Here is a 57,589-nt window from a genome sequence, read left to right on the forward strand (position 1 = left end):
TCGAGTCCCCTAGGGGACGCCACGATTTCCCGCTCTGCGGGACCAAGGGTCATTCGATTATTGAATGGCCCTTTTGTTTTTCCGGGGTTTGAAAACCCTTCCTTTCTGACTTTATTCTTATCGTCATACACAAAACCAACCAATTCTTGTGCCAGTGCTCCGCATTGAAATGCCATTCATGACGCTCTGCGTCATATCGGTGCTGCACAACAATGTCATGCCTTCCCCCTGATCACTGTTCATAAAAGAAAGCGCTTTTCTATCGCGATGGTACTGACAACGCAGAGTGCGACGTAAGTGTCAGGGCGAAGGAACCCGACGNAACCGCTGTATGACGCAGAGCGTCACGAACACAAGGAGGACGCAGAGCGTCCAGAACTGCATGCCGACGCGGAGCATCGGCACGATAGTCATGCACAAGCCTGCTTCTGCCCGAAGGGCCGGGGACGACCGAGGCGGCGATCCGCATTGTTCGCGAAGACTGTGTTTCAGGCGACCCGATTTCTGCGACTGTACGGGCCATTTCGCGAACAAGTTCGCTCCCGCAGATCCTGACTTCGCTACACTCCCGCCAATAGCATTCACTCAAGCAGGAGCACGCATGGTCTGGGATCGGGCAACGCCTTTCGTCATTGACCTGAACGTCGGCGCCGAAGACATCGACGGGCTGGGGCATGCCAACAACGCCGTATACGTCTCCTGGCTGGAGCGCTGCGCCTGGCGGCATTCGCAGTATCTGGGCCTGGACCTGACCGAGTATCGGCGTCTGGACCGTGCCATGGCGGTGGTCAGGCACGAGATCGACTACCTGGCCAGCGCCTACGAGAACGACGACCTGCAACTGGCGACCTGGATCACCGATTGGGATCGCCGCCTGAAAATGACCCGCTGCTTTCAGCTCAAGCGGCCTGCCGACAACCTGACGCTGTTACGCGCGCAAACCACCTTTGTCTGCATCGAACTGTCCAGCGGGCGACCCAAACGCATGCCCGCCGAGTTCATCGAAGGCTACGGCGCAGCCATTCTCGACAACGACGTTTCAAATCCGCACGCCGGGCAGTAAACTGCCGGACTTTTTTCGAGTGTGACCCATGCAAATTGCTCTGGCGCCCATGGAGGGGCTGGTTGACGACATCCTGCGCGATGCCCTGACGAAGGTCGGTGGCATCGACTGGTGCGTGACCGAATTCATTCGAGTATCCGAGCGTTTGATGCCGGCGCACTACTTTTACAAATACGCTTCGGAGTTTCACAAGGGCGCGAAGACTGATGCCGGCACGCCATTGCGGCTCCAGCTATTGGGCTCCGACCCGGTGTGCCTGGCCGAGAACGCCGCGTTCGCCTGCGAGCTGGGCGCACCGGTGCTGGACCTGACTTCGGTTGCCCGGCCAAAACCGTCAATCGCTCCCGTGGCGGCGCAGTTCTGCTCAAAGAACCGGAACTGCTGCACACCATCGTCAGCCAGGTGCGCCGGGCCGTGCCCAAACCTATTCCAGTCACCGCCAAGATGCGCCTGGGCTACGAAAACACCGACCTGGCGCTGGACTGCGCCAGAGCGCTGGCTGACGGCGGAGCAGCGCAAATCGTCGTCCATGCACGCACCAAGGTCGACGGCTACAAGCCGCCCGCGCATTGGGAGTGGATTGCGCGCATTCAGGAGGTGGTCAAGGTCCCGGTGGTGGCCAACGGTGAAATCTGGACCGTTGAGGATTGGCGTCGCTGCCGTGAAATCTGCGGCGCGCGGGACATCATGATTGGTCGCGGGCTGGTAGCGCGCCCCGATCTGGCCCGGCAGATTGCTGCGGCGCAGAAGGGTGAAGAGGTTGTGCCGATGACCTGGGCCGAGTTGCAGCCGATCCTGCGCGTTTTCTGGCAGCAATGCCTGGTCAAAATGACCCTGATCCAGGCGCCGGGCCGCTTGAAACAATGGCTGGCCCTGCTGACCAAAAGCTACCCGGAAGCCACCGTGCTGTTCGACACGCTGCGGCGCGAAACCGACTGCGCCCGCATCAGCGTATTGCTCGGCTGCTTAACCAAAAGCTGACCCCGGCGAACGCTCAAAAAAATCTGAAAAACCCCTCTTGAAAAGCAAACTGCCGTCCCTATTTTGCTGATCAGGCGATGCCGAAGACGGGTCGCTCTAACCACTCGCTGATAAACAGGAGAATTGTTATGGCTACTGCATTTTCTCTGGCTCCACTGTTTCGCAACTCAGTGGGATTCGACCGCTTCAACGATCTGTTCGAGTCGGCGGCACGAAATGAGACAACCAGCGGCTACCCTCCCTACAACGTGGAGCGGCACACCGATGACCATTATCGTATCGTGATCGCTGCAGCAGGCATGCAAGAGCAGGATCTGGAGTTGCAGGTCGAAAAAGGTGTGCTGACCGTGATCGGCAGCAAGCGCGAGCAAGAGGCCGAAAACGTGACCTATCTGCATCAGGGTATTGCCCGGCGTGAATTCAAGCTGTCGTTCAGGCTGGCGGACAATATCGAAGTCAAAGGGGCCGATCTGTCTCACGGCCTGCTGAATATTGACCTGGTACGGAACGTGCCGGAAGAAGCGAAACCAAAACGCATTCCGCTCAATAGCCAGAAAGCGCTGGAAAACTGATCCGTCAGGTGACGTGAATCCAGCGGCACGTAAACAGCAAGCAAGTCACAGGAAAGGCACCCTCGGGTGCCTTCCTTTTTTCACTCCTGTGAGGCCGCTGCCTGCGCAGGTCGCCTGAGTTGCAGCAAAGACTCGAACTCCGGGCCGGGCAATGGTTCGCTGAACAGGTAGCCCTGATAGTTGTAACAACCCACCCGTTCAAGGAACGCCAGTTGCTCCGGGGTTTCGACGCCTTCGGCAATGACGTGCAGGTTGAGGCTTTGTGCCATGGCGACGATGGCACGGATGATTTCTGCATCGTTGGGGTCGCTGGTGGCGTCCTGAACGAATGACTGGTCGATCTTGAGCGTATCCACGGGCAAGCGCTTGAGGTAGGTGAGCGATGAATAGCCGGTGCCGAAATCATCCATGGCAAAGCCCACGCCCAGATCTCTGAGCTTGCGCATCTTGAGAATGGTGTCGTCCAGATTCTGAATCACGATGCCTTCGGTGATTTCCAGCTTGAGCATGGTGGCCGGCAAGTGATGCTGTTTCAGGCTATGTTCGACGCGTTCTACAAAGTCGCTCTGACGAAACTGACGCGGGCTGACATTCACGCCCATCAGGAAGCGATCTTTCGAGACCAGGCCCTGACTCAGTAGCAGCCCGCCAATTTTACAGGCATCGTCGAGAATCCGGCTGCCAACCTCCAGAATCATGCCGCTTTCTTCGAGTATCTGGACGAACTGATCGGGTGGCAGCAGCCCGTATTCGGGGTGCTGCCAGCGCAGCAGGGCTTCCGCGCCGGTGATCTGATTGGTGCGACAGTCGACCTGTGCCTGAAAATGCAGGTGAAATTCGTTGCGTGCCAGCGCCAGGCGCAGGTCGTTTTCAAGGCGCAGGCGCTGACTGACCGCCTGTTGCATGGACACATGGAAAAACTGCGAGGCGTTGCGCCCGGAATCCTTGGCCCGATACAAGGCGATATCGGCGCGTTTGAGCAGGTCGGCCGGGGTCAGTCCGTCGTCCGGAATCAGCACGATGCCGATGCTCGGCGTTACCTGTAAACGATGGCCGTCGAGGAACATCGGTTCGGCCAACAGATCTCGCAGACTGTCGGACAGTACCCGCACCTTGTGTGTGACTTCGTCGAGAGAGCCGTCCAGCCCGCAGATCAATACCACAAACTCATCGCCACCCAGGCGGGCCACCGTATCTTCCTGCCGCACGCTGGCTTCAAGGCGCGCAGCCACGACGTTCAGCACGCTGTCACCCACCGGATGACCAAGCGAGTCGTTGATATGTTTGAAGTGATCGAGATCGAGGAACAGTAGCGCACCGCGCAGGTTCTGGTGCTGGAGCAGGGACAACTGCTGGCTGAGGCGGTCCATCAGCAGGGCACGATTGGGCAGCCCGGTCAGTGGATCGTGATAGGCCAGATGATGGATCTGTGCCTGGGCGTTCTTCAACTGGCCGATATCGCGGGCGTTCATGAGCAGGCAGGCGGTGTCGTTGAGAGTGATGAAATCGACTGAGATATCCAGCACCAGCGGGTCGCCGTTTTTGTCGCGACCGCTCATTTCCCGGTGATGAACGCGACCTTTCTGACGCAGTTCATCGACCATGAATTCGCGTTGCAGGGTGTCGGTCCAGATACCGATTTCATGGGCCGTGCGGCCGATCACTTCCTGAGCACTGAAGCCGGTCAGGCGGCAGAAGCCATCATTGACCTCTACATAGCGGCCCGACTCGATTTCAGTGATGGTGATCGAGTCCGGGCTTGAGTGAAACGCTTTGGCAAACTTCTCCTCGCTGGCCTCCAGCGCCGCCTGGGCACGTTTCTGGGTGATGTCCATCAGCGTGCCCGCCAGCCTCGACAGCTGACCCTGATCATCCCGATAGATTCGCGCACGGCTTTCGAGCAGGCGCGAGGTGCCGTTTTTCAGTTGAAAACGGTAGATGAGCTGCAGGTAGTCGTCACGATGTTCGATTGCTGCATGGTAGGCCTCACGCATCCGGCAGCGCTCTTCGATGGGTAACCTGCCGAAAAACTGCTCGGCGTCATCGTCGAAGGGCAGTGCGTCCATGCCATGCAGAAACGCCGCCTGCGCCGAGGCTTGCAGCCTGTTGTGGGTGACGTCCAGATCCCAGGTGCCCATCTGCGCCAGATCCAGCGCCAGTTCCAGGCGCTCACCGGTCTCCTTGAGCAGGCGCAGCGCATCAGTGTGCGTCAGCCCGGCTGGCGATGAGGCGGTGTGCGGCGGGTTGGGCATGGGTTCACGAGCCTTCGATAAGTGAAGCCGGTAAAGCAATGGGTCCGCGTCCTGCTGCGGTGTCTATCTACTGTGTCTGCGCATCGAGCAATTTCATGAATGCTCTGGCCGCATTCGACAGCGTGCGTTCGGTGTGCAGGATGTAGCCTAGCTGGCGATTGAGCTGCACGCCCGGCAATGGAATGCGCGCCACCTGTTCGTCCAGCATGGTGCGTGGCAGCACGCTCCAGGCCAGTCCGATGGACACCATCATCTTGATGGTTTCCATGTAGTTGGTGCTCATCGCAATGTCGGGTTTGAGGCCCTGGGCTTCGCACAGCTTGCTGACAATGTGGTGAGTGAACGTGTTGCTGCCCGGGAACACCGCCGGGTAACGCACGATATCTTCCAGCTTCATAGGGCCGCTGTTGGCCAATGGATGCTCCGGCGCGGCGACGAAGTCCAGCGGATCGTCCCACACCGGCACGGCGCGTATCAGCGCATGCGGCTCTGGGGCCAGTGTAATCACTGCCAGCTCGGCGCGCCCGTGAAGAACTTCCTCATAGGCGATTTCCGAATCGAGAAACTGAATGTCCAGTGCGACTTTCGGGTAAGCGCGGGTAAACGCCCGCAGCACCGGCGGCAGGCGATGCAGCCCGATGTGGTGACTGGTTGCCAGGGTCAGCCGGCCGGTGACTTCGCCAGTCAGGTTGGTCAGTGCGCGGCGGGTGTCGTCCAGCACATTGAGGATCTGATAGGCGCGCGGCAGCAGGGCGCGACCGGCTTCGGTCAGGCTGACCTCGCGGCCCAGACGGTCAAACAAACGCACATTGAGTTGCTGCTCCAGACCGGCGATGCGCTTGCTGATGGCCGGCTGGGTGACGTACAGCCGCTCACCGGCACCCGAGAAGCTGCCGGTCTCGGCGATGGCGATAAACGCATTGAGATTGGCGAGGTCCATGGTCGTATTCCATTTGGTTATCCAGGCGTAAAAATTTATTAATTTGAGTTATTTAATCACAATCCCTAGGATAACCGTACAAGCCAAAGGCTCATCTTCATGATTGCCCGAGGCATACAAAGAAGCTGATGAGGAAGTACGTCCGATGGCCGGAAAAACGCTTTACGACAAGCTCTGGGATTCGCATTTGGTCAAGCAGCGCGACGACGGTTCAGCGCTGATTTACATTGACCGCCACATCATCCATGAAGTGACCTCGCCGCAAGCGTTTGAAGGCCTGCGTCTGGCCAAGCGCAAGCCGTGGCGGATCGACTCGATCATTGCCACCCCCGACCATAACGTGCCGACCACGCCGGAGCGCAAGGGCGGTATCGAGGCCATCGAAGACCAGGTGTCGCGTCTGCAAGTGCAGACCCTCGACGACAACTGCGACGAATACGGCATCACCGAATTCAAGATGAATGACCCGCGTCAGGGCATCGTCCACGTCATCGGCCCGGAGCAGGGTGCAACCCTGCCGGGCATGAGCGTGGTCTGCGGTGACTCGCACACCTCGACCCACGGCGCGTTTGGCGCACTGGCCCACGGCATCGGCACCTCCGAGGTCGAGCATGTGCTGGCGACCCAGTGCCTGGTGGCCAAGAAGATGAAGAACATGCTGGTGTCGGTCGAAGGGCAATTGCCGTTCGGCGTGACCGCCAAGGACATCGTGCTGGCAGTGATCGGCAAGATCGGCACCGCAGGCGGTAACGGTTACGCCATCGAGTTCGCTGGCAGCGCGATTCGCGACCTGTCGATCGAAGGCCGCATGACCATCTGCAACATGTCCATCGAAGCCGGTGCGCGGGTCGGCATGGTTGCCACCGACGAGAAGACCGTCGAGTATGTCAAAGGCCGTCCGTTCGCACCGAAGGGCGCTGAATGGGACCTTGCCGTCGAAGCCTGGAAAGATCTGGTGTCCGACGCTGATGCGGTGTTCGACACCGTGGTCAAGCTGGACGCCGCGCAGATCAAGCCGCAGGTCAGCTGGGGCACTTCGCCGGAAATGGTCCTGGCCGTCGATCAGAACGTGCCGGACCCTGCGCAAGAGCCGGATCTGGTCAAACGTGGCTCCATCGAGCGCGCCTTGAAATACATGGGCCTGAAAGCCAATCAGCCGATTACCGATATCCAGCTGGACCGGGTGTTCATCGGGTCCTGCACCAACTCGCGCATCGAAGACCTGCGCGCTGCTGCGGACGTTGCCAAGGGTCGCAAGGTGGCTGCAACCATCAAGCAGGCCATCGTGGTGCCAGGCTCGGGGCTGATCAAGGCCCAGGCCGAGAAGGAAGGGCTGGACAAGGTGTTCATTGACGCCGGTTTTGAATGGCGCGAGCCGGGCTGCTCGATGTGCCTGGCGATGAACCCGGATCGCCTCGGCTCCGGCGAGCATTGCGCGTCCACCTCCAACCGTAACTTCGAAGGCCGCCAGGGCGCCGGTGGCCGCACACACCTGGTGAGCCCGGCAATGGCCGCTGCCGCCGCGGTCACGGGCCGTTTCATCGATGTTCGCGAATTGAGGAATCCAGCATGAAAGCCTTTACCCAGCACACTGGCCTGGTCGCGCCTCTCGATCGCGCCAACGTCGACACTGACCAGATCATCCCCAAGCAGTTTCTCAAGTCGATCAAGCGCACGGGCTTCGGCCCGAACCTGTTCGACGAGTGGCGTTATCTGGACGTCGGTCAGCCTTATCAGGACAACTCCAAGCGTCCGCTGAACCATGATTTCGTGCTCAACCACGAACGTTATCAAGGTGCCAGCGTGCTGTTGGCGCGGGAAAACTTTGGCTGCGGTTCCAGCCGCGAGCACGCGCCGTGGGCACTGGAAGAGTACGGTTTCTGCGCCATCATTGCGCCGAGCTACGCCGATATCTTCTTCAACAACAGCTTCAAGAACGGTCTGCTGCCGATCATTCTGGCTGAAGACGACGTCGATCAACTGTTCAAGCAGGTCGAGGCCAGTCCCGGTTACCAGCTGAGCATCGATCTGCAGGCGCAGACCGTGACCCGTCCCGACGGCAAGGTGCTGAACTTTGAGATCGATGCATTCCGCAAACACTGCCTGCTCAATGGCCTGGACGACATCGGCCTGACCTTGATGGATGCCGAAGCCATTGCCAGCTTCGAGAGCAGGCACCGCGCCAGCCAGCCGTGGTTGTTTCGCGACTGAGCATCGGGCAACGGTCAGCTTGATTCGCGAGCAAGGCGTTCATTCGTCTTGCTCGCGAAGGCATTTTGGCCGTGCGATAAATTTTTTGCCGTATTCAGCGTTATCAACAGGCGTTGTCTAATAGCGCCGCTGCACACATTGAGGATGTTATGAACAAACAGATTCTGATTCTCCCGGGTGATGGTATTGGTCCGGAAATCATGACCGAAGCGGTCAAGGTGCTGGAGCTGGCCAACGAGAAGTATCAACTGGGTTTTGAATTGACCCACGACGTGATCGGCGGTGCGGCCATCGACAAGCACGGCGTGCCGCTGGCCGATGAAACTCTGGATCGTGCCCGTGCAGCCGATGCGGTGCTGCTCGGCGCGGTGGGCGGCCCGAAATGGGACACCATCGAGCGTGACATCCGGCCTGAGCGCGGCCTGCTGAAAATCCGTTCGCAACTGGGCCTGTTCGGCAATCTGCGTCCGGCGATCCTTTATCCGCAACTGGCTGATGCATCGAGCCTCAAGCCGGAAATCGTTGCCGGTCTGGATATCCTGATCGTCCGTGAGCTGACCGGCGGCATCTACTTCGGCGCGCCACGCGGCACTCGCGTGCTGGATAATGGCGAGCGCCAGGCTTACGACACACTGCCGTACAGCGAAAGCGAGATCCGCCGCATTGCCAAAGTCGGTTTCGACATGGCGATGGTGCGTGGCAAAAAGCTGTGTTCGGTGGACAAGGCCAACGTGTTGGCGTCCAGCCAGCTGTGGCGCGAAATCGTCGAGCAGGTGGCCAAGGAGTACCCTGAAGTCGAACTGAGCCATATGTACGTCGATAACGCCGCCATGCAACTGGTGCGTGCGCCCAAACAGTTCGATGTGATCGTCACGGATAACCTGTTCGGCGACATTCTGTCCGATCAGGCGTCGATGCTCACCGGCTCCATCGGCATGCTGCCATCGGCGTCGCTGGATACTGCCAACAAGGGCATGTATGAGCCTTGCCACGGCTCGGCACCCGACATCGCCGGTAAAGGCATCGCCAACCCGCTGGCGACCATTCTGTCGGTGTCGATGATGCTGCGTTACAGCTTCAATCTGACCGACGCCGCAGACGCCATCGAAAAAGCGGTCAGCCTTGTGCTGGATCGGGGGCTGCGCACCGGCGACATCTGGTCCGAGGGTAAAGTCAAAGTCGGTACCCGGGAAATGGGCGACGCTGTAGTCGCCGCGCTGCGGAATCTGTAATCTCTCTGGCCCGCCGCCTGCTGCTGATGCGCAGAGCGGCGGTCCCACTTTTTTTCAAGGTGTAGTTGCGATGAAACGTGTAGGTCTGATCGGTTGGCGTGGCATGGTCGGTTCCGTGCTCATGCAGCGGATGCGGGAAGAGCAGGACTTCGATCTCATTGAGCCGGTGTTCTTCACTACCTCCAATGTCGGTGGCCAGGCGCCTTCGGTGGGCAAGGACGTTGCCCCGCTGAAAGATGCCTACAGCATTGACGAGCTGAAAACCCTGGACGTGGTGCTGACCTGTCAGGGCGGCGACTACACCAACGAAGTATTCCCCAAGCTGCGCGAAGCCGGCTGGCAGGGCTACTGGATCGACGCGGCCTCCAGCCTGCGCATGCAGGATGACGCCGTTATCGTGCTCGACCCGGTCAACCGCAAGGTCATCGACCAGCAACTGGACGCGGGCACCAAGAACTACATCGGCGGTAACTGCACGGTCAGCCTGATGCTGATGGGCCTGGGCGGTCTGTTCGATGCCGGTCTGGTCGAATGGATGAACGTCATGACCTATCAGGCGGCCTCCGGTGCCGGCGCGCAGAACATGCGTGAACTGATCAAGCAAATGGGCGCGGTGCATGCGTCTGTAGCGGATGAACTGGCCAACCCGGCCAGCGCCATTCTGGATATCGACCGCAAGGTGGCAGAAGCCATGCGCAGCGAATCGTTCCCGACCGAGAACTTCGGCGTGCCGCTGGCCGGCAGCCTGATCCCGTGGATCGACAAAGCTTTGCCGAATGGCCAGAGCCGCGAAGAGTGGAAAGGGCAGGCTGAAACCAACAAGATTCTCGGTCGCTTCAAGAGCCCGATCCCGGTCGACGGCATCTGCGTGCGCATCGGCGCCATGCGCTGCCACAGCCAGGCGCTGACCATCAAGCTGAACAAGGATGTGCCGATTGCGGACATCGAAGGCTTGATCAGCCAGCACAACCCGTGGGTCAAGCTGGTGCCGAACACCCGCGAAGCCAGCGCGCAAGAACTGAGCCCGACCGCTGTGACCGGCACCATGAGTGTGCCGGTGGGGCGTCTGCGCAAGCTGAACATGGGTTCGCAGTATTTGGGCGCTTTCACCGTCGGTGACCAGCTGTTGTGGGGCGCGGCTGAACCACTGCGGCGCATGCTGAGGATCCTGCTGGAGCGTTGAGGCTTCGGTTTTACACCAAACCCGCTGTCCGAAAGGGCCGCGGGTTTTTTAATGCTTCGCTACTTTTGTCCCGATATATGGGATATAAATTTACATATTGAGATAATTGTGACAACAGGTTTATAGTCGTCCTGCACTCACTTCCAATAAAACAACAGGTGACGCAATGCAGGCGCAATTGATCGCACTCGACTGGGGGACCACCTCCCTTCGTGCTTATCGACTTGGCGAACATGGCCAGGTGCTGGAACAGCGCGCGCTGAGCGCGGGCATCATGCAGCTGCCAACCACGCCGCGCCTGATTTCCGGGCAACTGTGCAGCGATGGCTTTGAACTGGCGTTCGATCAGGCCTGCGGCGACTGGCTTGACGCCGAGCCGGGCTTACCGGTGATTGCCTGCGGCATGGTCGGCAGCGCGCAGGGCTGGCGTGAGGCGGCGTATCAGGAAACCCCGGCAAGCGTCAACGAGCTGAGCATGGCGCTGCAAACGGTGCGCAGCCAGAGTGGCGTGACCGTGCATATCATTCCGGGCGTGCTGCAACGCGCGACCCTGCCCAACGTCATGCGTGGCGAAGAAACCCAGGTGCTTGGCGTGCTGGCCGGGCTCGACGCCCAGGTCGACGGTCAGCCGCTGCTCATCGGGCTGCCGGGCAGCCATTCGAAATGGGTGCAAGTGACCCACGGGCGCATCGTTCATTTCGATACCTTCATGACCGGCGAGGTCTACGCCGCCCTGTGTGCGCACACCCTTCTTGGGCGCACCATGCAGCCCGCCGATGCGTTCGATGATCAGGCGTTCGATCGCGGCTTGTCGATTGCCCTGTCTGATGCGGGTGCCGCCGGACCGCTTTCCACCATATTCAGCACCCGAACGCTCGGCCTGACCGGGCAACTGGGGGCCAGCGCGCAGCCTGACTACCTTTCAGGCCTGTTGATCGGCCATGAACTGGGCAGCATTGCCAGGCTGCATCTGCACACCTATGAACACTTGCCTGCGGTGATCCTCATCGGCAGCGAAGCGCTGTGCGCGCGTTACCAGCGCGGGCTGGCGGTCTGTGGCTTTCCCAAGGTGACCCTGGCCGAACAGGCCACCGAGCGCGGCCTGTGGCAGGTAGCGGTTCAGGCGGGCCTGATTGCGCGCCGGTCATCCCAACACATTCGAGAGGTTTGACATGCTCAAGCAAGCATTGAAGGAAAACGGTCTGGTCGCGATTCTGCGCGGCCTGCGCCCCGAAGAAGCACCGGCGATGGGCGACGTGTTGTACGAAGCCGGTTTTCGGGTCATCGAAGTGCCGCTCAATTCTCCGCAGCCGTTCGACAGCATCCGTCTGCTGCGTCAGCAATTGCCTGCCGATTGCCTGATCGGCGCGGGCACGGTGCTGACCCCGGAGCAGGTGGCGCAGGTCAAGGATGCCGGTGGTCAGGTTATCGTCATGCCGCACAGCGATGCAAAAGTGCTGCGCGCCGCCAAGGCTGCCGGGCTATTCCTGTCGCCGGGCGTGGCGACGCCTACCGAGGCGTTTGCCGCGCTGGCTGAAGGGGCGGATGTGCTCAAGTTGTTTCCGGCCGAGCAAATGTCGCCCGCGGTGGTCAAGGCGTGGTTGGCGGTGCTGCCGAAAGGCACGATTCTGCTGCCGGTCGGGGGTATTTCGCCGGACAACATGAAGGTGTTCCTCGATGCGGGCGTGAAAGGCTTCGGCCTGGGCTCCGGGCTGTTCAAACCGGGCATGAGCACTGCCGACGTCGCCGAGCGGGCCAAGGCGTATGTGGCGGCCTGGAAGCTACATACCGCTGCGCTTGCAGACTGACCGGCACGGGCAGGTATTACCGTTCGATGGCCGCTATCCAATAAGAGAATCAACAAGAGAAACCGCACCCATGAAAATCACCAAACTCACCACGTTCATCGTTCCGCCGCGCTGGTGCTTCCTCAAGGTCGAGACTGACGAGGGCGTTGTCGGCTGGGGCGAGCCGGTGGTCGAAGGCCGCGCACACACCGTGGCCGCTGCCGTGGAAGAACTGTCCGATTACCTGATCGGCAAGGACCCGCGCAATATTGAAGATATCTGGACCGTGCTGTATCGCGGCGGCTTCTACCGCGGCGGCGCGATCCACATGAGCGCACTGGCTGGCATCGATCAGGCGTTGTGGGACATCAAGGGCAAGGCGCTGGGTGTTTCGGTGAGTGATCTGCTGGGTGGTCAGGTTCGGGACAAGATTCGTGTGTACTCGTGGATCGGCGGTGACCGTCCTGCCGACACGGCGCGGGCGGCCAAAGAAGCCGTCGAGCGCGGTTTTACCGCGGTGAAAATGAACGGCACCGAGGAACTGCAATTTCTCGATACCTTTGACAAGGTCGATCTTGCGCTGGCCAACGTCGCTGCCGTGCGTGATGCGGTGGGACCGAATGTCGGCATTGGCGTGGATTTCCACGGCCGTGTTCACAAGCCGATGGCCAAGGTGTTGATGAAGGAACTGGACGCCTACAAGCTGATGTTCATCGAAGAACCAGTGCTCAGCGAAAACTACGAGGCGCTGAAAGAGCTGGCACCGCTGACCAGCACGCCGATTGCCTTGGGCGAACGGCTGTTCTCGCGCTGGGACTTCAAGCGCGTGTTGAGCGAAGGCTACGTCGACATCATCCAGCCGGACGCCTCGCACGCCGGCGGCATCACCGAAACCCGCAAGATCGCCAACATGGCCGAAGCCTACGACGTTGCACTGGCACTGCATTGCCCGCTGGGGCCTATCGCGCTGGCGGCGTGCCTGCAACTGGACGCGGTTTGCTACAACGCCTTCATCCAGGAGCAGAGCCTGGGTATCCATTACAACGAAAGCAACGACCTGCTCGATTACGTCAAGCACCCGGAAGTCTTCGACTACGACAAAGGCATGGTCAAGATCCCCAACGGCCCCGGCCTGGGCATCGAGATCAACGAAGAGTACGTCATCGAACGCGCCGCCATCGGCCACCGCTGGCGCAACCCGATCTGGCGTCATGCGGATGGCAGTTTTGCGGAGTGGTAGAGCGATCCCACTACTGTGCACATGCTCTGCGCTAAGCGTTCTATACAAGTCCGCTTTTGATTCTGGCCGAAGGCCGTGGGCGAACTTGTTCGCGAAAGGGTCGGTGCATTCCCCGAAAAACGCATCGGCTGAACTACCGTCTTCGCGAACAAGCGAAGCGTCGCCCGGTTCGCTCCCACGCCCTTCGGGCAGAAGCCAATCTATGGGCTTCTCAGGACTTGTGTAGAGTACTGAGCGCGGAGCGTGGGAGCGAGAGCTCGTTGTATATAAATCCAACAAGAGGCTACATTCCATGCGCACTCGAACTCTGGAGGGTGCGGCATCCCTGGTGACGCCGTCCCGCAAACGTTTCTTTATCATGGTGTTGCTGTTCATCACCGTGGTGATCAATTACCTGGACCGCAGCAACCTGTCCATCGCCGCCCCTGCACTGACCGCCGAACTGGGGCTTGATACAGTGCACGTCGGGCTGATCTTCTCGGCGTTCGGCTGGACTTACGCTGCCATGCAATTGCCCGGTGGCTGGCTGGTGGACCGGGTGCCGCCGCGCCTCCTTTACACCGCTGCGCTGCTGCTCTGGTCCCTCGCGACCATCATGCTCGGCTTTGCCGCCAGCTTCATCGCGCTGTTCGTGCTGCGCATGGCCGTCGGCGCGCTGGAGGCGCCTGCCTATCCGATCAACAGCCGCGTGGTGACCACCTGGTTTCCCGAGCGCGAGCGCGCCACGGCCATTGGCGTCTACACCTCCGGGCAGTTCGTCGGTTTGGCCTTTCTTACTCCGGTACTGGCCTGGTTGCAGGCGCATTACGGCTGGCACATGGTGTTTGTCGCAACGGGTGGCGTCGGCGTGTTGTGGGCGTTGATCTGGTACATGGTGTACCGCGAGCCGCGTGACTTCAAAGGCGTCAACCAGCAGGAGATCGACCTCATCAAAGAGGGCGGCGGGCTGGTGGATATCCAGAAGGACGCTGAAAAGCAGAAACAGGGTTTCAACTGGCTGGATCTGGGTATCGTGCTGAGCAAGCGCAAGTTGTGGGGCATCTACCTGGGGCAGTTCTGCCTGAACTCTACGCTGTGGTTCTTCCTGACCTGGTTCCCGACCTATCTGGTGAAATACCGAGGCATGGACTTCATCAAATCCGGGCTGTTGGCGTCGCTGCCGTTTCTGGCGGCCTTCGTCGGCGTGTTGTGCTCGGGGTTCTTCTCTGACTGGCTGATCCGCCGCGGCCACAGCGTAGGCTTCGCCCGCAAACTGCCGATCATTGCCGGGCTGTTGATATCGACCTCGATCATCGGCGCCAACTTCGTCGATTCCACGCCGCTGGTCATCACCTTTCTGGCCCTGGCGTTCTTTGGCAACGGTCTGGCATCGATCACCTGGTCGCTGGTCTCTACCCTGGCCCCGGCACGCCTGCTGGGCCTGACCGGTGGCACGTTCAATTTCATCGGTAACCTGGCGGCCATCACCACGCCGATCGTGATCGGCTTTCTGGCAACGGGCGACTCGTTTGCGCCGGCCATCACCTACATCTCGGTTTTGGCCTTGTTGGGTGCGCTGTCTTACATCCTGCTGGTAGGAAAAGTCGAGCGTATCGAGCTCTGAGGTCGACGCGTGCGGACGCTGGCGACGATAATGTTGCCAGTTTTTCGATCTGAACTTTTTCTGAAGATGGCCTGTGATGCAAAACGACGTACTCCCCTCTGCAACTACCACCCGCAAGGAACCGGCACCGACCGGCACCCAGACCCTGTTGCGCGGTCTGGGCGTAGTGCAGGCGGTGGCCGGCGGTGCACGGGACCTGAAAGAGATTGCCCGGCTGATCGGCACCACGCGCAGCACCACCCACCGGCTGGCCAGTTGCCTGGTCGAAGAACGTTACCTTCGCGTTGTGCCACAAGTGGGTTATCTGCTTGGGCCGAAACTGATCGAACTGGGGTTTCAGGCGCGTGAAGAAGTGCCACTGGCCATTCTTGCGCGACCGTATCTGGATCGACTGTCCGAACTGACCGGCGATACCGTGCATCTGGCGGTTCGGGAGGGTGACGACGTGCTGTACCTGCACAAAAACCCCGGCCGCAACGGACCGGAAATGCGCTCGCGGGTCGGGCACCGCATGCCGCTGGTGCGGACCGGGATCGGCAAGGCGTTGTTGCTGGACAGTGCGCAAGCGGAGTGGCAGCGGCTTTACGAGGTCAGCATGCCAGCCTCAGGCAGAAACCCGTTGTGGCCTGCGCATGAGCAGCAAACCTGGGAACAGCTGAAAGCGCGAAGGGAAGAGTACGTGCAGGGCGGTTATGCGTTCGATCTGGAAGACAACGAACCGTCGATCCGCTGTGTGGCAGCGCCGGTACGTGATGCCAGCAAACAGATTGTTGCCGGCATCAGTGTTGCCAGTACCGTGCCTTACATGCCGCTCGAGAAAATGGCCGAGCTGGTTCCGCTGATCAAGCTGATAGCAGCGGAACTCTCAGCCGATCTCGGCGGCTGATTCGGACCGAATCAGGCTTTCAATGTAGCCATGTCGATCACGAAGCGGTATTTCACGTCGCCGGCCAGCATGCGCTCGTAGGCTTCGTTGATGTTGCGGATATCGAGCATTTCGATGTCGCAGGTAATGTCGTTTTCGGCGCAGAAATCCAGCACTTCCTGGGTTTCGGCGATGCCGCCGATCAGCGAGCCGGCCAGCACGCGACGGCTCATCACCAAGTGTGCTGCATGGACAGGCGGCTCGATAGGCTCGATCAGACCGACCAGAATGTGCACGCCATCAAAGCGCAGCGTTTCCAGGTAGGGGTTCAGGTCGTGCTGCACCGGAATGGTGTCGAGCAGGAAGTCGAAGTGCCCGGCAGCGGCCTTCATCTGTTCGGCGTCGGTGGAGACGATTACATGGTCGGCGCCCTGACGACGTGCTTCCTGAGCCTTGGCTGCGGAGCGGGTGAACAAGGTAACTTCAGCACCCATGGCTTTGGCGAACTTGATGCCCATGTGGCCCAGACCGCCCATGCCCAGAATACCGACCTTGTCGCCAGCCTCGACACCGTAGTGCTTGAGCGGCGAATAGGTGGTGATGCCTGCGCAAAGAATAGGCGCGGCGGCGGCCGGGTCGAGCTTCTCTGGAACGCGCACGACGAAGTGCTCGGCGACCACGATGCTGTTCGAGTAACCACCCATAGTATTGCTGCCGTCCACGCGGTCTGGCGTGGCGTAGGTCATGGTCGGGCCTTCCAGGCAATACTGCTCGAGGTCCGATTTGCAGGCCGAGCATTCGCGGCACGAGTCGACCATGCAGCCGACCCCGACCAGATCACCGACCTTGTATTGGGTGGCGTTGGCGCCGGTAGCGGTGACGCGACCGACGATCTCGTGGCCGGGCATCAGCGGGTAAACAGCGATGCCCCATTCGTTGCGCGCCTGGTGGATGTCGGAGTGGCAAACACCACAATAGAGGATTTCGATGGCAACGTCGTCGGCACGCGGAGCGCGACGTTCGAAGGTCATCGGGGCGAGGGGGGCGGTGGCTGACTGAGCGGCGTAACCGATAGCTGTGTACATGAATGACCTCGCAAGGTGTAACGGAATAGAGGCGAACCATTGTCCGGATTCGCGCCAGCCCCGGCTATGGTGAATCCTCCGTGTTTCATGCCTATTTCTCCGGCCGGATGATCGAGGGTCGGCTGCGAGGCTTAAATCTGCGATGATGCAGCTGTCTATTTCTCTGCCGGCTCGCCTCCCATGTCGCTCGCTTTTCCCCTGGATGGAAACGCCACACTGGTTTCCCTGATCAAGCCCCTGGCCGTTCGCCCCGGCTTTGTTGCCACGCATCTGCCCGAGGTACGCGTTCTGTCGGCCTTCGGCTACGTGGCCAGCAGCCCGCAGATCTACGAGCCCAGCCTGATGATTGTGGTGCAGGGCAGCAAGGTTGCCTGCCTGGGGCCGCGCACCTTCGAGTACGGCACCGGGCACTACCTGATTCAGGCGCTTTCCGTGCCCTTCAAGTGTGAAACCTTTGCCACGCCGGACAAGCCGCTGTACGGCGTATCAGTGGCCATCGACCGCGTGCTGCTTGGCGAGCTGGTGCAGGCGCTGGGTGCGGCAAGCGTGCGCGAAAGCCAGTTGCAGACCCCGGAATCCATGACCTCGGTAGTGATCGACCACGCAATGCGCGACAGCGTCGAGCGGCTGCTGCGCTGTCTGCACGATCCGCTGGAATGTCAGGCGATGGGCCAGTCACGTGTCCGTGACGTGTTGTACAGCGCGCTGCGCGGGCCGCAGTCGGGTGTGTTGCGCGCTCTGGTCGAACAGCAGGGCCAGTTTGCGCGGATCGCCTCGGCGGTGACGTATCTGCACGATCATTATGATCACGCGTTGAACGTCGACACCCTGGCGCGCTGCGCAAACATGAGCACCTCGACCTTTCACGAACACTTCAAGCGCAGCACGCTGTTGTCGCCGGTGCAGTACCTCAAGCGCCTGCGCCTGCTCAAGGCCCAGCAACTGCTGGTCGCTGAAGGCCTGAACGTGGCTCAGGTCGCGCTCAAGGTCGGCTATCAGAGTGCGTCGCAGTTCAGCCGGGAATACAAACGTTACTTTGAAAGGAGTCCGGGTGAAGAGGGCTGTAGGGTTTAGCTGCAAGCTACAAGCTTGCCGCTTTTAGCTTACAGCTGCTCCACCTCACATATTCGGGTAGGTCGGTCCGCCAGCGCCTTCCGGTGCTACCCAGGTGATGTTCTGCGAAGGGTCCTTGATGTCGCAGGTCTTGCAGTGCACGCAGTTCTGCGCGTTGATCTGGAAGCGCTTCTCGCCATCTTCCTTGGTAATGACTTCGTACACGCCTGCCGGGCAGTAGCGCTGGGCAGGTTCGTCGTACAGCGGCAGGTTCTTGCTGATCGGGATGCTCGGGTCGGTCAGCTTCAGGTGGCAGGGTTGTTCCTCTTCGTGGTTGGTGCTGGAGAGGAATACCGAGCTGAGCTTGTCGAAGCTGAGCTTGCCGTCGGGCTTGGGATAATCGATTTTCTTCGAGTCCGCCGCCAGCTTGAGGCAGGCATAATCAGGCTTGGTGTCGTGCAGGGTGAACGGCAGCTTGCCGCCGAAGAGGTTCTGATCGATAAAGTTGAATGCGCCGCCCTTGATCGCGCCGTATTTGTGGATTGCCACGCCGAAATTGCGGCTGGCGAACAGCTCTGCATGCAGCCAGCTGGCTTTGAAGGCATCGACGTAGGAGGTCAGCACGTCGCCGCCTTCGTTGCCGGCGAACAGCGCGTCTGCCACCGAGTCGGCCGCGAGCATGCCGGACTTCATGGCCGTGTGGCTGCCCTTGATCTTGGCGAAGTTCAGCGTGCCCAGATCGCAGCCGATCAGTGCGCCGCCCGGGAAAACCATCTTCGGCAGCGAATTCAGGCCGCCCTTGGCGATGGCGCGGGCACCGTAGCTGATGCGCTTGCCGCCTTCCAGGTATTGTTTGATGACCGGGTGATGCTTGTAGCGCTGGAATTCGTCGAACGGCGACAGATACGGGTTGCTGTAGGACAAGTCGACGATAAGGCCGACCACCACCTGATTGTTTTCCAGGTGATACAGGAACGAGCCGCCCGGATTGGCATCATTCAGTGGCCAGCCTGCGGTATGCACCACCAGGCCCTGTTCATGTCTGGCCGGGTCGACTTCCCAGATTTCCTTCAGACCGATGGCGTAGTGTTGCACATCGGCTTCGTCGTCGAGGTTGAAGCGTTTGAGCAATTGCTTGCCGATATGGCCACGGCAGCCTTCGGCGAACAGCGTGTATTTGGCGCGCAGTTCCATGCCGGGCGTGTACAGGCCTTCTTTCGGATTGCCCTCGCGGTCGACGCCGAGATCTCCGGTGACGATGCCGCGCACCACGCCGTTCTCGTCGAACAGCGCTTCCTGAGCGGCAAAGCCCGGATAGATTTCCACGCCGAGGTTTTCAGCCTGCTGAGCGAGCCAGCGGCACAGATTGCCCAGAGAGATGATGTAGTTGCCCTGGTTGTGCATGGTCCTGGGCACGAAAAAATCGGGGATTTTCTGGGCTTTTTCGGCGTCGCGCAGCATATAGATGTCGTCGCGCTTGACCGGCGTATTGAGCGGAGCGCCCAGTTCCTGCCAGTTCGGGAACAGTTCGTTCAGCGCGCGGGGTTCGAACACTGCGCCGGAAAGAATGTGAGCACCTACTTCAGAGCCTTTTTCCACCACGCAGACGCTGATTTCCTTTCCGGCTTCAGCGGCCTTCTGTTTAAGGCGGCAAGCGGCAGAAAGCCCGGAAGGGCCGGCTCCGACGATAACGACGTCGAATTCCATGTATTCGCGTTCCACAGGCTATCTCCTACTCTCAAGGCTCACGGTGTTTTTATGGGGCGCTGCTTTATGTGCTGCTGCAGGCCTATGGAGGTGTTGGACACCGCCAGTCTTTTAATGGCACGCATTATATCTACACCACTGCACGGGTCCAATACAAACGTTTGTTTGAATCGGCCGCAGGCCAGATAAATCAAAGACACCAGACCCGGAACTGGCCGATTTGGCGTATTGACCGGAAAAGGCGTTGCGGTCAAGATACGGGCGGTTTTGCGTTTGCCGTAGGCTGAAACGAGGTTCGACCGAATCTCCCAAAAGGCATCAGGCGAACGCGGTGCAGGCAACAGGTCAACGTCGCACGGCGCATTTTACACATCCTGCCGGTGCTTGACGGGTGGCTTCCAGCTTTTATAGGGCCGTTGGACGCTGGCCTGCACCCATACGATTGCTTGTTGAGGACACATATCGATCGCCTGGCGCTGCCGGGCGACTTCTTTTCACCGGAGAGTGAGGAATCCATGAAGGTTCTTGTAGCTGTCAAACGAGTGGTCGACTACAACGTCAAGGTTCGCGTCAAGGCGGACAACTCCGGCGTCGATCTGGCCAACGTCAAAATGTCCATGAATCCTTTCTGCGAAATCGCTGTTGAAGAAGCGGTACGCTTGAAAGAGAAGGGCGTTGCGAGCGAAATCGTGGTGGTTACCATCGGCCCGACCACTGCTCAGGAACAGTTGCGTACTGCTCTGGCATTGGGTGCCGATCGTGCCGTTCTGGTCGAAACCGCTGAAGAACTGACTTCCCTGGCCGTGGCCAAGCTGCTCAAGGCCGTTGTCGACAAGGAGCAGCCACAACTGGTGATCCTCGGCAAACAGGCGATCGACAGCGACAACAACCAGACCGGTCAGATGCTCGCTGCGCTGAGCGGCTATCCGCAAGGGACTTTCGCGTCGAAAGTCGAAGTGACCGGCGACAAGGTTGCCGTGACCCGCGAAATCGACGGCGGTCTGCAGACCGTTTCCCTGAGCCTGCCCGCCATCGTGACTACAGACCTGCGTCTGAACGAGCCACGTTACGCTTCGCTGCCCAACATCATGAAAGCCAAGAAGAAGCCGCTCGAAGTGCTGACGCCTGATGCACTGGGTGTTTCCACGGCCTCGACCAACAAGACCGTCAAGGTTGAAGCGCCTGCCGCACGTAGCGCAGGCATCAAGGTCAAGTCGGTGGCTGAACTGGTCGAGAAACTGAAAAACGAAGCGAAGGTAATCTAAATGACGATCCTGGTTATCGCTGAACACGACAATGCGACCGTAGCCCCGGCTACGCTCAATACCGTTGCTGCCGCGCAGAAGATCGGCGGTGACATTCACCTGCTGGTCGCTGGCTCGGGCATCAGCACGATTGGCGAAGCGGCTGCGAAAATTGCCGGTGTGACGAAGGTGCTTGTGGCTGATAACGCGGCCTACGCGCATCAACTGCCGGAAAACGTCGCGCCGCTGGTGGTCGAGCTGGCTTCCGGTTACAGCCATGTGCTGGCCGCAGCCACGTCGAATGGCAAAAACATTCTGCCTCGCGTTGCCGCGCAGCTGGATGTGGACCAGATCTCCGAGATCGTTTCGGTAGAGTCGGCTGACACGTTCACTCGCCCGATCTATGCCGGTAACGCGATTGCCACTGTGCAGTCCACGGCCTCGGTCAAGGTCATCACCGTGCGTGCTACCGGCTTCGATCCGGTGGCTGCTGAAGGTGGCTCGGCGGCCGTCGAAGCGGTTTCGGCGGTTCACGATGCGGGCAAATCGAGCTTCGTAGGCGAAGAACTGGCCAAGTCTGATCGTCCAGAGCTGACCGCAGCCAAAATCGTCGTTTCCGGCGGTCGCGGCATGCAGAATGGCGATAACTTCAAGCACTTGTACACCCTGGCCGACAAGCTCGGCGCTGCGGTCGGCGCTTCCCGCGCGGCGGTCGACGCCGGTTTTGTGCCCAACGACATGCAGGTCGGTCAGACCGGCAAGATCGTTGCGCCACAGCTGTACATCGCGGTCGGTATTTCCGGCGCGATCCAGCATCTGGCCGGCATGAAGGATTCCAAGGTGATCGTCGCGATCAACAAGGATGAAGAGGCGCCGATCTTCCAGGTGGCCGATTACGGTCTGGTGGCTGATCTGTTCGAAGCCATTCCTGAACTGGAGAAGCTGGTTTAAACCACGTCTGGTTCAAGCCTTGCTCTTCCACTATAAAGAGAACCCGTTCCGTCCATGGTGTGTGCCCGCAGCAAGTCTGCGGTACGCTTGCCCGGATTGAACGGGTTTTTTTATCGATTTCAGAAGGACTCATCATGGGCCGCAACAGGCTGCTGACTTCGCTGCTGGCGGGCGTGCTACTGCTGCCTCCGCTGGCCCTTGCCGCCGGTAAATGCGAGCGTCTGATCGTGACAGGCAGCCCGGATGCACCGCCATACTTATGGCGTGATCCCCAGGACCCTCGCCACCTGATGGGCGCGAATGCCGATCTGCTGAGTCAAGCGGCAGGCACGTTGGGTGTCAAGGTCGAGTTTCTGTACGGCGGCAAGCGCAGTCAGGCGCTTGAAGAAGTGCGCAGCGGGCGCATGGACATGCTGGCGGATGCACCTTTGAATGACGCTCAGCTCGAAATCCTCGATTATATTCATCCGCCGATCGTGCAGAACGACATCGTGGTCTGGACTCGTCGCGATCATGCTGTGCCGTTCAATACGCTGGGCGAGCTGCACGGGCATCCGGGAGTCATGTCGGAAAAGACTCGCCTGACGCCGTCATTTGAAGCACTGACCAGGCAGCACCTGACGCTGGAGCGGGTGCCAGGTTTGACTCCGGCCTTTCAGAAGCTGGCGCTGGGCGAAGCGGATTATGTGCTTGCCGGGCGCTATGCCGGGATGGTCATGGTGCAGACCCTGGGCCTGTCTTCGGACCTGATTGCTCAGCCTGTGCCGGTCGATACACCGGGTTTCTATCTGGCATTGTCGTTCAACTCGGCCTGCAACGATCCATGGTTGCGCGGACAGCTGGCGAAAAAGATGACAGAATCTGTGGACTCCGGCCTTGCGAGCGAAGTCATCAGGCACAATCTGGAATTATGGAAAACCCAGTTGTTGCAGCCCGCCGGTGCCAGCGCCTCAAACAAGTAGGAATGTTTTTTGTGAGTATTCGTCTTTCAATTGCCGTCACGGCAATCGCCATACTGGTCGGTTGTGCCAGTGATCCTGTCCCGACCGAGCAATTCAAACTGACCGAGCAGGCCCTGCAGCAGGCCAAGGCCGTCGGTGCCACTGATGATCAGCCGGAAATGGAAACCGCCCTGTCCTCGTTCGCTGAAGCGCGTGCGGCAATGGCGGCGCAGTCCTACAAGCAAGCACGCATGAACGCGGAGCGGGCCGAGCTGGATGCGCGGTTGGCGGAAGCGCGAGTCCTCACGCTCAAGAGTCAGGAGCAGGTCAATCAACTGAATACCCGTCTCAATCGCTTGCGCAAGCAACTGGGGGAGGCGCAATGAACCGTATCCCGTGTGTACTAAGCGTATGCCTGCTGCTGGGTTCGGCCGGTCTGTATGGCTGTGCCGGTCATCAAGACAGCGGGCAAGCGCTGCAGCAGGCCAATGCCGATTTCCAGAAGGTCAAGGAGGACACTGACGTGCTGCGCAGCGCGCCGAAGGATGTCATCCGTGCCGGTGAATCCCTGGCCCGCGCCGAGCGCTTGTCCAGCTATCTGGGCAGTGGCGCGGATGTCAGTCATTACGCGTACCTGAGTAGCCGCTATAGCGAAATCGCCCGTGAGCACAGCAATTTGCTGCTCAGTCAGGAGCGTTTGGCGAAAATGGACCTTGAGCGCCAGCGTATGCAACTGGCGCTGCGTGAAGCCAAACTGGCCAGCGCGCAGCAGCAGGGGCGCTGGCTGGAAGATCAGATCCTCAGTCTGGCAACCACGCAGACTGATCGCGGTCTGGTCATGACCCTGGGCGACGTACTGTTCGACGCCGGGCATGCCGAGCTGAAAAACTCTGCCAGTCGCACCATTCTCAAGGTCGTGCAGTTTCTGCAGATCAATCCGCGTCGTGTAGTGCGGATCGAGGGCTACACCGACAGTACCGGTGATCGTCAGGAAAATCTGAATCTGTCGAAGGATCGGGCGCAAGCGGTCGCGGACATGCTGATGGATCTGGGCATCGACGAAAAACGTATCCAGGTTCAGGGTTACGGCCAGCAGTTTCCTGTAGATGGCAATGCCTCCGAACGCGGCAGAGCGCAGAACCGCCGTGTCGAAATTGTGTTTTCGGATGAAAAAGGTCAGCTGGGCGCCGCTCGTTAACATCAATTGCCTGTAAAGAAGCCCGACGCCGGTAACGGTCTCGGGTTTTTTTTGGCTTTAAACGGCGCGTATATGGCGTGTATGGCCGCGTTTATTTTTCGCGCAGCGGTGGCGATCGCTGGCTTGATCGTAAACTGTTCCCGTACACTTCTTGACTGCACCGGTTATTATCGATCTGTATTTTTAAAAATAAAAAGTTACCGGTCTTTTCGAGGCTGTGCCATGACCAATCTTTTGCTTTATCAGCGCATCGCTCAGCAACTGGCTGAAGACATTCGACGCGGCGTCTATCAGCCCGGGGAGCGAGTGCCGTCGGTTCGCAAGATGAGCTCGCAGCTCAATGTCAGTCATGCCACGGTGTTGCAGGCGTATGCCAATCTCGAAGATCAAGGCCTGATCCGGGCGCGTCCGCAGTCCGGTTATTACGTTCACCAGACGCCTGCGTTGACCGCCTCCACGCCAGACATCGCGCGCGTCGAGCGGCCCGGGCTGGTCACTCGCAGCAGTATCATTCAGCAAGTGCTCGAAGAATCGCGCCGTGATGGAGTGTTCGCCTTGGGCGCGGCAGTGCCGCATGTGGATTATCTGCCGGTGCGTGCGCTGCATCAGCAACTCGCCAAGGTGACGCGTTTTCAAAGTCCGCGCGCGTTCAGCTATATGTTCAGCCCGGGTTTCGAGCCGCTGCGCAGGCAGGTTGCGATTCGCATGCGCGATGCAGGCGTGGTGGTCGATCCGTCGGAAGTGGTGATTACGCATGGCTGTGTCGATGCGCTGCAAATGGCCCTGCGGGTGCTGACCCGGCCCGGCGACCTGATCGCCGCGGAATCCCCGGCGTATTACGGTTTGTTGCAGCTCGCCGATCTGCTGGGTCTGAAAGTCATCGAGATTCCCAGTGATCCGGCCACCGGTATCAGCCTCGAGGCTCTGCAACTGGCGGCTAATCAGTGGTCGATCAAGGCCTTGGTGCTGACCTCGCGGCTCAGTAATCCTCTGGGCGGCACCATGCCCGAGGAGCGGCAGAAAAACCTGCTGCGTCTGGCTTCCGATTTCGATATTCAGGTGGTTGAAGACGACGTTTACGGCGAGCTGATGTTCGAGGTCGGACGTACCAAGGCGCTCAAGGCGTTCGACCGGCTGGGGAGGGTGATCTATTGCTCCAGCTTCTCCAAGACACTCTCGCCGGGCGTGCGCGTCGGCTGGATAATCGCTGGCAAATACCAGGCCGAGATTCAGCGTTTGCAGACCTTCAGCACGCACTCCGCGTGCAGCGTCACGCAGATGGGGGTTGCTGCGTACCTTGAGAACGGTGGCTATGACCGGCATCTACGCTTCATACGTCTGGAATACCGCAAGAACCTCAGCGCCTATCAGCTCGCCGTGCAGCAGTTCTTTCCTGAAGGTACGCAGATGAGCCGCCCGGCAGGAGGCTTCATTCTGTGGGTCAGTCTGCCGGGCCGGGTCAACACGCAAGAGTTGCATGTTCGCGCGCTGGAGCAAGGCATCAGTATTGCGCCAGGCCTTGTTTTCAGTAATACCGAGCAGTTCAACCACTGCATCCGCCTGAACTGCGGCATGCCGTGGAACAAGGAGGCGGAGCGCGCGCTGATGACGCTGGGTATGCTGGCGAAACAGCTGTGTCATGACACCGTTCCGGTCTACTGAGCGGAACGCGCTTTTTTGTCAATTAATCGGAACTCTTGCCTTGTCAGCGTGGCCTCAAAAGGACAGCATATGTTTCTTCCCGGCTTTGCCACTGTCTTGTCTGATGTCTGCCTATGAATGTGTTTCGTTGTTTCGGATTGTTGGTCCTCGTTGTGCTGAGCGGTTGTGATGCTCGGCAAACGCCCGTGCCCAAGCCTAAAACCGAGGCTGTCGCGCCAGCGCCTGTGTTACCCAAAGCAGCGGTGAAAGAGGCGGAGCCTGTTGCGCAGAAGTCCGCGGCCGAGACAGTGTTGCCAAAAGTGCCCGACTCCATGCATGAACTGATGCCGGGTGTCCCTGTAGTGCCTGTGGTGGTCGGCAAAGAGCAGAACGCTCCTTCGGCTGCTCAGATCAACAAGGCGCCAGCCTCCAGTGCTGCCAGGCCGACGTCCAAAGCGACGTCGGCGAAGAACGCCACGAGCAAACGCGAGACCAGCGCCAGCAATCGCAAAGCCGCCAAGGAGCCCAGCGCCAAGGATGTGCGGATAAAATCGCCCAGACTGGACCTGAGTCTGCCGCCTGAACTGGTCAAGGAGCTGGACCCGCCAGCCAAGGTCATCACCAATAAGCACAAGCCATTGTTGCCGCAGATGTTTGGCGATACGCCTGGCGGCAGTCCTTTCGAGCTTGAAGGTCGATTGCTGACCAATGAAATGCAATTGCAGATGCGCAACGACAATCGTCGCGACGTAGAGGGTGCTGCTCTGGATTTCAAATTCAAGCAGTAAGCCCTGCTGATCGTCCGATACGGCATTTTCAAGCGGGCATTTCCGCGGTTAATATCCGTGCTCTTTTTTCATTTTCTCTTCAAGGGTGTCGGGTCATGGACTGCCGTTCAGAGTGTGGTGCGTGTTGCATCGCGCCTTCCATCACATCTGCCATACCCGGTATGCCGCACGGAAAGCCCGCAGGAGAGCGTTGCCTGCACCTGTCGCTCGAGTTGTTGTGTGCCTTGTTCGGTAAGCCTGAGCGCCCTGCGGTCTGCAGTCAGTTCAAGGCAGCTGCCGATGTCTGCGGCGTTGATCAGGCTGATGCGATCCGCCTGATTGGCTGGTGGGAAAAAGCTACTGCGGCAGTCTGAAAAGTTGATTTGAGCGCAAGCGTTTTGTCGGAACTTCAAACAAGGAATAAAACAATGAGTCCGCTGTATCACACTGCCATTGCTTGTGGATTGACCGTAATGCTTGCCGGGGTGGCGCAGGCTGAAGACTGGAAGGTCGCCAAGGACGAGGACGGTATCAAGGTCTCGTTGAGCGATATACCCGGGTCCGATTACAAGGCCTATCGCGGCGTAGCCACGATCAATGCCAGTGTCGGTAAGTTGCGCGCGCTGCAAGAGGACGTGGCGGGCGCCTGTGCCTGGATTCATGAGTGCAAATTGCAGAAAGTGCTCAAGCATGAAGGTGACAAGACCTGGACTTACAGTCAGTTCAATACCCCATGGCCGGTAACGCCACGTGATTCAGTGCTGCTGATCACGACCCAGGAAGGCGCTGATGGCAGTGTTACCCGAAATCTCCAAGGGCAGCCCAACTACGTTCCTGAAGAAAAAGGCTTCGTGCGTGTTGCCGAAGTGAAAGGCTTCTGGAAAATGGTGCCCAAAGGCCCGAATCAGACTGAAGTGACTTATCAGGCTCACACCGAGCCAGGTGGCAGCGTGCCGTCGATGATTGCCAACAAGTTTGTCGTCGATGCGCCGTTCAATACGCTGAAGGCGCTCAGAGAGCGGGCTGCGCAGTAATTCGACATCGGTACAAAAAAGGGCTGCCAGATGGGCAGCCCTTTGTTTTTTTGCGTGTTGCTTACTTGCGATCTTGCAGCGGAACGATGTCGCGCTGTACATCGCCGGTGTAGAGCTGGCGCGGGCGACCGATCTTGTACGGACTGGAGAGCATTTCCTTCCAGTGCGAGATCCAGCCGACAGTCCGCGCCAGGGCGAATATTACGGTGAACATGCTGGTCGGGATGCCAATCGCCTTGAGAATGATGCCCGAGTAGAAGTCAACGTTCGGGTACAGCGAGCGTTCGATGAAGTACGGGTCGGTGAGGGCGATTTCCTCAAGGCGCATGGCCAGTTCGAGTTGAGGATCGTTGGTGATGCCCAGTTCCTTGAGTACTTCGTCGCAGGTCTGCTTCATCACCGTGGCACGTGGGTCGCGATTCTTGTAAACGCGATGGCCAAAGCCCATGAGCTTGAACGGATCGTTTTTGTCCTTGGCCTTGGCGATAAACGCGTCGATGTTCGACACATCGCCAATTTCATCGAGCATGGTCAGCACGGCCTCGTTGGCGCCGCCGTGAGCGGGGCCCCAGAGCGCTGCGATACCGGCGGCGATACAGGCGAACGGGTTGGCACCCGAGGACCCTGCCATGCGCACGGTGGAGGTCGACGCATTCTGCTCGTGATCGGCGTGGAGGATGAAGATCTTGTCCATCGCCTTGGCCAGCACCGGGCTGATCGGTTTGATCTCGCACGGGGTGTTGAACATCATGTGCAGGAAGTTTTCGGCGTAGCTGAGGTCATTACGCGGGTACATCATGGGCTGGCCCATGGAGTACTTGTAAACCATCGCTGCCAGGGTGGGCATCTTGGCAACCAGGCGCACGGCGGAAATTTCGCGGTGTTGCGGGTTATTGATGTCCAGCGAGTCGTGATAGAACGCCGACAGGGCGCCGACGACGCCACACATGACGGCCATCGGGTGGGCATCACGGCGGAAACCGTTGAAAAAGGTCTTGAGCTGTTCGTGAACCATTGTGTGGTTCTTGACCACGGCGACGAACTGGGCTTTCTGCTCGGCAGTCGGCAGTTCGCCATTGAGCAGCAGGTAGCAGGTTTCCAGGTAATCGGACTGCTCTGCCAGTTGCTCGATCGGGTAGCCGCGGTGAAGCAGGATTCCGTTATCACCATCGATGTAGGTGATCTTCGACTCGCAAGATGCCGTGGACATGAAGCCAGGGTCAAATGTGAAGCGGCCGGTGGCGGTAAGACCGCGTACGTCGATCACGTCCGGACCGACTGTACCCGTCAGAATTGGCAGCTCGACGGGGGCAGCGCCCTCGATGATCAACTGCGCTTTTTTGTCAGCCATGTGGCCTCCTATTTATGCTTCAAATCATCAGACAGGCCCCCCACGCAGGGCCCGCATCACTATAGTGAGATAAATTCTAAAGTCAATTTGCCTAAAGTCGTGTTCCGCAAGGCTCCGGCAATGGATTTTTCGAAGCCGTTTCCTGCCGTTTACGCCTTTTGTCCCGGTAGCGCAATGCGCCATTGGCGGTAAGTCTGCGCGTTGTCATTAGCGCCCTAACTGTCTATACTCGGCGTCCGACCGCCAGAGGCTTTTTGGCCTGTTTCAAGGGGGTCGTCACTTCCTGGGTGGTGGGTACCTGACCAGTGCACTTCCCAACAACTTGCCCTGATTGTTAGGGGCTCTTCAGTGTGAAAAAAAGCCGTGAATAGCCAACGACCTGTAAATCTAGACCTAAGGACCATCAAGCTCCCAGTCACCGCTTACACGTCCATCCTTCACCGCATCTCCGGTGTCATCCTCTTTGTCGGTATTGCAATCATGCTGTATGCAATGGACAAGTCGCTGGCCTCCGAAGAAGGTTTTGGTGAAGTCAAGGCGTGCATGACCAGTCCGCTGGCCAAGCTGATCATCTGGGGACTATTGTCTGCCCTGCTGTACCACATGGTGGCCGGTATCCGTCACCTGATCATGGACTCCGGGGTAGGCGAGACGCTCGAAGGCGGCAAGCTGGGCTCCAAAATCGTTATCGCGGTTTCCGTGGTACTGATTCTTCTGGCGGGAGTATGGATATGGTAACCAACGTCACGAACCTGTCGCGTTCGGGTCTCTACGACTGGATGGCGCAACGCGTATCCGCCGTCGTGCTCGCGGCTTATTTCATATTCCTGATCGGATACATGGTCTTTCATCCGGGTCTGAGTTACGCCCAATGGCATGATCTGTTCGCTCACAACGGAATGCGTATCTTCAGTCTGCTGGCACTCGTTGCCCTTGGTGCTCACGCCTGGGTAGGCATGTGGACCATCGCGACCGACTACCTGACGCCGATGGCGCTGGGCAAGTCCGCCACTGCAGTACGTTTCCTGTTCCAGGCAGTATGCGGCGTTCTGATGTTCGCTTACTTCGTCTGGGGTGTGCAGATTCTTTGGGGTATCTGATCCATGGCTAATATTAATGCGCTTTCTTTCGACGCCATCATCATTGGTGGCGGCGGTGCCGGCATGCGCGCTGCGCTGCAACTGGCTCAAGGTGGTCACAAGACTGCCGTGGTCACCAAGGTTTTCCCGACCCGTTCGCACACGGTGTCAGCTCAGGGTGGCATCACCTGCGCAATCGCTTCGGCCGATCCGAACGATGACTGGCGCTGGCACATGTACGATACCGTCAAGGGTTCCGACTACATCGGTGACCAGGACGCTATCGAGTACATGTGTTCCGTAGGTCCGGAAGCGGTCTTCGAGCTCGAGCATATGGGCCTGCCGTTTTCCCGTACCGAGCAGGGTCGCATCTATCAGCGTCCGTTCGGTGGTCAGTCCAAGGACTTCGGCAAGGGCGGTCAGGCTGCACGTACCTGTGCTGCCGCCGACCGTACCGGTCACGCGCTGCTGCACACGCTGTATCAGGCCAATCTCAAGGCCGGCACCGTATTCCTCAACGAATACTACGCAGTCGACCTGGTGAAAAACCAGGATGGTGCCTTCGTCGGCATCATCGCCATTTGCATCGAGACCGGTGAAACCTCCTACATCCGCGCCAACGCTACCGTGCTGGCAACCGGCGGTGCAGGTCGTATCTACTCGTCCACCACCAACGCCCTGATCAACACCGGTGACGGTATCGGCATGGCGCTGCGCGCTGGCGTGCCGGTTCAGGACATCGAGATGTGGCAGTTCCACCCGACCGGCATCGCTGGCGCAGGTGTACTGGTCACCGAAGGTTGCCGCGGTGAAGGCGGTTACCTGATCAACAAGCACGGCGAGCGTTTCATGGAGCGTTATGCTCCGAACGCCAAGGACCTTGCCGGTCGTGACGTGGTTGCGCGCTCAATGGTCAAGGAAATCATTGCCGGTAATGGTTGTGGTCCGGATGGCGATCACGTGATGCTCAAGCTTGATCACCTGGGTGAAGAAGTCTTGCACAGCCGTCTGCCAGGCATCATGGAGCTGTCCAAGACCTTCGCCCACGTCGACCCGGCCACCGCGCCGATTCCAGTCGTACCTACCTGCCACTACATGATGGGTGGTGTCGCTACCAACATTCATGGTCAGGCGATCACTCAGGATGCGGCTGGCGTCGACCAGATCATTCCGGGTCTGTTTGCGGTAGGTGAAGTGGCTTGCGTATCGGTTCACGGTGCCAACCGTCTGGGCGGCAACTCGTTGCTCGATCTGGTGGTGTTCGGCCGTGCCGCCGGTATCCACCTGGAGCAGGCGTTGCGCGAGGGTGTTGATTACGCCCGCGCTTCCCAGTCCGACATCGATGCTGCTCTCGCACGCCTTGCCGGCCTGAACGAGCGCACCACTGGCGAAGACGTTGCCACCCTGCGTAAAGAGCTGCAGAGCTGCATGCAGAACTACTTCGGTGTGTTCCGTACCGGCGAATACATGCAGAAGGGTATAGCCCAGCTGGCTGACCTGCGCGTGCGCATCGCCAACGTCAAGATCAACGACAAGAGTCAGGCATTCAACACTGCCCGTATCGAAGCGCTTGAACTGCAAAACCTGCTGGAGGTTGCCGAAGCGACGGCGATCGCAGCAGAACATCGTAAAGAGTCCCGCGGCGCTCACGCCCGTGAAGACTTTGAAGATCGCGACGACGAAAACTGGTTGTGCCACACCCTGTATTTCCCGGGTGACAAGCGCGTAACCAAGCGTGCCGTGAACTTCTCGCCGAAAACCGTCCCGACTTTTGAACCCAAGATTCGGACTTATTAAGGGTGGCCGATATGTTGCAAGTCAGTGTTTATCGTTACAACCCTGAGCAGGACGCAGCGCCGTTCATGCAGGAGTTTCAGGTCGATACCGGTGGCAAAGACCTGATGGTGCTGGACGTGCTGGCTCTGGTCAAAGAGCAGGATCAAGGGTTCTCGTACCGTCGCTCATGCCGTGAGGGCGTATGCGGTTCCGATGGCATGAACATCAACGGCAAGAACGGACTGGCCTGCATCACGCCGCTGTCTGCCGTAGTTGCCAAGGGTAAGCTGATCGTGCGCCCGTTGCCGGGCCTGCCAGTCATTCGTGACCTGGTCGTCGATATGAGCATCTTCTACAAGCAGTACGAGAAGGTGAAACCGTTCCTGCAGAATGACACGCCGGCTCCGGCCATCGAACGTCTGCAAACGCCGGAAGAACGCGAAAAGCTAGATGGTCTATACGAGTGCATCTTGTGTGCTTGCTGCTCGACTTCCTGCCCGTCCTTCTGGTGGAATCCCGACAAGTTCCTCGGCCCGGCTGCGCTGCTGCAAGCCTATCGTTTTCTGGCTGACAGCCGTGACACCCGCACCAGCGAACGTCTGGCTTCGCTCGACGATCCGTTCAGCGTATTCCGCTGCCGCGGCATCATGAACTGCGTCAACGTTTGCCCGAAAGGCCTTAACCCAACCAAGGCTATCGGTCACGTGCGCAACATGTTGTTGCAAAACGGCGTCTGATCTATCGCTTTATCTGTTACACCGTTGCACTGAAGTGGCTGCGGCGCAGGCTTCAACCGGCGCCGTAGTTTTAACCTGAGCAGTAGCTTGCAAAGCTGCGGCTCTTATTTTGAAGAAATGAGACCAGCAGGGGCATCCGGGCTGGTACCCGGACTATCTGCGTGATCCCTGGTGACTTGATACAGTCGCTGCACACGACTATTTCAGGATTTGCTCTGGTGTCTGCGCCGGTGGTGTCCCCTTACCGAGGGTGACCAAGCATGCAAGAAAGCGTGATGCAGCGCATGTGGAACAGTGCCCACCTATCCGGTGGTAACGCTGCCTATGTGGAAGAGCTCTATGAGCTCTACCTGCACGACCCTAACGCTGTGCCAGAAGAATGGCGCACCTACTTTCAGAAGTTGCCTGCAGACGGCAGCTCTGCCACTGATGTATCGCACTCGACTATTCGCGATCATTTCGTGTTGCTGGCCAAAAACCAGCGCCGCGCTCAGCCGGTTTCCGCCGGCAGTGTGAGCAGCGAGCATGAAAAGAAGCAGGTTGAAGTGCTGCGACTGATCCAGGCTTATCGGATGCGTGGCCATCAGGCTGCCCAGCTCGATCCGCTGGGCCTGTGGCAGCGACCTGCGCCTGCCGACCTGTCGATAAACCATTACGGCTTGACCAATGCCGATCTGGACACGACTTTCCGCGCCGGTGACTTGTTCATTGGCAAAGAGGAAGCGAGCCTACGCGAAATTCACGAAGCGTTGCAGCAGACATATTGTCGCACCATCGGCTCCGAGTTCACGCACATCGTGGATTCCGAGCAGCGCAACTGGTTCATGCAGCGTCTGGAAAGTGTTCGCGGCCGTCCGACGTTTTCGGCTGACATCCAGAGCCACCTGCTGGAACGCGTCACCGCGGCGGAAGGTCTCGAGAAATACCTGGGCACCAAATACCCGGGTACCAAGCGTTTCGGTCTGGAAGGCGGCGAAAGCCTGATTCCGATGCTCGATGAGCTGATTCAGCGTTCCGGGTCCTATGGCACCAAGGAAGTCGTGATCGGCATGGCCCACCGTGGCCGTCTGAACGTGCTGGTCAACACCTTCGGCAAGAACCCGCGCGACCTGTTCGACGAGTTCGAAGGCAAGAAGAAAGTAGAACTGGGTTCCGGTGACGTCAAATACCACCAGGGCTTCTCTTCCAACGTCATGACCGCAGGCGGCGAAGTTCACCTCGCCATGGCTTTCAACCCTTCTCACCTGGAGATCGTTTCTCCGGTGGTCGAAGGTTCGGTGCGTGCACGTCAGGATCGTCGCAACGATCCGAATGGCGACAAGGTTCTGCCTATTTCCCTCCACGGCGACGCGGCGTTTGCCGGTCAGGGCGTGGTCATGGAAACCTTCCAGATGTCGCAGACTCGCGGCTTCAAGACGGGCGGCACGATCCACATCGTCATCAACAACCAGGTGGGTTTCACCATCAGCAACCCGCTGGACTCGCGTTCCACCGAGTACGCCACCGACGTTGCCAAGATGATCCAGGCGCCGATCCTCCATGTAAATGGTGATGATCCTGAAGCCGTGATGTTCGTTACCCAGCTGGCGATCGATTACCGCATGCAGTTCAAGCGGGACATCGTCATCGATCTGGTCTGCTACCGTCGTCGCGGTCACAACGAAGCTGACGAGCCTAGCGGCACCCAGCCTCTGATGTACCAGCAGATCACCAAGCAGCGCACCACCCGTGAGCTGTATGCCGAGCATCTGATCAAGACCGGCGTCCTTGATGAAGCCCGTGTTCAGGCCAAGGTCGACGACTATCGCAGTGCGCTGGACAACGGCCTGCACGTGGTGAAAAGCCTGGTCAAGGAGCCGAACAAGGAATTGTTCGTTGACTGGCGTCCGTATCTGGGCCACGCCTGGACTGCGCGTCATGACACCCGCTTCGATCTGAAAACGCTGCAGGAACTGTCGGCCAAGCTGATGGAACTGCCGGAAGGTTTCGTCGTGCAGCGTCAGGTACAGAAGATCTACGAAGATCGCCAGAAGATGCAGGCCGGTGGCTTGCCGATCAACTGGGGCTACGCCGAAACCATGGCATACGCCACGCTGGCATTCGAAGGTCATCCGATCCGCATGACCGGTCAGGACATTGGCCGCGGGACGTTCTCGCACCGGCACGCTGTTCTGCACAACCAGAAAGACGCTACCACTTACATTCCGTTGCAGAACCTGTATTCCGGTCAGCCGCGTTTCGACCTGTACGATTCGTTCCTGTCGGAAGAAGCTGTGCTGGCGTTCGAATACGGTTATTCGACCACCCAGCCTGATGCACTGGTTATCTGGGAAGCGCAGTTCGGCGATTTCGCCAACGGTGCCCAGGTGGTTGTCGATCAGTTCATTACCAGCGGCGAGCACAAGTGGGGCCGTCTGTGCGGTCTGACCATGCTCTTGCCTCACGGCTATGAAGGGCAGGGGCCGGAGCACTCTTCGGCACGTCTCGAGCGTTACCTGCAATTGTGTGCCGAGCACAACATTCAGGTGTGCGTACCGACGACGCCGGCGCAGATCTACCACTTGCTCCGTCGTCAGGTCATCCGTCCGCTGCGCAAGCCGCTGATCGTGCTGACGCCGAAATCTCTGCTGCGTCACAAGCTCGCCGTTTCGACCCTTGAAGATCTGGCCGAAGGTTCGTTCCAGACCGTCATTCCGGAAATCGATACCCTCGATCCGGCCAAGGTCACGCGTCTGGTGCTGTGTAGCGGCAAGGTTTACTACGACCTGCTGGAAAAACGCCGTGCCGAAGGTCGTGAAGACATCGCCATCGTGCGTCTGGAGCAGCTGTACCCGTTCCCTGAAGATGATTTGATGGAAACCATCGCGCCTTACACCAACCTGCAGCATGTGGTCTGGTGTCAGGAAGAACCGATGAACCAGGGCGCCTGGTACAGCAGTCAGCACCATCTGCGCCGCAGCATGGGCAACCACAAACGCGAACTCGTTCTCGAGTACGCCGGTCGTGATGCCTCCGCCGCGCCAGCCTGTGGCTACGCTTCGATGCACGCCGAGCAGCAGGAAAAACTCCTGCGCGATGCCTTCACTGTTTAACGCCTTCGAGCATTAGAAACCGAATTAAGGAATTACAGATAATGGCTATCGATATCAAAGCCCCCTCTTTCCCGGAATCCGTTGCCGATGGCACCATTTCCAAGTGGTACAAAAAAGAGGGTGATGCGGTAAAGCGCGACGAGATGCTGGTTGACATCGAGACTGACAAGGTTGTCCTGGAAGTGCTGGCCGAAGCTGACGGCGTGATGGGCGCTATCACCAAGGAAGAGGGCGCTATCGTCCTGTCCAACGAAGTGCTTGGCTCTTTGAATGACGGTGCCACGGCATCTGCTGCTCCAGCACCTGCTGCTGCGCCTGCCTCGGCACCCGCCGCTGCACCGTCTGCCGCTGGCGAAGAAGACCCGATTGCCGCGCCTGCTGCGCGTCAACTGGCTGAAGAAAACGGCATCAACCTGGCCAGCGTCAAAGGCACCGGTAAAGACGGCCGTATCACCAAAGAAGACATCGTTGCTGCCGTTGAAGCGAAGAAATCCGCTCCAGCCGCTGCGCCTGCTGCCAAGCCTGCCGCAGCCGCTGCGCCTGTCGTGGCTGCTGGTGATCGTACCGAGAAGCGCGTGCCGATGACCCGCGTTCGTGCGACCGTTGCCAAGCGTCTGGTCGAAGCTCAGTCGAACATGGCGATGCTGACCACGTTCAACGAAGTCGACATGACCGAAGTCATGGCGCTGCGTTCGAAGTACAAGGACCTGTTCGAGAAGTCGCACAATGGCGTGCGTCTGGGCTTCATGTCCTTCTTCGTCAAAGCGGCCACCGAAGCACTGAAACGCTTCCCGGCGGTCAACGCTTCGATCGACGGTTCCGACATCGTTTACCACGGTTATGCCGACGTTGGTGTAGCAGTTTCCAGCGATCGCGGTCTGGTTGTACCGGTTCTGCGTAACGCAGAGCACATGAGCCTGGCTGAGATCGAAGGCGGCATCGCTACCTTCGGCAAAAAAGCCCGTGACGGTAAGCTGTCCATCGACGAGATGACCGGTGGTACGTTCACCATCACCAACGGTGGTACTTTCGGTTCGATGATGTCGACGCCGATCGTCAATCCGCCACAGGCGGCCATTCTGGGCATGCACAACATTCTGCAGCGTCCGATGGCAATCAACGGTCAGGTGGTGATTCGCCCGATGATGTATCTGGCGCTGTCATACGACCACCGTTTGATCGATGGTAAAGAAGCCGTAACTTTCCTCGTTACCATCAAGAACCTGCTGGAAGATCCAGCTCGTCTGTTGCTGGATATCTGATGAAGCAGCCTCGAGTCGCACGCTTCAAGCTTCAAGTCGGAAGCGAAAGGGCGCGCAGTCGGGGCTGATGTGTTTTACCTAATCAATAGGTCGCAAGTCGGCCTCGCGCTGAAACGCGGACCGACTTGCAGCTTGCAGCTTAAAGCTAGCAGCTAAAGAGGAACTCTTTGTTATGTCCCAGAAATTCGACGTGGTAGTGATTGGCGCAGGCCCTGGCGGCTATGTTGCCGCCATCAAGGCTGCGCAACTTGGTCTCAAGACTGCCTGCATCGAGAAATATCAGGACAAGGAGGGCAAACTGGCCCTCGGCGGTACCTGCCTGAATGTCGGTTGCATTCCTTCCAAGGCGCTGCTCGACAGCTCGTGGAAATTCTACGAAGCCAAGAACGGTTTCAGCGTGCATGGCATTTCGACGTCTGACGTCACCATGGACGTACCGGCCATGATCGGCCGCAAGTCGACCATCGTCAAAGGCCTGACCGGCGGTGTTTCCAGCCTGTTCAAAGCCAACGGCGTGACCACTCTGCAAGGTCACGGCAAATTGCTGGCCGGCAAGAAAGTCGAGCTGACAGCGGCCGACGGCACTGTTGAAATCATCGAAGCGGACCACGTGATCCTGGCTTCGGGCTCGCGTCCTATCGACATCCCGCCAGCTCCGGTCGATCAGAAAGTCATCGTCGATTCCACCGGTGCACTGGAATTCCAACAGGTTCCACAGCGTCTGGGCGTGATCGGCGCTGGCGTGATCGGTCTGGAACTGGGTTCGGTCTGGGCTCGCCTCGGCGCTCAGGTCACTGTTCTGGAAGCGCTGGACAAGTTCATCCCGGCCGCTGACGAAGCCGTTTCCAAGGAAGCACTGAAAACCTTCACCAAGCAGGGCCTGGACATCAAGCTCGGCGCTCGCGTGACCGGTTCCAAGGTTAACGGCGAAGAAGTGGTTGTCAGCTACACCGACGCTGCCGGCGAGCAGTCGATCACCTTTGATCGCCTGATCGTTGCCGTTGGCCGTCGTCCGGTGACCACCGACCTGCTGGCTGCTGACAGTGGCGTCGACCTCGACGAGCGCGGTTTCATCTACGTCGATGACTATTGCACCACCAGCGTTCCCGGCGTTTACGCCATCGGTGACGTGGTACGTGGCCTGATGCTGGCCCACAAGGCTTCGGAAGAAGGCATCATGGTTGTCGAGCGCATCAAGGGCCACAAGGCCCAGATGAACTACAACCTGGTCCCATCGGTTATCTACACCCACCCGGAAATCGCCTGGGTCGGCAAGACCGAACAGACCCTCAAGGCCGAAGGCGTTGAAGTCAATGTCGGTACGTTCCCGTTCGCAGCCAGTGGCCGTGCCATGGCCGCCAACGACACCGGTGGCTTCGTCAAGATCATTGCCGACGCCAAGACCGATCGCGTTCTGGGTGTCCACGTTATTGGCCCTAGCGCTGCCGAACTGGTACAGCAGGGCGCCATCGCGATGGAATTCGGCACCAGTGCAGAAGATATCGGCATGATGGTCTTCTCGCACCCGACTCTGTCCGAGGCATTGCATGAAGCTGCACTGGCTGTGAATGGCGGCGCCATTCACATTCAGAATCGCAAGAAACGCTAAGACAACAAGAGAAACCACGACGCAGTGCCCGTCGTGAGCCTTGCCAGCAGGGCTTACCGCGGAATCTGCGCCGGACTCGACCTCTCAGGCGGCTTCATGAGTGTCCAATGACACTTGCGGGGTCGTCCGGAAGTAGCGGTCACAGGTGGTGCGGCACGCTGACGTGCAGCACCGAATGCGCAGTACCTAAACGAAGACGGTAATAAGCATGAATCTTCACGAGTATCAGGGTAAGCAGCTGTTCGCTGAGTACGGCCTGCCAGTATCCAAAGGTTACGCGGTAGACACCCCGGAAGCAGCAGCAGAAGCCTGCGACAAGATCGGCGGGACCGAGTGGGTTGTCAAAGCCCAGGTTCACGCAGGTGGTCGTGGTAAAGCGGGCGGCGTCAAGCTGGTTCGCAGCAAGGAAGATGCAGCAGCCTTCGCTCAACAGTGGCTGGGCAAACGTCTGGTCACTTACCAGACTGACGCCAACGGTCAGCCAGTGACCAAGATCCTGGTCGAGTCCTGCACCAATATCGCCAAAGAGCTGTATCTGGGCGCTGTGGTCGATCGCTCCAGCCGTCGTATCGTGTTCATGGCTTCCACCGAAGGTGGCGTGGACATCGAGAAAATCGCGCACGACACTCCTGAAAAGATTCTCAAGGCTACTATCGATCCACTGGTTGGCGCTCAGCCATTCCAGGGTCGCGATCTGGCTTTCCAGCTGGGTCTGGAAGGCAAGCAGGTCACTCAGTTCGCCAAGATCTTCACCGGTCTGGCCAAACTGTTCCAGGACCACGATCTGGCTCTGCTGGAAGTGAACCCGCTGGTGATCAAGGATGACGGCGATCTGCACTGCCTGGACGCCAAGATCAACATCGACGCCAACGCCATGTACCGTCAGCCCAAGCTGAAAGGCTTCCACGATCCTTCGCAGGACGATCCTCGCGAAGCTCACGCTGCCAAGTTCGAACTGAACTACGTAGCGCTGGAAGGCAACATCGGTTGCATGGTCAATGGTGCTGGCCTGGCCATGGGTACCATGGACATCGTCAACCTGCATGGCGGCAAGCCTGCGAACTTCCTTGACGTTGGCGGCGGTGCCACCAAGGAGCGCGTTACCGAAGCGTTCAAGATCATTCTGTCCGACACCAATGTCGCCGCAGTACTGGTCAACATCTTCGGCGGCATCGTTCGTTGCGACATGATTGCCGAAGGCATCATCGGTGCAGTGAAAGAAGTCGGCGTGAAAATCCCGGTTGTTGTGCGCCTTGAAGGCAACAACGCTGAACTGGGCGCTAAAGTACTGGCAGAAAGCGGTTTGAACATTATCGCTGCTACCAGCCTGACCGACGCTGCTCAACAAGTCGTCAAAGCCGCGGAGGGCAAGTAATGAGCGTCCTGATCAATAAAGACACCAAGGTTATCTGCCAGGGTTTCACTGGTTCGCAAGGTACCTTCCACTCCGAACAAGCTATTGCCTACGGCACTAAGATGGTCGGCGGCGTGACACCAGGCAAAGGCGGCACCACGCACCTGAACCTGCCAGTGTTCAACACTGTGAAAGAAGCGGTAGAAACTACTGGCGCAACCGCCAGCGTGATCTATGTTCCGGCTCCTTTCTGCAAGGATTCCATCCTTGAAGCAGCGTTCGGCGGCATCAAGCTGATCGTCTGCATCACCGAAGGCATCCCGACCATCGACATGCTGGAAGCCAAGGTCAAGTGCGACGAGCTGGGTGTGGTCCTGATCGGTCCTAACTGCCCAGGCGTGATCACTCCGGGCGAGTGCAAGATCGGCATCATGCCAGGCCACATTCACTTGCCAGGCAAGGTAGGCATCGTGTCGCGTTCCGGCACCCTGACCTACGAAGCTGTCAAGCAGACCACTGACGCCGGTTTCGGTCAGTCCACCTGCGTAGGCATCGGCGGTGACCCGATCCCTGGTTCGAACTTCATCGACATCCTGAAGCTGTTCCAGGAAGACCCGCAGACCGAAGCGATCGTCATGATCGGCGAGATCGGCGGTTCGGCTGAAGAAGAAGCGGCTGCCTACATCAAGGCACACGTGACCAAGCCGGTTGTTTCCTACATCGCTGGTGTGACTGCTCCTCCGGGCAAGCGCATGGGCCATGCCGGCGCAATCATCTCCGGTGGTAAAGGTACTGCAGACGAGAAATTCGCTGCCCTGCAGGACGCTGGCGTAAAAACCGTGCGCTCCCTGGCAGACATCGGCAAGGCCCTGGCCGAGCTGACCGGTTGGCCGACCAAGTAAGTTTCACTTACTTCATCGAGCAATCGACAAAAGCCACCTTCGGGTGGCTTTTGTTTGGGTGCGTGAAAGTCATGTCGGGCATGCCGGTGTCAGTTTGGCTACCCGCCGTTATGTGCCAGCCATTCGTCCCGCGTCAATTCCCATAGCTGTTCCTGCGTCGTGCCGCAGACAAACTGCGATTCCTGAACGGTCACCAGGCGCATGCCTTCGCGCTGCGACAGGCGACAGGACGCTTCATTCAAGGCGGACTTGGCCACGCGCAGCACAGGGCGTTTGAGTGTTTCAAACCAGAAGCGATCAATCGCCACGCAGACCTCTGACATCAGCCCCAGCCCCTGATAGGCCGGTGAAAGCCAGAAGCCACGGTTGTTATCCTGCTCGTCCATCATGCAGGCACTGCCGATCAAGCGGCCTTGTTGACTGCGCAGACGAATCGACCAATGCCATTCTTCCCCGTCCTGCATCGCAGGCAGAGCGTCTTCGCGCAGGTAGCGCAGTGCTTCGCCTTCGGGATAAGGCCAGGGCACGTGATGGGTCAGGTAGCGCACGACCTCCCAGTGGTTGAACAGGCTCTGCATGGCGGGCGCGTCTTCGAGTTGCAGCGGCAGCAGGAGCAGACGTGGTGTATGCAGGGTCGGGGTGAGAACAACGGGTCGGGTGTTCGTTTCGGGCATGGACATCAGTCATCGGCAGCAGAGATGCCGGCCAATCTACCGATCAATCAATGGTTGGTCTGTCGGATGTTTCCGAATATCCAGCGGTTTGTTCGACTGCCGTTAAAAGGTGCGTCGTCGGGTGATAAGCCCTGAGACAGTGCATTTTTGGTCGAAGTTGGCTACCCTGTCCGCCGTTTTTGCGGTGCCCTCACGAGGGGTGTTTCGCAAGGTACTGCCACGTCTTACGCCGACGGGCTGCGTCTACCTCATTCATGGGTGACGTCCCATCCCTCATCTCGAATCCGTGTGGTCCCTCGTAATGAAAGTCTTGAAAGGCCAGGACATCCTGGCACTCGGTTTTATGACATTTGCCCTGTTTGTCGGGGCTGGCAACATCATCTTTCCGCCCATCGTGGGTCTTCAGGCCGGGCCGCATGTGTGGATGGCGGCGCTCGGCTTTCTGGTCACGGCGGTCGGTCTGCCGGTGATCACGGTGATTGCCCTGGCCAAGGTCGGTGGCGCGATGGATGCCTTGAGCAGCCCGATCGGCAAGATTGCCGGCGGGGCACTTGCGGCGGTCTGCTATCTGGCAGTTGGTCCGCTGTTCGCGACCCCGCGTACGGCCACCGTCTCGTTTGAAGTCGGTCTGGCACCGCTGACCGGCGACAGTCCGATGGCGCTGTTCCTCTATAGCCTGGTGTATTTCCTTGTGGTGTTCTGGGTTTCGCTGTACCCGGGCCGCCTGCTGGACACGGTCGGACGTTTCCTGGCACCGCTCAAGATCATCGCGCTGGCGGTCCTGGGCATCGCTGCATTTGCCTTGCCAGCAGGCGGCATAGGGGAGGCTGAGCCGGCCTATGCCGCTGCGCCGTTTTCTCAGGGCTTTATCAATGGTTACCTGACAATGGACACGCTGGGAGCGCTGGTTTTCGGGATCGTCATCGTTAACGCCATCCGCTCCCGGGGGGTTGATTCGCCTCGCCTCATCACCCGCTACGCGATCATTGCCGGGCTCATTGCGGGCGTTGGGTTGGCGCTGGTCTATATCAGCCTGTTCCGTCTTGGTTCCGGCAGTCATGCGGTGGCTGCGGGTGCAAGCAATGGCGCAGCGGTGCTGCATGCTTACGTGCAGCACACCTTCGGGTCGCTGGGCAGCGGGTTTCTTGCCGTACTGATTTCTTTGGCGTGTCTGGTGACGGCGGTAGGTCTGACCTGCGCATGCGCTGAGTACTTCGCCAAGGTATTGCCGCTGTCCTACAGAACGCTGGTGGTGATGCTGGCAGTGTTCTCGTTGCTGGTTTCCAATCTGGGGCTGACCAAGCTGATCCAGTTTTCGATTCCGGTACTGACGGCTATTTACCCGCCGTGCATTGTCCTGGTCGCGCTGAGTTTCTGCAAAGGGCTTTGGCAGAGTCAGGGCAGGGTTGTCGCACCGGTGATGCTGGTATCGCTCGTTTTCGGCCTCATCGACGCGATCAAGGGTGCAGGATTCGGTGAGTACCTTCCGAACGCCCTGACCAGCATGCCGCTGAGCGATCAGGGCCTTGCTTGGCTGGTGCCTTCGGTCGTCACGCTGGCGGGTGCTGTGCTCATCGACAGGCTGATGGGCAAGCGTAGCCAGGCGATGGCTTGAGGGGCGGGACCAGACCCCAGACTGAGTGTTAAAACGCCCCAATGAAAAGGCCCGCTTAACGCGGGCCTTTTCAGTTCTGCGAGCTTGCCAGCCTTATTTGGTGGCTGGAGCTGCCTCTGGCGCCTTGTCGGCGTTTTCAGCGGCGCGCTGTTGTGCGGCTTCCGCGTTTTTCTGAGCAGCTTCCTGGCTTTCCTTGGCTGCATCATTCACTTTGTCCTGAGCCTTAGCCATCGACTCTTGGGACTCTTGAGCAGCCTTGTTGGCGTCTTGCTGAGTGTTTTCGGATTTTTTGTCACAAGCGGCGAGGCCGAGGGTGGCAGAAAGCATCAAGGCATAGGCTAAAGTTTTACGCATGGGGTGTGTCTCCTTATTGATTATTCATGTGCCTAAGAGCGTGCGCCAGGCCGTTAAGTTCCAGACGCGCGCAGAATATCCGCGACGTCTGTGCCATGGGCGTTACAGGCCAGGCAGACAGACAGAAATACAACCCTCGCGGTAACGCGTCGATCCATCTGTTTCACCGCGTTTTTCCACCCGTAAAACAGCGCGCAGGTATTTTTTGCTCTTGAAATCCTCAACCCAGCCCCCACCTTGATGACTACCCGCTGTCATGCAGGCCGATGCCTGAACCTGACGGCTTATGCCATCCAGATCGGAGTTTGATGATTATGAGTGTGGAAACTCAAAAGGAAACCCTGGGCTTCCAGACCGAGGTAAAGCAGCTGCTGCACCTCATGATCCATTCGCTGTATTCCAACAAGGAAATCTTCCTTCGCGAATTGATCTCGAACGCGTCTGACGCGGTCGACAAATTGCGTTTTGAAGCGTTGTCCAAGCCTGAGCTGCTGGAAGGTGGCGCCGAGCTGAAGATCCGCGTGAGCTTCGACAAGGACGCGAAGACCGTTACCCTTGAAGACAACGGCATCGGTATGAGCCGTGAAGATGTGATCACCCATTTGGGCACCATCGCCAAGTCCGGTACCGCTGATTTCATGAAAAACCTGTCGGGCGACCAGAAGAAGGATTCGCACCTGATCGGTCAGTTCGGTGTGGGTTTTTACTCGGCATTCATCGTTGCTGATCAGGTCGAAGTGTTCAGCCGTCGTGCCGGCCTGCCAGCCAGCGAAGGCGTGCACTGGTCGTCCAAAGGCGAGGGCGAGTTCGAAGTCGCCAACGTCGAGAAAGCCGATCGCGGTACCCGTATCGTGCTGCACCTGAAAAACGGTGAGGACGAGTTCGCAGATGGCTACCGTCTGCGCAACATTATCAAGAAATATTCCGACCACATTGCCTTGCCGATCGAGTTGCCCAAAGAGCAGGCTCCGGCAGCCGAGGGCGAAGAAGCACCGGCGCTTGAATGGGAAACCGTCAACCGCGCCAGCGCACTCTGGACCCGTCCGCGCACCGAGGTGAAGGATGAGGAATACCAAGAGTTCTACAAGCATGTCGCGCACGATTACGAGAATCCGCTGAGCTGGAGCCATAACAAGGTCGAAGGCAAGCTGGAATACACCTCGCTGCTGTACGTGCCAGCCCGCGCGCCGTTCGATCTGTATCAGCGTGAAGCGCCACGCGGCCTGAAACTGTACGTGCAACGCGTGTTCGTCATGGATCAGGCTGAGTCGTTTCTGCCGCTGTACATGCGCTTCGTCAAGGGCGTGGTCGATTCCAATGACTTGTCGCTGAACGTTTCCCGCGAAATCCTGCAGAAAGACCCGATCATCGATTCGATGAAATCGGCGCTGACCAAGCGCGTGCTGGACATGCTGGAAAAACTGGCGAAAAACGAGCCGGAAAAGTACAAGGGTTTCTGGAAAAACTTCGGCCAGGTCCTCAAGGAAGGTCCGGCAGAAGACTTTGCCAACAAGGAAAAAATCGCCGGTCTGCTGCGTTTTGCATCGACGTCAGACGACAGCGGCGAGCAGAGTGTGTCTCTGGCCGAGTACCTGGCGCGTGCCAAGGAAGGTCAGGACAAGATCTATTACCTCACTGGCGAATCCTACGCGCAGGTCAAGAACAGCCCGCACCTTGAGGTCTTCCGCAAGAAAGGCATCGAAGTGCTGTTGCTCACCGACCGTATCGACGAGTGGCTGATGAGCTACCTGAGCGATTTCGACGGCAAGAGTTTTGTCGACGTGGCGCGCGGTGACCTGGACTTGGGCAATCTTGACTCCGAAGAGGACAAGAAGGCGCAGGAAGAGATCGCCAAAGATAAAGAAGGCCTGATCGAGCGCCTGAAAGCCTCGCTTGGTGATGCGGTGAGTGAAGTTAGGGTCTCCCATCGTCTGACCGATTCTCCAGCGATTCTGGCCATTGGCGAGCAGGACATGGGGCTGCAGATGCGTCAGATTCTGGAAGCCAGCGGGCAGAAAGTTCCGGAGTCGAAGCCGATCTTCGAGTTCAACCCGGCCCACCCGCTGATCGGCAAGCTGGATGCGGAGCAGAGCGAAGAGCGTTTCGGTGATCTGTCGCACATCCTGTTCGATCAGGCAGCGCTGGCTGCGGGCGATAGCCTCAAGGATCCTGCCGCTTACGTGCGCCGTCTGAACAAGTTGTTGGTAGAACTGTCGGTTTGATAGCCGGTTGACAAGGAACCCGCTTCGGCGGGTTTTTTGTTTCAAATGCCCGTGACACGTTTTTCCATCCTTTCAGTGATCAGGAGTCAGTAATGAGCAGCACTATCAATGTACGTTCGGTGGTTTATCAGATTGATGGCCAGCCTTATGAAAGCCGTCTGGTGTACGACGCCAACGCGACTGCGCCGCAACCGGGCCTGCTAATGGCGCCCAACTGGATGGGCGTCAGCCAGGGCGCCGAGGACATTGCCAAGGCTGTGGCCGAGAAGGGTTATGTGGTGCTGCTGGCTGATCTTTACGGTCAGCAGGTTCGTCCGAGTAACAATGACGAGGCGGGCGCCGCCATGACGCCGCTCAAGGAGGATCGTGCGCTGCTACGCAAGCGTATGCAGGCAGGACTTGACCAGTTGTTGAGTCAGGCAGATGTGTCGCTGGATACCGGCAACATCGCAACCTTCGGCTTCTGCTTTGGTGGCTGCTGCTCGCTGGAGCTGGCGCGCACCGGTGCCGAACTGAAAGCCGCCATATCCTTCCACGGCACACTGGACACGCCGAACCCGGCCGATGCAAAAAACATCAAGGGCTCGGTGCTGGTCCTGCACGGCGCTTCCGACCCATTAGTGCCGAAGGAGCAGTTGCCTGCTTTCGAAGACGAAATGAACGCCGCCGGCGTCGACTGGCAGTTGCACAGCTACGGCGGAGCATTCCACTCATTCACCGACCCGCACGCCAATGTGCCAGGCATGATGATGTACGACGCCAAAGTGTCCGCACGTGCGTTCAAGTCGATGCATGATTTGCTGGGTGAAGTGTTCGGTTAAAGCCGGACGTTCTGCGTGCGATCTTGCGTGCGCGGTGAGTCACATCTATGCCTCAGCACCGCGTCATGGCTTACCCGCAGTCATTGCACATAAATGCTTTTTTATCGCGATGGCACTGACGACGCNGGGCCGGAAACGGAGCCAGGATTTTGCTTACTTTGATCCCTCAAAGTAAGGCGCCGTAAGGGCGCAAAGGTGACCTGAATCAGACGCAAATACTACTGGCACCGCAGAACTGCTGTATGACGCGCAGCGTCACCGATCTACACCGCACACTCAAGATCGGACGCAGAGCGTCCAGAACGGCATGCGACGCGTAGCGTCACACGATAGTTGATCAATCAAAGCGCTTTTTAACGCGAAGGAACCCGACGAAGTCGAGTCGGAATCGCCATAAAAAAGGCGCCTTCGAAAGGCGCCTTTTTATCTTGCAAGGGCGGTGTTACTTGCCCGCCCAGCGCTTCAGTACCAGCGTAGCGTTGGTGCCGCCGAAGCCGAAGCTGTTGCTCATGACCAGATCGATCTTCGCGTCTTCACGCGTCTTGAGCAGGATCGGCATGTCGGCAATCGCCGGGTCCAGCTCGTCAATGTTGGCCGAGCCCGCGATGAAATTGTTTTCCATCATCAGCAGGCAGTAGATCGCTTCGTGAACACCGGCAGCGCCCAGAGAGTGACCAGACAGGCTCTTGGTCGAACTGATGGCCGGGGCGTCGCAACCAAACACTTCGCGCACACCTTCCATTTCCTTGGCGTCACCGACCGGGGTCGATGTGCCGTGGGTGTTGATGTAGTCGACGTCTTTCTTGTCGAGACCGGCCAGCGCCATTTGCATGCAGCGAATCGCACCTTCACCGCTCGGCGCAACCATGTCGTAGCCATCGGAGGTAGCACCGTAGCCGACGATTTCAGCATAGATTTTCGCGCCGCGTGCCAGTGCGTGTTCCAGCTCTTCGACGACGACCATACCGCCGCCACCGGCAATGACGAAACCGTCACGTTTGGCGTCGTAGGCGCGGGAAGCTTTTTCCGGGGTTTCGTTGTACTGGGTCGACAGCGCACCCATGGCGTCGAACAGGAACGACTGGCTCCAGTGCTCTTCTTCACCGCCACCGGCAAACACGATGTCCTGCTTGCCCAGTTGAATCTGCTCGACAGCAGTACCGATGCAGTGTGCGCTGGTAGCGCAGGCGGACGAGATGGAGTAGTTCACACCCTTGATCTTGAACGGCGTGGCCAGACAAGCCGAAACGGTGCTGCCCATGGTCCGTGTGACACGGTACGGGCCGACGCGTTTGACGCCTTTCTCACGCAGGATATCCAGCGCTTCCATCTGGTTCAGGGTCGACGCGCCGCCGCTACCGGCAATCAGGCCGGTACGTACATTGGAAACCTGCTCGTCGGTCAGGCCAGAGTCGGTGATGGCGTCTTGCATCGCCAGATAGGCGTAGGCAGCCGCATGGCCGACAAAACGGAAAATCTTGCGATCGATCAGTTCTTCCAGGTTCAGGTCGATAGAGCCAGACACCTGGCTGCGCAGACCCATCTCAGCATATTCCGAGTTGAAGCGGATGCCAGGGCGGTTAGCACGCAGGTTGGCGGTGACGGTTTCTTTGTCATTGCCCAAGCAGGAAACAATACCCAGACCAGTGATAACGACGCGGCGCATGCGAGTACCCTTAGAAATTTTCAGTGGAAGTGAATACGCCGACCCGAAGGCCTTCGGCGGTATAGATTTCGCGACCGTCGACACTGACCGAGCCGTCGGCAATAGCCAGGTTCAGCTTGCCCTTCAGGACGCGTTTGATATGAATGTTATAAGTGACTTTTTGGGCAGTCGGAAGAACCTGGCCAAAAAACTTTACTTCGCCTGATCCCAGGGCGCGACCACGGCCGGGATTGCCCTGCCAGCCGAGGTAAAAGCCAACCAGTTGCCACATGGCATCGAGGCCCAGGCAGCCAGGCATGACAGGATCGCCTTCAAAGTGGCAGGCAAAGAACCAGAGATCAGGGTTGATATCCAGTTCAGCGACCAACTCACCCTTGCCGAACTTGCCGCCTTCCTCGCTGATGTGCGTAATGCGATCAACCATCAGCATGTTGGGGGCGGGCAGTTGCGCGTTACCTGGGCCGAACAGCTCGCCGCGACTGCAGCGCAGCAAGTCTTCCCGGGTAAAGGCGTGTTGTTTGGTCATGCGAGCTCCTCAATAATCCTGTTCGGCAGGTTCCAAAGCCAGTGGCCCGAAGCCGGTCCCGGGGGACTGATTCGTCAGAACCCTGTCCGGCAGCCTACTCATAGACTGTTGCGTTGTAATGAAAGTCACAGCTCAGGCGAAATCAAAGTACACCTGTGCACTGAGTTTTGTCGTCCGGCCGTATTTACTGGCCTATCCGGCTGCCAAGACTGCCGCAATTCTACATCAATCGCCAGTCGCAGCTACCCGAAAGGACAACCAGCGCAGCAAAACCTTCTGTAAATCAGCGTGTTTGAACGGTTTGGCGAGGTAGTCATCCATGCCGGCCTGTAAACAGGCATCCCGGTCACCCTGCAAGGCATTGGCGGTCAAGGCAATGATTGGGATTCGATCGAGCCCGGAAAGTTGCCTGATTCGTCGGGTCGCCTCGTAGCCGTCCATGACCGGCAGTCGGCAATCCATCAGAATCAGCGCGTAACATCCCGTGCCCGCCTTGAGCACGGCCTCGGCGCCATCGACCGCCACGTCAACTTCGCAACCCATCTGGTGGAGCATGGCCTGGACCACGGTGCGATTTACCGGATTGTCTTCGACCAGCAATATTTTGCGCTGCCCGTCGTGCGCGCCGAGCGCAGAAGGTTGCTCGCTGACGTCGACGGGCACGTCGCGCGAAACAGCCAGCGGGATTTGCAGGGTGAACACTGAGCCTGAGCCTTCTTCGCTCTGTGCCCGCAGGGTGCCGCCCATGCGTTCGGCCAGCGTGCGGGCAATCGGCAAGCCGAGCCCGGTTCCGCCATAGCGCCTGGAAATCGAGCTGTCGGCCTGCCGGAATGCATCGAACATCGACTCCAGCCGGTCGGCCTCGATGCCGATGCCGCTGTCATGCACGGTGCAGGTGAAACGCAGTTGGTCGTGGTCGAGCATTGCCCATTCGGCATCCACGCTGACAGTTCCCTGCTCGGTGAACTTGAGCGCGTTGCCGATGAGGTTGACCAGAATCTGCCGAATCCGGGTCGGATCGCCGACTACCGTCAGCGCTTCCAGCCCTGGCTGAATATGCAGCTTGAGCAGCAGCTTGCGTTGCAGTGCGCTGTGATTGAAGGCGTGGGTCGACGCACTGACCAGCTCCGCGAGGTTGAATGCGATGCCTTCCATCTGCAGGGCGTCGCGTTCAATTCGCGAGAAGTCGAGGATGTCGTTAATGACCCGCAATAAATGTTCCGTGGACTCGGTTGCCAGCGTTGCGTACTCGCTTTGCTCATCGGTCATGCGCGTAGTTTCCATGAGCTGCAACATACCCAGCACGCCATTCATGGGGGTGCGCAGTTCATGGCTCATCATGGCCAGAAAATCCGATTTTGCGCGGTTGGCCTGTTCAGCCTCTTCACGCATCTGAATCAGTTGTGCCACCGAGCGCTGCTGTTCGAGACTGGTCCGGTGCAGGTTGTCTGCCAGATCATTGATATGCCGTGCCAGTGCACCCAGTTCCGCATCGTCGCTGACGGGCAGGGGGGTGTGGTAATCGCCTTGCTGAATGGCCTCGAGGGCGCCAGCCATGTCGCTGATGGGGCGGGACAGGCTCAATGCCAGACGCCGCGCAAACAGGAAGGTAAACAGCAAGGCACACAGCGCCAGGATCGCCGCTTTGAGCAGTATCTCTTGCTGGCGCCGGCTGAAGGCCTCGCTGGACATACCTACCAGCACCCGCCCCTGAGGGTCTTGCGAGGCGCTGTCCGGCATCTTCCGCCCGGTTGCACGAGTACCATGAGGTGTCGCGTGCTGCCGATAGATCGGGGCCTGAAAGATTTCCATCTGGCGAGTCTGCTGCTCGTCTTCACGGGGTTGATCGATGTAGACCATGACTGTGTTGGAGCTGTCCTGAATTTCCACGTAGCGGACGTTGGGCATCGACAGGGTTGCGCGCATCAGCACTTTCAGGCCGTCGATATCATCGGTTGCCACGCCGGGTTCTGCGGCCGGAGCCAGTTGATTGGCGATCAGCTGCCCGGTGTGATTGAGCTCCTGGCGTAAATCCTGAATGCGCACAAAGGTGAAGAAGCCGATCAACAGCACCGTCAGCAACAGGGCCGGGCCGAGGCTGATGATCTGGGTGCGGATATTGATGTCCCAATGACGAAACGTCACAGGCTGCAAGCCTTGCGCACAAGGCGATACGCCTGCCAATCGATTGCTGCTTCCATGCCAGTGTGCTCGGTGGTCGCGTATCGGCACTGCAGCACCAGAACGGGCGCCGAATGTCGCGAGGGTTCATGCGGGTTGCGCGCATGTTAACCGAGATCGCCCGGGTTTCCAGCCGCCACGTTGTCAGACACGCTGCGGGTACGCAGCAATTACCCTTTGTCGCTGGCTGATAGCGTGGCGCTCCGTATAATACCTGCATCGCCTTTCAATGGCTCTGGATGGATAGTTTTTATGACCACACAGCAACCCGTCGCGGTTCTTGGTGGTGGCAGCTTCGGCACTGCCATCGCAAATCTGCTGGCCGAAAATGGTCATCAGGTCCGCCAGTGGATGCGCGATCCCGAGCAGGCGGAAGCCATTCGGGTGAATCGCGAAAATCCTCGTTACCTGAAGGGCATCAAAGTCCGTCCGGAAGTCGAGCCGGTCACTGACCTGACCGCTGTAATCGAAGGCAGCGAACTGATTTTCGTCGCCTTGCCCTCGAGTGCCCTGCGCGATGTGCTTTCGCCGCACGTCGAGCGCCTGAACGGCAAAATGCTGGTCAGCCTGACCAAGGGCATTGAAGCGCAGAGCTTCAAACTGATGAGCCAGATCCTCGAAGAAATCGTTCCGCAAGCGCGCATCGGCGTGCTGTCCGGCCCCAATCTGGCCCGCGAGATCGCCGAGCACGCGCTGACCGCCACTGTGGTCGCCAGCGAAGACGAGGCGCTCTGCCAGCAGGTTCAGGCGGCGTTGCACGGTCGCACGTTTCGCGTCTATGCCAGTACCGACCGTTTCGGCGTCGAGCTGGGTGGGGCGCTGAAGAACGTCTACGCGATCATTGCCGGCATGGCAGTGGCGCTGGAGATGGGTGAAAACACCAAGAGCATGCTGATCACCCGGGCACTGGCGGAAATGACACGTTTTGCGGTCAGCCAAGGGGCCAACCCGATGACCTTTCTCGGACTGGCAGGGGTGGGCGATCTGATCGTTACGTGCTCATCACCCAAAAGCCGCAATTATCAGGTCGGCTTCGCGCTGGGCCAGGGCTTGACGCTCGACGAGGCGGTGACCCGTCTGGGCGAAGTGGCGGAGGGTGTGAACACGCTGAAGGTGCTCAAGGTCAAGGCGCAAGAGGTGCAGGTGTATATGCCGCTGGTCGCCGGGCTGCATGCGATCCTTTTCGAAGGCCGTACGCTCAGTCAGGTCATCGAAGCGCTGATGCGTGCCGAGCCGAAGACGGACGTCGATTTCATCTCGATTACCGGCTTTAATTGAATCCAGTCTGATCAGGGAGAACCTCTTGAACGCGTCGAAAATCCACAACAACGAGTCGATCCTGCTGCGCATTTTATGGATGCTGCTGTTTCTGGGTGTGTGGCACGTGGCGCAGATCGTATTGGCGGTCGTGGTGCTGGTGCAACTGGGCTACCGCCTGATTTATGCGGCGCCCAGTGGCAGCCTGATGAATTTTGGCGACAGCCTGAGCCAGTATCTGGCACAAATCGGGCGTTTCGGCACCTTTCACAGTGACCAGAAACCCTGGCCGTTTGCCGACTGGCCGACACCCCGCTTACCAGAGGGCGAGGCCGCGCATCAGGTCGCGCCAGCGCCGCACCCGGTGCGTGATGAAGAGCCAAAACTGTGAAGGTCTGGGTCTTACGCCATGGCGAAGCCCAGTCCCGGGCGCGCAGCGATGCCGAGCGGGAACTGACCGCACATGGCCGTGAGGAAGTGCTCAAGAGCGCGGTTCACCTGAGTGACAAGGGCGTACAGCGGATTATCGCCAGCCCTTATGTTCGGGCGCAGCAGACGGCCGGGCTGGTGCGCCAGGCATTGGGTTTCAGCGAGCCGGTCACCACCGTGCCCTGGCTGACGCCCGACAGTACCCCGCGTCAGGTGCTGGCGCAGCTCGATAAATTGGGCGTTGATGAGGTGCTGCTGGTCAGTCATCAGCCGCTGGTGGGCGAACTGATCGCTGTGCTGGCACACGGCAGCGCGCAGCAGGCGCAGCCGATGAGCACTGCCAGTCTGGCAGAACTGCAAGGCGAATTTGCCATTGCCGGCGGCATGACGCTCAATAGCGTTCGGCATGTCTAAGCGAAGGCTTTAAGCCTCTGCAGGCATCCAGCCATCAAACGCCAGCGCTCCCCAAGCGTCGGCACCACTCTGTAAAAGGACTGAACATGAGCATATGGCGTCAGGCTCCCGATATCGAAGCCCTCATGGCGGCTCAGAAAAACACCATTGGCGAAGTGCTGGATATTCGCTTCGAGTCATTCACTGACGACTCACTCACCGCCAGTATGGTGGTCGATGCGCGAACCCATCAGCCGTTCGGGCTGTTGCACGGTGGCGCTTCGGTGGTGCTGGCCGAATCGCTGGGTTCGATGGCCAGTTACCTGCTCGTCGATTCGAGCAAATACTTTTGTGTGGGTCTTGAAGTCAACGCCAACCATTTGCGTGGCGTGCGCGCCGGACGCGTCACCGGGGTGGTCAGACCCGTGCATATAGGCCGGACCACTCACGTTTGGGACATCCGCATCAGTAACGAGGAAGGCAAGCTGAGCTGCATTTCACGCCTGACGGTGGCGGTGGTAGCGCATGGCAAGGAACCCCCCGTCAGTTAAGTGTTTTCAGCTGTTATGGTCGGTATTGCAAGTCTGGACGGACTGCCGAATAGGCCGATTTCTCCGGGTTTCCGAATGTTCCACGCAAGCAACGTATCCGATGGCCGGAGTGTCACCTGCGATGGCAGTTCCGGTCATTGCCGTTTTTCAGGACGCCTGCGCACAATCGTGACTCGCCCGCCCATGGAAGTATCGGCATGTCGCAACCCGTGTTCTTCGCTCACGCCAATGGCTTTCCTTCGGCGACCTACGGCAAGCTGTTTTCTGCACTGACACCGGAGTATTCGGTGGCTCATCTTGAGCAGCACGCCCATGACCCACGCTTTCCGGTGGACGATAACTGGCTCAATCTCGTCGATGAGCTGATTCACCATCTTCGCCAGCAGACGGGGCCGGTGTGGGGCGTTGGGCATTCGCTGGGCGGCGTGCTGCATCTGCATGCGGCGTTGCGCTGTCCGGAACTCTATCTGGGCGTGGTGATGCTGGACTCACCGGTATTGGGGCTGGCTGATCAATGGTTCATCCGCGCCGCCAAGCGTCTGGGTTTCATTGACCGCATCACTCCGGCGGGGCGCACGCTGGGACGGCGCGAAGCCTTTGACGATCTGGCCTCGGCGCGCGCCTACTTCGCTGGCAAGACCCTGTTTCGGCGCTTCGATCCCGACTGCCTGACGGCTTATCTGCAACATGGTCTGCGGCAGGATGGCGAGCAGTTGCGCCTGCGCTTCGACCCGGCGACCGAAATCAGTATCTACCGCAGCATTCCGCACACCAGCCCGCTACCGTCCCGCCAGCTCAAAGTGCCGCTGGCCATGGTGCGCGGGCGCCACAGCCGGGTGATCATGCCGCATCATGGCTACCTGGCCAGACGCATGCGCGAAGGCGAATACTTGTCCATGCCGGGAGGGCATATGTTTCCACTGGAGCGTCCTGATGAAACGGCGCAGCTACTCAAATCGCTGTTCACTCGCTGGGAGGCTCGACGTCTGCAAGGGGCGCATGCATGAAGTTGCCGGTCGAGGAGGTGCGCCTGAATCTTGGCCACATCGAACTGGCTGCCCATCTGTTCGGCCCGGAAGACGGTCAGCCGGTGATCGCGCTGCATGGCTGGCTCGACAATGCCAACAGTTTTGCCCGGCTGGCACCGCGTCTGACCGGGCTGCGCATTGTGGCGCTCGATCTGGCCGGGCATGGTTACTCCGGTCATCGACCGGCCGGTTCTTCCTATGCGCTGGCCGACTATGTGTTTGATGTGTTGCAGGTGGCGGAGCAATTGGGCTGGCAGCGTTTTGCTCTGATAGGGCATTCGCTGGGCGCCATCATTTCGGTGTTGCTTGCCGGGTCGTTGCCGGAGCGTGTGACGCGGCTGGCACTGATCGATGGCCTGATTCCGTTGACCGGCGATGCCGATTCGGCCGCCGAGCGCATGGGCGCAGCGCTGCAGGCGCAACTCCGGTTGGCGGGCAAGCAAAAACCGGTCTACGCGGATCAGGAACGGGCGATTCAGGCGCGTATGAAAGGAGTGGTCGCGGTCAGTCGCGAAGCGGCGGAGTTGTTGGCGCAACGCGGTCTGATGCCGGTGCCCGGGGGCTATACCTGGCGCAGCGACAGCCGCCTGACCCTGCCATCGGCGACACGTCTCACTCAGCAGCAGGCAATGGCTTTCGTGCGCGGCATCCGGTGTCCGACACAGTTGCTGATCGCAGCGGACGGCATGCTGGCAAAAAATCAGGAGGTGCTGTCCGGGCTGCCTATCGAGATCGAACAGCTCGACGGCGGTCATCATCTGCACCTCGACGACGAGCAGGGCGCACGTTCTGTTGCACACTGTATCAATCGCTTTTTCGCTGCGCCTTGACTTGCAGGCGGCAACTGTCGACGCTGGACGGGTTGAAACAGGAGTCAACCGTGATGGATCAATCCGCAGTCTCTCGTGACCGCCTTGCTGGCGATTCTTTCTATTCTTGTTACTGTTCTGCCCGCCAATGAGAGCCCTCATGCGTTTACCACGTATTTCCGTCGTTGTGGTATGCACGGCGATGTTCAGTGCTGCGCTGTGCGCTGCCGACCTGCCAGGCAGCAGCGACCTCGATATCCTGCCGCGTCTGGCCGACACGGAGATCGTCGACTATCGGCCGGCTGCCGAGCTTGAACGGGTCTACCCGCTCGGCTCTATCCGCAAGATCAGTGGCCAGTTGCGTTTCGACGGTCAGGTCAATGCGCGTGGCAAGCTGACCTCGGTCACGTATCAGTTGCCTGCCGAGCGGACATCCGACGATGCCTTCACCGCTGCCCGCGAAGCGTTGCAGCAGCAGGGCGCGGAGCTGCTGTTCTGGTGTCAGGCACGCGATTGCGGAGAAAGCAGCCTGTGGGCCAATGAGGTGTTCGGCAACGCCAAGCTGTATGGCGCCGATGACCGCCAGGCCTACCTGCTGCTGCGCATGGCCGAGCCTAGAAATGACACGCTGGTAGCGCTTTACAGCATCACCCGGGGTAACCGTCGGGCCTACCTGCATGTCGAACAATTCGAATCCGCCGCGCCGCTGGGCGAACTGTTGCCGACCTCGGCCACGCTGCTGCGCCAACTCAAAAGCACCGGCAAGCTGGAACTGCCCAGCCTGGTCGGCGAGCCACAGGGCGCCTGGGTCACGCTTGTGTCCCGCGCCCTGAATCTGGACAGCAGCTTGCGCGCAACGGTGTCCGGTGCCAGCGCCAGTGCCTGGCTGGACGCGTTGATCACCAAGGGCGTGCGTGCTGCCCGGCTGGAGACCGGTATTGCCGAGGGCAAAGGGCTCAAGATCGAGGTTATCCGCTAGGGTCTGTTCCCGTTTCATCACGAGCCGCGTTGCTGGGCCAAATCTCGCCAGGCCAGGCGCAGGACGCNGAAACGGGAACAGACCCTAGTGACGATAGCGAATAAACAACTTCGCCATTATGCTCGCACGCTCTGACCCCTCTTTAGTGGATGCCGCATGTTCAACAATGACCGTCTGTTGGTGCAGATTCTGCTGCTGGCGCTGTTTGGTGCCTGTCTCTGGGTAATGGCGCCGTTCTGGTCGGCGCTGGTCTGGGGCGCGGTGCTGGCCTTTGCCAGTTGGCCGCTGATGCGCCTGTTGACGCGCTGGTTCAAGGGCCGTGAGTCGCTGGCCGCATTGGTGATGAGCTTGTGCTGGATGCTGCTGGTTGCAGCCCCACTGGTCTGGCTGGGCTTCAATCTCGCCGACCACGTGCGCGATGCCACCGGACTGATCAAGAACATCCAGGTCGACGGGTTGCCCGATCCACCGCAATGGCTGGCGGGGATTCCGCTGGTGGGCGAACGGCTGGTGGCGCTCTGGACCACCATCGATCAGCAGGGCGCAGCCTTCATGACCACGCTCAAGCCTTATCTGGGTGAAGTCGGCAACTGGCTGCTGGCGCGCAGTGCGCAGATTGGCGGCGGCATTCTGGAACTGACCCTGAGCATCGTCTTCGCCTTCTTTTTCTACCGCGATGGCCCGCGTCTGGCGGCCTTTGTGCTCAGTTTGCTCGAACGCCTGATTGGCGATCGCGCGCAATATTACCTGGATCTGGTGGCGGGTACGGTGCAGCGGGTGGTTAATGGCGTCATCGGCACCGCAGCGGCGCAAGCCGTGTTGGCACTGATCGGCTTCCTGATCGCGGGCATTCCCGGCGCACTGGTGCTGGGCATTCTGACTTTCCTGTTCAGCCTTATTCCGATGGGGCCGCCATTGGTCTGGCTGCCTGCTACCGCCTGGCTGGTCTGGCAGGGCGAATATGGTATGGCGGTGTTCATGGGGATCTGGGGCATGTTCGTCATCAGTGGTGTTGACAACGTGCTCAAACCTTACCTGATCAGCCGAGGCGGTAACCTGCCGCTGGTGATTGTCCTGCTCGGCGTGTTCGGCGGGCTGCTGGCCTTCGGCTTCATCGGTCTGTTCATCGGCCCGACCTTGCTGGCAGTGGCGTACAGCCTGTTGACGGACTGGGTAGGCAGCGAACGGGCGCGTAACTCGCGTTGAGCACTCATCGTTAATACACAAACCTGACTCACTATCATGCCGATGCTTCGCGTCGGCATGCGTTCTGGACGCGCTGCGTCAAATCTACGCTGCAACACAACGTCATGCCTCGTTCATAATCACTGCCCATAAACGAAAGCGCTTTTTTTTATCACGATGGCACTGA

The 57,589-nt window shown here is 59.1% G+C and carries 51 protein-coding genes and 1 pseudogene; 42 read left to right on the top strand and 10 right to left on the bottom strand.

Features of this window, described 5'->3' with window-relative positions:
• Positions 1–601 precede the first annotated feature (601 nt).
• From ABJ99_RS19070 to ABJ99_RS19080, 3 genes and pseudogenes are all read left to right on the top strand, one after another.
• Positions 602–1,063 (top strand): acyl-CoA thioesterase, encoded by a 462-nt coding sequence (locus ABJ99_RS19070; RefSeq protein ID WP_054087141.1) that lies wholly within the window; start codon positions 602–604, stop codon positions 1,061–1,063.
• Between the two features lie 28 nt (positions 1,064–1,091).
• A pseudogene (locus tag ABJ99_RS19075) lies at positions 1,092–2,044 on the top strand (tRNA dihydrouridine synthase).
• A gap of 128 nt (positions 2,045–2,172) precedes the next feature.
• A complete protein-coding gene (locus ABJ99_RS19080; RefSeq protein WP_005893722.1) occupies positions 2,173–2,616 on the top strand; it encodes an Hsp20 family protein in 444 nt (147 codons plus the stop codon).
• Between the two features lie 80 nt (positions 2,617–2,696).
• On the opposite strand, the gene ABJ99_RS19085 is transcribed toward ABJ99_RS19080, so the two are convergent.
• On the bottom strand, positions 2,697–4,868 hold the full coding sequence (locus tag ABJ99_RS19085) for a putative bifunctional diguanylate cyclase/phosphodiesterase (protein WP_054087142.1): 2,172 nt from the start codon (positions 4,866–4,868) through the stop codon (positions 2,697–2,699).
• 67 nt (positions 4,869–4,935) lie between these two features.
• Positions 4,936–5,808, bottom strand: a complete 873-nt coding sequence (locus ABJ99_RS19090; protein ID WP_054087143.1) for a LysR family transcriptional regulator — start codon at positions 5,806–5,808, stop codon at positions 4,936–4,938.
• Positions 5,809–5,953: 145 nt separating this feature from the next.
• Here ABJ99_RS19090 and leuC point away from each other — a divergent pair, with 145 nt between their 5' ends.
• The 9 genes from leuC to ABJ99_RS19135 all read left to right on the top strand — a co-directional run bounded on the left by leuC (position 5,954) and on the right by ABJ99_RS19135 (position 15,950).
• Positions 5,954–7,381, top strand: a complete 1,428-nt coding sequence (gene leuC, locus ABJ99_RS19095; protein ID WP_054087144.1) for a 3-isopropylmalate dehydratase large subunit — start codon at positions 5,954–5,956, stop codon at positions 7,379–7,381.
• Positions 7,378–8,019 (top strand): 3-isopropylmalate dehydratase small subunit, encoded by a 642-nt coding sequence (gene leuD / locus ABJ99_RS19100; RefSeq protein WP_054087145.1) that lies wholly within the window; start codon positions 7,378–7,380, stop codon positions 8,017–8,019. Before leuC ends, leuD begins: the two co-directional genes overlap by 4 nt.
• A gap of 149 nt (positions 8,020–8,168) precedes the next feature.
• Entirely contained in the window at positions 8,169–9,251 is a 1,083-nt protein-coding gene (leuB, locus tag ABJ99_RS19105; RefSeq protein WP_054087146.1) for a 3-isopropylmalate dehydrogenase, read from the top strand.
• Between the two features lie 70 nt (positions 9,252–9,321).
• The gene (gene asd / locus ABJ99_RS19110) at positions 9,322–10,434 is read left to right on the top strand and encodes an aspartate-semialdehyde dehydrogenase (protein ID WP_007244780.1); all 1,113 of its coding nucleotides are present in this window, start codon (positions 9,322–9,324) and stop codon (positions 10,432–10,434) included.
• Positions 10,435–10,600: 166 nt separating this feature from the next.
• On the top strand, positions 10,601–11,605 hold the full coding sequence (locus ABJ99_RS19115; RefSeq protein WP_054087147.1) for a 2-dehydro-3-deoxygalactonokinase: 1,005 nt from the start codon (positions 10,601–10,603) through the stop codon (positions 11,603–11,605).
• A 1-nt stretch (position 11,606) separates the two neighbouring features.
• The gene (locus ABJ99_RS19120) at positions 11,607–12,242 is read left to right on the top strand and encodes a 2-dehydro-3-deoxy-6-phosphogalactonate aldolase (protein ID WP_054087148.1); all 636 of its coding nucleotides are present in this window, start codon (positions 11,607–11,609) and stop codon (positions 12,240–12,242) included.
• A complete protein-coding gene (dgoD, locus tag ABJ99_RS19125; protein WP_259469590.1) occupies positions 12,199–13,461 on the top strand; it encodes a galactonate dehydratase in 1,263 nt (420 codons plus the stop codon). The genes ABJ99_RS19120 and dgoD overlap by 44 nt, the downstream gene beginning before the upstream one ends.
• Before the next feature lie 292 nt (positions 13,462–13,753).
• Positions 13,754–15,064 (top strand): MFS transporter, encoded by a 1,311-nt coding sequence (locus tag ABJ99_RS19130; protein ID WP_054087149.1) that lies wholly within the window; start codon positions 13,754–13,756, stop codon positions 15,062–15,064.
• A 76-nt stretch (positions 15,065–15,140) separates the two neighbouring features.
• Entirely contained in the window at positions 15,141–15,950 is an 810-nt protein-coding gene (locus ABJ99_RS19135) for an IclR family transcriptional regulator (RefSeq protein WP_054087150.1), read from the top strand.
• Positions 15,951–15,961: 11 nt separating this feature from the next.
• Here the strand turns inward: ABJ99_RS19135 and ABJ99_RS19140 are convergent, their stop codons facing one another.
• Positions 15,962–17,014, bottom strand: coding sequence for an NAD(P)-dependent alcohol dehydrogenase (locus ABJ99_RS19140; RefSeq protein WP_054087151.1), 1,053 nt, complete (start codon positions 17,012–17,014; stop codon positions 15,962–15,964).
• Positions 17,015–17,194: 180 nt separating this feature from the next.
• Here ABJ99_RS19140 and ABJ99_RS19145 point away from each other — a divergent pair, with 180 nt between their 5' ends.
• Entirely contained in the window at positions 17,195–18,088 is an 894-nt protein-coding gene (locus ABJ99_RS19145; protein ID WP_054087152.1) for an AraC family transcriptional regulator, read from the top strand.
• 45 nt (positions 18,089–18,133) lie between these two features.
• On the opposite strand, the gene ABJ99_RS19150 is transcribed toward ABJ99_RS19145, so the two are convergent.
• Positions 18,134–19,789 carry an electron transfer flavoprotein-ubiquinone oxidoreductase gene (locus ABJ99_RS19150; protein WP_054087153.1) on the bottom strand — a complete coding sequence of 552 codons (1,656 nt, stop codon included), beginning with the start codon at positions 19,787–19,789 and terminating at the stop codon, positions 18,134–18,136.
• Between the two features lie 500 nt (positions 19,790–20,289).
• Between ABJ99_RS19150 and ABJ99_RS19155 the strand changes: the two genes are divergently transcribed.
• From ABJ99_RS19155 to ABJ99_RS19195, 9 genes are all read left to right on the top strand, one after another.
• A complete protein-coding gene (locus ABJ99_RS19155) occupies positions 20,290–21,039 on the top strand; it encodes an electron transfer flavoprotein subunit beta/FixA family protein (protein ID WP_054087154.1) in 750 nt (249 codons plus the stop codon).
• Entirely contained in the window at positions 21,040–21,969 is a 930-nt protein-coding gene (locus tag ABJ99_RS19160) for an electron transfer flavoprotein subunit alpha/FixB family protein (RefSeq protein ID WP_054087155.1), read from the top strand.
• Between the two features lie 134 nt (positions 21,970–22,103).
• Positions 22,104–22,931: a substrate-binding periplasmic protein gene (locus tag ABJ99_RS19165; protein WP_054087156.1), complete on the top strand. Its 828-nt coding sequence runs from the start codon at positions 22,104–22,106 to the stop codon at positions 22,929–22,931.
• 11 nt (positions 22,932–22,942) lie between these two features.
• Positions 22,943–23,296: a DUF4398 domain-containing protein gene (locus ABJ99_RS19170; RefSeq protein WP_054087236.1), complete on the top strand. Its 354-nt coding sequence runs from the start codon at positions 22,943–22,945 to the stop codon at positions 23,294–23,296.
• Positions 23,293–24,108: an OmpA family protein gene (locus tag ABJ99_RS19175; RefSeq protein WP_054087157.1), complete on the top strand. Its 816-nt coding sequence runs from the start codon at positions 23,293–23,295 to the stop codon at positions 24,106–24,108. Before ABJ99_RS19170 ends, ABJ99_RS19175 begins: the two co-directional genes overlap by 4 nt.
• Before the next feature lie 222 nt (positions 24,109–24,330).
• Positions 24,331–25,770, top strand: a complete 1,440-nt coding sequence (locus ABJ99_RS19180; RefSeq protein WP_054087158.1) for an aminotransferase-like domain-containing protein — start codon at positions 24,331–24,333, stop codon at positions 25,768–25,770.
• A gap of 113 nt (positions 25,771–25,883) precedes the next feature.
• The gene (locus ABJ99_RS19185; RefSeq protein WP_080378219.1) at positions 25,884–26,537 is read left to right on the top strand and encodes a translation initiation factor 2; all 654 of its coding nucleotides are present in this window, start codon (positions 25,884–25,886) and stop codon (positions 26,535–26,537) included.
• Positions 26,538–26,632: 95 nt separating this feature from the next.
• Positions 26,633–26,890 (top strand): YkgJ family cysteine cluster protein, encoded by a 258-nt coding sequence (locus ABJ99_RS19190; RefSeq protein WP_054087159.1) that lies wholly within the window; start codon positions 26,633–26,635, stop codon positions 26,888–26,890.
• 54 nt (positions 26,891–26,944) lie between these two features.
• Positions 26,945–27,550 (top strand): START domain-containing protein, encoded by a 606-nt coding sequence (locus ABJ99_RS19195; protein ID WP_054087160.1) that lies wholly within the window; start codon positions 26,945–26,947, stop codon positions 27,548–27,550.
• A 61-nt stretch (positions 27,551–27,611) separates the two neighbouring features.
• Here the strand turns inward: ABJ99_RS19195 and gltA are convergent, their stop codons facing one another.
• Positions 27,612–28,901 carry a citrate synthase gene (gene gltA, locus ABJ99_RS19200; protein WP_054087161.1) on the bottom strand — a complete coding sequence of 430 codons (1,290 nt, stop codon included), beginning with the start codon at positions 28,899–28,901 and terminating at the stop codon, positions 27,612–27,614.
• A gap of 363 nt (positions 28,902–29,264) precedes the next feature.
• On the opposite strand from gltA, the gene sdhC reads away from it, so the two are divergent.
• The 9 genes from sdhC to sucD all read left to right on the top strand — a co-directional run bounded on the left by sdhC (position 29,265) and on the right by sucD (position 40,712).
• Positions 29,265–29,639 carry a succinate dehydrogenase, cytochrome b556 subunit gene (gene sdhC / locus ABJ99_RS19205; protein WP_054087162.1) on the top strand — a complete coding sequence of 125 codons (375 nt, stop codon included), beginning with the start codon at positions 29,265–29,267 and terminating at the stop codon, positions 29,637–29,639.
• Positions 29,633–30,001 (top strand): succinate dehydrogenase, hydrophobic membrane anchor protein, encoded by a 369-nt coding sequence (gene sdhD, locus ABJ99_RS19210; RefSeq protein ID WP_003382006.1) that lies wholly within the window; start codon positions 29,633–29,635, stop codon positions 29,999–30,001. The genes sdhC and sdhD overlap by 7 nt, the downstream gene beginning before the upstream one ends.
• Before the next feature lie 3 nt (positions 30,002–30,004).
• A complete protein-coding gene (sdhA, locus tag ABJ99_RS19215) occupies positions 30,005–31,777 on the top strand; it encodes a succinate dehydrogenase flavoprotein subunit (RefSeq protein WP_054087163.1) in 1,773 nt (590 codons plus the stop codon).
• Between the two features lie 11 nt (positions 31,778–31,788).
• Positions 31,789–32,493, top strand: coding sequence for a succinate dehydrogenase iron-sulfur subunit (locus ABJ99_RS19220; protein ID WP_007250010.1), 705 nt, complete (start codon positions 31,789–31,791; stop codon positions 32,491–32,493).
• Positions 32,494–32,753: 260 nt separating this feature from the next.
• Complete coding sequence (locus ABJ99_RS19225; protein ID WP_007250009.1) at positions 32,754–35,585, top strand: 2-oxoglutarate dehydrogenase E1 component; 2,832 nt, start codon at positions 32,754–32,756, stop codon at positions 35,583–35,585.
• Positions 35,586–35,626: 41 nt separating this feature from the next.
• Entirely contained in the window at positions 35,627–36,847 is a 1,221-nt protein-coding gene (odhB, locus tag ABJ99_RS19230) for a 2-oxoglutarate dehydrogenase complex dihydrolipoyllysine-residue succinyltransferase (protein ID WP_054087164.1), read from the top strand.
• Positions 36,848–37,019: 172 nt separating this feature from the next.
• Positions 37,020–38,456, top strand: coding sequence for a dihydrolipoyl dehydrogenase (lpdA, locus tag ABJ99_RS19235; protein WP_054087165.1), 1,437 nt, complete (start codon positions 37,020–37,022; stop codon positions 38,454–38,456).
• A 208-nt stretch (positions 38,457–38,664) separates the two neighbouring features.
• The gene (gene sucC, locus ABJ99_RS19240; RefSeq protein ID WP_007250006.1) at positions 38,665–39,831 is read left to right on the top strand and encodes an ADP-forming succinate--CoA ligase subunit beta; all 1,167 of its coding nucleotides are present in this window, start codon (positions 38,665–38,667) and stop codon (positions 39,829–39,831) included.
• Entirely contained in the window at positions 39,831–40,712 is an 882-nt protein-coding gene (gene sucD / locus ABJ99_RS19245; RefSeq protein ID WP_054087166.1) for a succinate--CoA ligase subunit alpha, read from the top strand. The genes sucC and sucD overlap by 1 nt, the downstream gene beginning before the upstream one ends.
• Positions 40,713–40,810: 98 nt before the next feature.
• Here the strand turns inward: sucD and ABJ99_RS19250 are convergent, their stop codons facing one another.
• Positions 40,811–41,386, bottom strand: a complete 576-nt coding sequence (locus tag ABJ99_RS19250) for a GNAT family N-acetyltransferase (protein ID WP_054087167.1) — start codon at positions 41,384–41,386, stop codon at positions 40,811–40,813.
• A gap of 301 nt (positions 41,387–41,687) precedes the next feature.
• Between ABJ99_RS19250 and brnQ the strand changes: the two genes are divergently transcribed.
• Positions 41,688–43,001, top strand: coding sequence for a branched-chain amino acid transport system II carrier protein (gene brnQ, locus ABJ99_RS19255; RefSeq protein WP_054087168.1), 1,314 nt, complete (start codon positions 41,688–41,690; stop codon positions 42,999–43,001).
• 93 nt (positions 43,002–43,094) lie between these two features.
• Here the strand turns inward: brnQ and ABJ99_RS19260 are convergent, their stop codons facing one another.
• The gene (locus ABJ99_RS19260) at positions 43,095–43,355 is read right to left on the bottom strand and encodes a hypothetical protein (RefSeq protein WP_007250002.1); all 261 of its coding nucleotides are present in this window, start codon (positions 43,353–43,355) and stop codon (positions 43,095–43,097) included.
• Positions 43,356–43,669: 314 nt separating this feature from the next.
• Between ABJ99_RS19260 and htpG the strand changes: the two genes are divergently transcribed.
• Both htpG and ABJ99_RS19270 read left to right on the top strand, forming a co-directional pair.
• Positions 43,670–45,577: a molecular chaperone HtpG gene (gene htpG / locus ABJ99_RS19265; protein ID WP_054087238.1), complete on the top strand. Its 1,908-nt coding sequence runs from the start codon at positions 43,670–43,672 to the stop codon at positions 45,575–45,577.
• A 92-nt stretch (positions 45,578–45,669) separates the two neighbouring features.
• On the top strand, positions 45,670–46,398 hold the full coding sequence (locus ABJ99_RS19270; RefSeq protein ID WP_054087169.1) for a dienelactone hydrolase family protein: 729 nt from the start codon (positions 45,670–45,672) through the stop codon (positions 46,396–46,398).
• A 442-nt stretch (positions 46,399–46,840) separates the two neighbouring features.
• On the opposite strand, the gene fabB is transcribed toward ABJ99_RS19270, so the two are convergent.
• The 3 genes from fabB to ABJ99_RS19285 form a co-directional block, all read right to left on the bottom strand.
• Positions 46,841–48,064 carry a beta-ketoacyl-ACP synthase I gene (fabB, locus tag ABJ99_RS19275; RefSeq protein WP_054087170.1) on the bottom strand — a complete coding sequence of 408 codons (1,224 nt, stop codon included), beginning with the start codon at positions 48,062–48,064 and terminating at the stop codon, positions 46,841–46,843.
• Between the two features lie 10 nt (positions 48,065–48,074).
• Positions 48,075–48,590, bottom strand: a complete 516-nt coding sequence (fabA, locus tag ABJ99_RS19280) for a 3-hydroxyacyl-[acyl-carrier-protein] dehydratase FabA (protein WP_054087171.1) — start codon at positions 48,588–48,590, stop codon at positions 48,075–48,077.
• A 225-nt stretch (positions 48,591–48,815) separates the two neighbouring features.
• Positions 48,816–50,735: an ATP-binding protein gene (locus tag ABJ99_RS19285; protein WP_054087239.1), complete on the bottom strand. Its 1,920-nt coding sequence runs from the start codon at positions 50,733–50,735 to the stop codon at positions 48,816–48,818.
• Between the two features lie 288 nt (positions 50,736–51,023).
• Here ABJ99_RS19285 and ABJ99_RS19290 point away from each other — a divergent pair, with 288 nt between their 5' ends.
• From ABJ99_RS19290 to ABJ99_RS19325, 8 genes are all read left to right on the top strand, one after another.
• Positions 51,024–52,049 carry an NAD(P)H-dependent glycerol-3-phosphate dehydrogenase gene (locus tag ABJ99_RS19290; RefSeq protein WP_054087172.1) on the top strand — a complete coding sequence of 342 codons (1,026 nt, stop codon included), beginning with the start codon at positions 51,024–51,026 and terminating at the stop codon, positions 52,047–52,049.
• Between the two features lie 25 nt (positions 52,050–52,074).
• Complete coding sequence (locus ABJ99_RS19295; RefSeq protein WP_054087173.1) at positions 52,075–52,419, top strand: DUF4389 domain-containing protein; 345 nt, start codon at positions 52,075–52,077, stop codon at positions 52,417–52,419.
• The gene (gene sixA / locus ABJ99_RS19300; protein ID WP_054087174.1) at positions 52,416–52,871 is read left to right on the top strand and encodes a phosphohistidine phosphatase SixA; all 456 of its coding nucleotides are present in this window, start codon (positions 52,416–52,418) and stop codon (positions 52,869–52,871) included. Before ABJ99_RS19295 ends, sixA begins: the two co-directional genes overlap by 4 nt.
• 86 nt (positions 52,872–52,957) lie before the next feature.
• Positions 52,958–53,401, top strand: a complete 444-nt coding sequence (locus tag ABJ99_RS19305) for a hotdog fold thioesterase (protein WP_054087175.1) — start codon at positions 52,958–52,960, stop codon at positions 53,399–53,401.
• 197 nt (positions 53,402–53,598) lie between these two features.
• Complete coding sequence (locus ABJ99_RS19310; protein WP_054087176.1) at positions 53,599–54,408, top strand: alpha/beta fold hydrolase; 810 nt, start codon at positions 53,599–53,601, stop codon at positions 54,406–54,408.
• Positions 54,405–55,259, top strand: a complete 855-nt coding sequence (locus ABJ99_RS19315; RefSeq protein ID WP_054087177.1) for an alpha/beta fold hydrolase — start codon at positions 54,405–54,407, stop codon at positions 55,257–55,259. The genes ABJ99_RS19310 and ABJ99_RS19315 overlap by 4 nt, the downstream gene beginning before the upstream one ends.
• Positions 55,260–55,386: 127 nt before the next feature.
• On the top strand, positions 55,387–56,217 hold the full coding sequence (locus ABJ99_RS19320) for a DUF4892 domain-containing protein (protein ID WP_080378221.1): 831 nt from the start codon (positions 55,387–55,389) through the stop codon (positions 56,215–56,217).
• Positions 56,218–56,373: 156 nt separating this feature from the next.
• Entirely contained in the window at positions 56,374–57,423 is a 1,050-nt protein-coding gene (locus tag ABJ99_RS19325) for an AI-2E family transporter (RefSeq protein ID WP_054087179.1), read from the top strand.
• Positions 57,424–57,589 lie beyond the last annotated feature (166 nt).

Origin of the sequence: Pseudomonas syringae pv. cilantro (genome assembly GCF_001293775.1) — a bacterium.
Classification (GTDB): Bacteria; Pseudomonadota; Gammaproteobacteria; order Pseudomonadales; family Pseudomonadaceae; genus Aquipseudomonas; species Aquipseudomonas syringae_P.

Bases quoted from the DNA above. Each gene is read 5' to 3' on its own strand.
- ABJ99_RS19070 (WP_054087141.1), top strand. From the start codon at position 602: ATGGTCTGGGATCGGGCAACGCCTTTCGTCATTGACCTGAACGTCGGC.
- dgoD (WP_259469590.1), top strand. From the start codon at position 12,199: ATGTGGCGGCCTGGAAGCTACATACCGCTGCGCTTGCAGACTGACCGG.
- ABJ99_RS19290 (WP_054087172.1), top strand. From the start codon at position 51,024: ATGACCACACAGCAACCCGTCGCGGTTCTTGGTGGTGGCAGCTTCGGC.
- leuB (WP_054087146.1), top strand. From the start codon at position 8,169: ATGAACAAACAGATTCTGATTCTCCCGGGTGATGGTATTGGTCCGGAA.
- ABJ99_RS19220 (WP_007250010.1), top strand. From the start codon at position 31,789: ATGTTGCAAGTCAGTGTTTATCGTTACAACCCTGAGCAGGACGCAGCG.
- sdhD (WP_003382006.1), top strand. From the start codon at position 29,633: ATGGTAACCAACGTCACGAACCTGTCGCGTTCGGGTCTCTACGACTGG.
- ABJ99_RS19140 (WP_054087151.1), bottom strand. From the start codon at position 17,014: ATGTACACAGCTATCGGTTACGCCGCTCAGTCAGCCACCGCCCCCCTC.
- ABJ99_RS19160 (WP_054087155.1), top strand. From the start codon at position 21,040: ATGACGATCCTGGTTATCGCTGAACACGACAATGCGACCGTAGCCCCG.
- ABJ99_RS19195 (WP_054087160.1), top strand. From the start codon at position 26,945: ATGAGTCCGCTGTATCACACTGCCATTGCTTGTGGATTGACCGTAATG.
- ABJ99_RS19155 (WP_054087154.1), top strand. From the start codon at position 20,290: ATGAAGGTTCTTGTAGCTGTCAAACGAGTGGTCGACTACAACGTCAAG.
- ABJ99_RS19185 (WP_080378219.1), top strand. From the start codon at position 25,884: ATGAATGTGTTTCGTTGTTTCGGATTGTTGGTCCTCGTTGTGCTGAGC.
- ABJ99_RS19175 (WP_054087157.1), top strand. From the start codon at position 23,293: ATGAACCGTATCCCGTGTGTACTAAGCGTATGCCTGCTGCTGGGTTCG.
- fabB (WP_054087170.1), bottom strand. From the start codon at position 48,064: ATGCGCCGCGTCGTTATCACTGGTCTGGGTATTGTTTCCTGCTTGGGC.
- odhB (WP_054087164.1), top strand. From the start codon at position 35,627: ATGGCTATCGATATCAAAGCCCCCTCTTTCCCGGAATCCGTTGCCGAT.
- brnQ (WP_054087168.1), top strand. From the start codon at position 41,688: ATGAAAGTCTTGAAAGGCCAGGACATCCTGGCACTCGGTTTTATGACA.
- gltA (WP_054087161.1), bottom strand. From the start codon at position 28,901: ATGGCTGACAAAAAAGCGCAGTTGATCATCGAGGGCGCTGCCCCCGTC.
- asd (WP_007244780.1), top strand. From the start codon at position 9,322: ATGAAACGTGTAGGTCTGATCGGTTGGCGTGGCATGGTCGGTTCCGTG.
- sucC (WP_007250006.1), top strand. From the start codon at position 38,665: ATGAATCTTCACGAGTATCAGGGTAAGCAGCTGTTCGCTGAGTACGGC.
- ABJ99_RS19145 (WP_054087152.1), top strand. From the start codon at position 17,195: ATGTCGCTCGCTTTTCCCCTGGATGGAAACGCCACACTGGTTTCCCTG.
- leuC (WP_054087144.1), top strand. From the start codon at position 5,954: ATGGCCGGAAAAACGCTTTACGACAAGCTCTGGGATTCGCATTTGGTC.
- ABJ99_RS19190 (WP_054087159.1), top strand. From the start codon at position 26,633: ATGGACTGCCGTTCAGAGTGTGGTGCGTGTTGCATCGCGCCTTCCATC.
- ABJ99_RS19130 (WP_054087149.1), top strand. From the start codon at position 13,754: ATGCGCACTCGAACTCTGGAGGGTGCGGCATCCCTGGTGACGCCGTCC.
- ABJ99_RS19135 (WP_054087150.1), top strand. From the start codon at position 15,141: ATGCAAAACGACGTACTCCCCTCTGCAACTACCACCCGCAAGGAACCG.
- fabA (WP_054087171.1), bottom strand. From the start codon at position 48,590: ATGACCAAACAACACGCCTTTACCCGGGAAGACTTGCTGCGCTGCAGT.
- ABJ99_RS19115 (WP_054087147.1), top strand. From the start codon at position 10,601: ATGCAGGCGCAATTGATCGCACTCGACTGGGGGACCACCTCCCTTCGT.
- ABJ99_RS19270 (WP_054087169.1), top strand. From the start codon at position 45,670: ATGAGCAGCACTATCAATGTACGTTCGGTGGTTTATCAGATTGATGGC.
- ABJ99_RS19165 (WP_054087156.1), top strand. From the start codon at position 22,104: ATGGGCCGCAACAGGCTGCTGACTTCGCTGCTGGCGGGCGTGCTACTG.
- ABJ99_RS19120 (WP_054087148.1), top strand. From the start codon at position 11,607: ATGCTCAAGCAAGCATTGAAGGAAAACGGTCTGGTCGCGATTCTGCGC.
- lpdA (WP_054087165.1), top strand. From the start codon at position 37,020: ATGTCCCAGAAATTCGACGTGGTAGTGATTGGCGCAGGCCCTGGCGGC.
- ABJ99_RS19320 (WP_080378221.1), top strand. From the start codon at position 55,387: ATGAGAGCCCTCATGCGTTTACCACGTATTTCCGTCGTTGTGGTATGC.
- ABJ99_RS19090 (WP_054087143.1), bottom strand. From the start codon at position 5,808: ATGGACCTCGCCAATCTCAATGCGTTTATCGCCATCGCCGAGACCGGC.
- sucD (WP_054087166.1), top strand. From the start codon at position 39,831: ATGAGCGTCCTGATCAATAAAGACACCAAGGTTATCTGCCAGGGTTTC.
- ABJ99_RS19225 (WP_007250009.1), top strand. From the start codon at position 32,754: ATGCAAGAAAGCGTGATGCAGCGCATGTGGAACAGTGCCCACCTATCC.
- ABJ99_RS19180 (WP_054087158.1), top strand. From the start codon at position 24,331: ATGACCAATCTTTTGCTTTATCAGCGCATCGCTCAGCAACTGGCTGAA.
- ABJ99_RS19080 (WP_005893722.1), top strand. From the start codon at position 2,173: ATGGCTACTGCATTTTCTCTGGCTCCACTGTTTCGCAACTCAGTGGGA.
- leuD (WP_054087145.1), top strand. From the start codon at position 7,378: ATGAAAGCCTTTACCCAGCACACTGGCCTGGTCGCGCCTCTCGATCGC.
- ABJ99_RS19260 (WP_007250002.1), bottom strand. From the start codon at position 43,355: ATGCGTAAAACTTTAGCCTATGCCTTGATGCTTTCTGCCACCCTCGGC.
- ABJ99_RS19250 (WP_054087167.1), bottom strand. From the start codon at position 41,386: ATGCCCGAAACGAACACCCGACCCGTTGTTCTCACCCCGACCCTGCAT.
- sdhA (WP_054087163.1), top strand. From the start codon at position 30,005: ATGGCTAATATTAATGCGCTTTCTTTCGACGCCATCATCATTGGTGGC.
- ABJ99_RS19310 (WP_054087176.1), top strand. From the start codon at position 53,599: ATGTCGCAACCCGTGTTCTTCGCTCACGCCAATGGCTTTCCTTCGGCG.
- ABJ99_RS19325 (WP_054087179.1), top strand. From the start codon at position 56,374: ATGTTCAACAATGACCGTCTGTTGGTGCAGATTCTGCTGCTGGCGCTG.
- ABJ99_RS19315 (WP_054087177.1), top strand. From the start codon at position 54,405: ATGAAGTTGCCGGTCGAGGAGGTGCGCCTGAATCTTGGCCACATCGAA.
- ABJ99_RS19085 (WP_054087142.1), bottom strand. From the start codon at position 4,868: ATGCCCAACCCGCCGCACACCGCCTCATCGCCAGCCGGGCTGACGCAC.
- htpG (WP_054087238.1), top strand. From the start codon at position 43,670: ATGAGTGTGGAAACTCAAAAGGAAACCCTGGGCTTCCAGACCGAGGTA.
- ABJ99_RS19305 (WP_054087175.1), top strand. From the start codon at position 52,958: ATGAGCATATGGCGTCAGGCTCCCGATATCGAAGCCCTCATGGCGGCT.